This is a genomic window from Nostoc sp. C96 (genome assembly GCF_059384975.1).
In genome coordinates this window covers 3229456-3287126 of sequence record NZ_CM182020.1, presented here as the reverse complement: position 1 = coordinate 3287126, position 57671 = coordinate 3229456, and the positions used below count along the sequence as shown (strand labels likewise).

At 40.8% G+C, this 57671-nt stretch carries 41 protein-coding genes (1 of these 41 running past the window's edge); 21 read left to right on the top strand and 20 right to left on the bottom strand.

Annotation, left to right across the window (positions count from 1 at the left end; all coding sequences use genetic code 11):
* Window positions 1–1928: the 3' portion of a phosphoenolpyruvate carboxylase gene (ppc, locus tag AC504W_RS13980; protein WP_494878421.1), read on the top strand. It extends 1123 nt beyond the left edge of the window; only the last 1928 of its 3051 coding nucleotides appear in the window; the start codon falls outside the window, past its left edge; it ends in the stop codon at window positions 1926–1928.
* A gap of 153 nt (window positions 1929–2081) precedes the next feature.
* Here the strand turns inward: ppc and AC504W_RS13975 are convergent, their stop codons facing one another.
* Window positions 2082–2465, bottom strand: coding sequence for a hypothetical protein (locus AC504W_RS13975; protein WP_494878647.1), 384 nt, complete (start codon window positions 2463–2465; stop codon window positions 2082–2084).
* 201 nt (window positions 2466–2666) lie between these two features.
* Here AC504W_RS13975 and AC504W_RS13970 point away from each other — a divergent pair, with 201 nt between their 5' ends.
* Window positions 2667–2972 (top strand): small RNA NsiR4-regulated ssr1528 family protein, encoded by a 306-nt coding sequence (locus AC504W_RS13970; protein ID WP_103126454.1) that lies wholly within the window; start codon window positions 2667–2669, stop codon window positions 2970–2972.
* A 51-nt stretch (window positions 2973–3023) separates the two neighbouring features.
* Here the strand turns inward: AC504W_RS13970 and AC504W_RS13965 are convergent, their stop codons facing one another.
* The gene (locus AC504W_RS13965; RefSeq protein WP_494878419.1) at window positions 3024–4445 is read right to left on the bottom strand and encodes a DUF3370 domain-containing protein; all 1422 of its coding nucleotides are present in this window, start codon (window positions 4443–4445) and stop codon (window positions 3024–3026) included.
* Between the two features lie 206 nt (window positions 4446–4651).
* Between AC504W_RS13965 and AC504W_RS13960 the strand changes: the two genes are divergently transcribed.
* From AC504W_RS13960 to AC504W_RS13940, 5 genes are all read left to right on the top strand, one after another.
* On the top strand, window positions 4652–6910 hold the full coding sequence (locus AC504W_RS13960) for an ATP-binding protein (RefSeq protein ID WP_494878417.1): 2259 nt from the start codon (window positions 4652–4654) through the stop codon (window positions 6908–6910).
* A complete protein-coding gene (locus AC504W_RS13955) occupies window positions 6907–7380 on the top strand; it encodes a response regulator (protein WP_494878416.1) in 474 nt (157 codons plus the stop codon). Before AC504W_RS13960 ends, AC504W_RS13955 begins: the two co-directional genes overlap by 4 nt.
* Window positions 7381–7576: 196 nt before the next feature.
* On the top strand, window positions 7577–7963 hold the full coding sequence (locus AC504W_RS13950; protein ID WP_494878414.1) for a hypothetical protein: 387 nt from the start codon (window positions 7577–7579) through the stop codon (window positions 7961–7963).
* On the top strand, window positions 7963–8295 hold the full coding sequence (locus AC504W_RS13945) for a hypothetical protein (protein WP_494878412.1): 333 nt from the start codon (window positions 7963–7965) through the stop codon (window positions 8293–8295). Before AC504W_RS13950 ends, AC504W_RS13945 begins: the two co-directional genes overlap by 1 nt.
* Window positions 8296–8531: 236 nt before the next feature.
* Window positions 8532–9170, top strand: a complete 639-nt coding sequence (locus AC504W_RS13940) for a histidine phosphatase family protein (protein ID WP_494878411.1) — start codon at window positions 8532–8534, stop codon at window positions 9168–9170.
* Window positions 9171–9261: 91 nt separating this feature from the next.
* Here AC504W_RS13940 and AC504W_RS13935 read toward each other — a convergent pair whose 3' ends face one another.
* From AC504W_RS13935 to AC504W_RS13925, 3 genes are all read right to left on the bottom strand, one after another.
* A complete protein-coding gene (locus AC504W_RS13935; protein WP_494878410.1) occupies window positions 9262–9693 on the bottom strand; it encodes an NUDIX hydrolase in 432 nt (143 codons plus the stop codon).
* Between the two features lie 8 nt (window positions 9694–9701).
* Window positions 9702–10154, bottom strand: a complete 453-nt coding sequence (locus AC504W_RS13930; protein WP_494878408.1) for a DUF3531 family protein — start codon at window positions 10152–10154, stop codon at window positions 9702–9704.
* Window positions 10155–10277: 123 nt separating this feature from the next.
* Window positions 10278–11213 carry a Sll0314/Alr1548 family TPR repeat-containing protein gene (locus AC504W_RS13925; RefSeq protein ID WP_494878406.1) on the bottom strand — a complete coding sequence of 312 codons (936 nt, stop codon included), beginning with the start codon at window positions 11211–11213 and terminating at the stop codon, window positions 10278–10280.
* 314 nt (window positions 11214–11527) lie between these two features.
* Here AC504W_RS13925 and AC504W_RS13920 point away from each other — a divergent pair, with 314 nt between their 5' ends.
* The 3 genes from AC504W_RS13920 (at window position 11528) to AC504W_RS13910 (ending at window position 13396) form a co-directional block, all read left to right on the top strand.
* Window positions 11528–12202, top strand: a complete 675-nt coding sequence (locus AC504W_RS13920; protein ID WP_494878404.1) for an ABC transporter ATP-binding protein — start codon at window positions 11528–11530, stop codon at window positions 12200–12202.
* Window positions 12203–12284: 82 nt separating this feature from the next.
* The gene (gene rsmG / locus AC504W_RS13915) at window positions 12285–13034 is read left to right on the top strand and encodes a 16S rRNA (guanine(527)-N(7))-methyltransferase RsmG (protein ID WP_494878402.1); all 750 of its coding nucleotides are present in this window, start codon (window positions 12285–12287) and stop codon (window positions 13032–13034) included.
* A gap of 197 nt (window positions 13035–13231) precedes the next feature.
* Window positions 13232–13396, top strand: coding sequence for a hypothetical protein (locus AC504W_RS13910; protein WP_494878400.1), 165 nt, complete (start codon window positions 13232–13234; stop codon window positions 13394–13396).
* A gap of 86 nt (window positions 13397–13482) precedes the next feature.
* Here the strand turns inward: AC504W_RS13910 and AC504W_RS13905 are convergent, their stop codons facing one another.
* Window positions 13483–15054, bottom strand: a complete 1572-nt coding sequence (locus AC504W_RS13905) for a metallophosphoesterase (RefSeq protein ID WP_494878399.1) — start codon at window positions 15052–15054, stop codon at window positions 13483–13485.
* 733 nt (window positions 15055–15787) lie between these two features.
* Between AC504W_RS13905 and AC504W_RS13900 the strand changes: the two genes are divergently transcribed.
* The 3 genes from AC504W_RS13900 to AC504W_RS13890 all read left to right on the top strand — a co-directional run bounded on the left by AC504W_RS13900 (window position 15788) and on the right by AC504W_RS13890 (window position 22344).
* Complete coding sequence (locus AC504W_RS13900; protein WP_494878397.1) at window positions 15788–16705, top strand: DUF928 domain-containing protein; 918 nt, start codon at window positions 15788–15790, stop codon at window positions 16703–16705.
* 387 nt (window positions 16706–17092) lie between these two features.
* On the top strand, window positions 17093–20422 hold the full coding sequence (locus AC504W_RS13895) for an FHA domain-containing protein (protein ID WP_494878396.1): 3330 nt from the start codon (window positions 17093–17095) through the stop codon (window positions 20420–20422).
* Between the two features lie 170 nt (window positions 20423–20592).
* Window positions 20593–22344, top strand: a complete 1752-nt coding sequence (locus tag AC504W_RS13890; RefSeq protein ID WP_494878395.1) for an FAD-binding oxidoreductase — start codon at window positions 20593–20595, stop codon at window positions 22342–22344.
* Window positions 22345–22362: 18 nt separating this feature from the next.
* Here the strand turns inward: AC504W_RS13890 and AC504W_RS13885 are convergent, their stop codons facing one another.
* On the bottom strand, window positions 22363–23349 hold the full coding sequence (locus AC504W_RS13885; RefSeq protein WP_494878393.1) for a pentapeptide repeat-containing protein: 987 nt from the start codon (window positions 23347–23349) through the stop codon (window positions 22363–22365).
* A 72-nt stretch (window positions 23350–23421) separates the two neighbouring features.
* On the opposite strand from AC504W_RS13885, the gene AC504W_RS13880 reads away from it, so the two are divergent.
* The 7 genes from AC504W_RS13880 (at window position 23422) to AC504W_RS13850 (ending at window position 35457) form a co-directional block, all read left to right on the top strand.
* Window positions 23422–23991 carry a superoxide dismutase family protein gene (locus AC504W_RS13880; RefSeq protein WP_494878391.1) on the top strand — a complete coding sequence of 190 codons (570 nt, stop codon included), beginning with the start codon at window positions 23422–23424 and terminating at the stop codon, window positions 23989–23991.
* A gap of 201 nt (window positions 23992–24192) precedes the next feature.
* The gene (locus tag AC504W_RS13875; protein ID WP_494878389.1) at window positions 24193–26331 is read left to right on the top strand and encodes a CHASE2 domain-containing protein; all 2139 of its coding nucleotides are present in this window, start codon (window positions 24193–24195) and stop codon (window positions 26329–26331) included.
* Between the two features lie 809 nt (window positions 26332–27140).
* Window positions 27141–27815: a tetratricopeptide repeat protein gene (locus tag AC504W_RS13870; protein WP_494878387.1), complete on the top strand. Its 675-nt coding sequence runs from the start codon at window positions 27141–27143 to the stop codon at window positions 27813–27815.
* 309 nt (window positions 27816–28124) lie between these two features.
* A complete protein-coding gene (locus AC504W_RS13865) occupies window positions 28125–29921 on the top strand; it encodes a ShlB/FhaC/HecB family hemolysin secretion/activation protein (protein WP_494878385.1) in 1797 nt (598 codons plus the stop codon).
* Between the two features lie 130 nt (window positions 29922–30051).
* Window positions 30052–32850, top strand: coding sequence for a CHAT domain-containing protein (locus tag AC504W_RS13860; protein WP_494878383.1), 2799 nt, complete (start codon window positions 30052–30054; stop codon window positions 32848–32850).
* A gap of 135 nt (window positions 32851–32985) precedes the next feature.
* Window positions 32986–33477 carry an orange carotenoid protein N-terminal domain-containing protein gene (locus tag AC504W_RS13855; protein WP_494878382.1) on the top strand — a complete coding sequence of 164 codons (492 nt, stop codon included), beginning with the start codon at window positions 32986–32988 and terminating at the stop codon, window positions 33475–33477.
* Between the two features lie 795 nt (window positions 33478–34272).
* Entirely contained in the window at window positions 34273–35457 is a 1185-nt protein-coding gene (locus tag AC504W_RS13850; RefSeq protein ID WP_494878381.1) for a low temperature requirement protein A, read from the top strand.
* Window positions 35458–35488: 31 nt separating this feature from the next.
* Here AC504W_RS13850 and AC504W_RS13845 read toward each other — a convergent pair whose 3' ends face one another.
* Window positions 35489–35980 (bottom strand): hypothetical protein, encoded by a 492-nt coding sequence (locus AC504W_RS13845; RefSeq protein ID WP_494878379.1) that lies wholly within the window; start codon window positions 35978–35980, stop codon window positions 35489–35491.
* A gap of 178 nt (window positions 35981–36158) precedes the next feature.
* Between AC504W_RS13845 and AC504W_RS13840 the strand changes: the two genes are divergently transcribed.
* Window positions 36159–37847 (top strand): NAD-binding protein, encoded by a 1689-nt coding sequence (locus AC504W_RS13840; protein WP_494878378.1) that lies wholly within the window; start codon window positions 36159–36161, stop codon window positions 37845–37847.
* 431 nt (window positions 37848–38278) lie between these two features.
* Here AC504W_RS13840 and AC504W_RS13835 read toward each other — a convergent pair whose 3' ends face one another.
* From AC504W_RS13835 to AC504W_RS13780, 12 genes are all read right to left on the bottom strand, one after another.
* Entirely contained in the window at window positions 38279–39145 is an 867-nt protein-coding gene (locus AC504W_RS13835; protein WP_494878377.1) for an Rpn family recombination-promoting nuclease/putative transposase, read from the bottom strand.
* 12 nt (window positions 39146–39157) lie between these two features.
* Window positions 39158–41497: an nSTAND1 domain-containing NTPase gene (locus AC504W_RS13830; protein ID WP_494878376.1), complete on the bottom strand. Its 2340-nt coding sequence runs from the start codon at window positions 41495–41497 to the stop codon at window positions 39158–39160.
* A gap of 132 nt (window positions 41498–41629) precedes the next feature.
* Window positions 41630–42712 carry an AAA-like domain-containing protein gene (locus AC504W_RS13825; protein ID WP_494878375.1) on the bottom strand — a complete coding sequence of 361 codons (1083 nt, stop codon included), beginning with the start codon at window positions 42710–42712 and terminating at the stop codon, window positions 41630–41632.
* 41 nt (window positions 42713–42753) lie between these two features.
* Window positions 42754–43083 carry a hypothetical protein gene (locus AC504W_RS13820; RefSeq protein WP_494878373.1) on the bottom strand — a complete coding sequence of 110 codons (330 nt, stop codon included), beginning with the start codon at window positions 43081–43083 and terminating at the stop codon, window positions 42754–42756.
* Window positions 43084–44838 (bottom strand): ShlB/FhaC/HecB family hemolysin secretion/activation protein, encoded by a 1755-nt coding sequence (locus AC504W_RS13815; protein WP_494878371.1) that lies wholly within the window; start codon window positions 44836–44838, stop codon window positions 43084–43086.
* 85 nt (window positions 44839–44923) lie between these two features.
* Entirely contained in the window at window positions 44924–47278 is a 2355-nt protein-coding gene (locus AC504W_RS13810) for a CHAT domain-containing protein (protein WP_494878369.1), read from the bottom strand.
* 73 nt (window positions 47279–47351) lie between these two features.
* Window positions 47352–50081, bottom strand: coding sequence for a hypothetical protein (locus tag AC504W_RS13805; RefSeq protein ID WP_494878367.1), 2730 nt, complete (start codon window positions 50079–50081; stop codon window positions 47352–47354).
* Between the two features lie 77 nt (window positions 50082–50158).
* Window positions 50159–52348: a hypothetical protein gene (locus tag AC504W_RS13800; protein WP_494878365.1), complete on the bottom strand. Its 2190-nt coding sequence runs from the start codon at window positions 52346–52348 to the stop codon at window positions 50159–50161.
* Window positions 52349–52386: 38 nt separating this feature from the next.
* Entirely contained in the window at window positions 52387–53619 is a 1233-nt protein-coding gene (locus AC504W_RS13795; RefSeq protein ID WP_494878364.1) for a DUF4159 domain-containing protein, read from the bottom strand.
* 43 nt (window positions 53620–53662) lie between these two features.
* On the bottom strand, window positions 53663–54709 hold the full coding sequence (locus AC504W_RS13790) for a phage tail protein (RefSeq protein WP_494878362.1): 1047 nt from the start codon (window positions 54707–54709) through the stop codon (window positions 53663–53665).
* Between the two features lie 45 nt (window positions 54710–54754).
* Window positions 54755–56920, bottom strand: a complete 2166-nt coding sequence (locus AC504W_RS13785) for a putative baseplate assembly protein (RefSeq protein WP_494878361.1) — start codon at window positions 56918–56920, stop codon at window positions 54755–54757.
* 56 nt (window positions 56921–56976) lie between these two features.
* On the bottom strand, window positions 56977–57378 hold the full coding sequence (locus AC504W_RS13780) for a GPW/gp25 family protein (RefSeq protein WP_494878359.1): 402 nt from the start codon (window positions 57376–57378) through the stop codon (window positions 56977–56979).
* Window positions 57379–57671 lie beyond the last annotated feature (293 nt).

Genomic DNA, 57671 nt, shown 5'->3' with positions numbered 1-57671 from the left:
ATCAGTCCCAGTTAAGTGATATATATGATGCCCTGGCGTTGCGTTATCGCCAAGAACCTTATCGCTTGAAACTAGCTTATGTACTCAGACGGCTGGAAAATACCCGCGATCGCAATTTAGCATTATATAAACGCGAAACTCCCACCAACGAAGATGCGCCAATGTACCGTTCGGGAGCCGAATTTTTAGCAGAACTGCGGTTAATTCAGCATAATTTAAGCGAAACTGGTCTGAGTTGTCGAGAACTGGATAATCTTATTTGTCAAGTGGAAATCTTTGACTTTAACCTGACACAATTAGATATCCGTCAAGAATCAACCCGTCATTCCGATGCGCTGAATGAGATTTTAGAATATCTGCAAGTTTTACCTCAAGCTTACGACGACCTCACAGAAGAACAGCGCGTGGCTTGGTTAACTTCAGAATTGCAAACCCGCCGTCCGTTGATTCCGGCGGAATTGCCATTTTCTGAAAAAACCAACGATGTAATTGAAACCTTTAGAATTTTGCGATCGCTGCAACAAGAGTTTGGTGTCAATATCTGCCAGACTTATATTATTAGTATGTGTCGTCAAGTCAGCGACGTACTCGAAGTTTTACTCTTAGCCAAAGAAGCGAGATTATTTGACCCAGCTATTGCCGTCGGCACAATTCAAGTTGTACCGTTATTTGAAACCGTAGAAGACTTACAGCGTTCTCGCAGCATCATGCGCCAGCTGTTTGAACTTCCCTTATATCGGGCTTTATTAGCTGGTGGCTACGAAAATATTCAGCAAAGACTAGCTACCCCTGAATCAAATCAACATTCAGTCCTCACCCCCGACTTGCAAGAAGTCATGTTGGGTTATTCCGACAGCAACAAAGACTCCGGCTTCTTAAGCAGCAACTGGGAAATTCATAAAGCCCAAAAATCGTTACAGAAAATTGCTGAAGAATACGGTGTGGACTTGCGGATTTTCCACGGTCGCGGCGGTTCGGTGGGGCGGGGTGGCGGCCCTGCTTACGAAGCGATTTTAGCCCAACCAGGCCACAGTATTAACGGGCGCATTAAAATTACCGAACAAGGCGAAGTGTTAGCCTCGAAATATTCCTTGGTGGATTTAGCTTTATACAACTTAGAAACCGTCACCACCGCCGTTATTCAAGCAAGTTTGTTGCGAACAGGGTTTGATGATATCGAACCCTGGAATGAAATTATGGAAGAACTAGCAGCGCGATCGCGGCAACACTATCGTGCTTTAATCTACGAACAACCAGATTTCATCGACTTCTTCAACCAAGTCACTCCCATTGAAGAAATTAGCCAACTGCAAATTAGTTCCCGTCCCGCGCGACGACCTTCTGGTAAGAAAGATTTAAGCAGTCTACGGGCGATTCCTTGGGTATTTAGCTGGACACAAACGAGAGTTTTGCTACCTTCCTGGTATGGAGTCGGGACAGCATTGCAAGAATTCTTAAATGAAGAACCAGAAGAACACCTCAAATTACTGCGCTACTTTTATATGAAGTGGCCGTTCTTCAAAATGGTGATTTCCAAAGCCGAAATGACCTTGGCTAAAGTAGATATGCAAATGGCGCGACACTACGTCCAGGAATTATCCAACCCAGAAGATCAAGAACGGTTTGAGACAGTTTTCGAGCAAATCGCCAGCGAGTATTATCTCACAAGAGATTTTGTCCTGAAAATTACTGGACACAATCGACTTTTGGATGGTGATCCTGTATTGCAGCGTTCAGTACAATTACGTAACGGGACAATTGTCCCCCTGGGATTCATTCAAGTTTCATTACTCAAGCGCCTGCGCCAAGCCAAAAATACTACAGCTACCTCTGGTGTTATTCACTCCCGTTACAGCAAAGGCGAATTACTCCGAGGCGCACTATTAACCATTAATGGTATCGCTGCGGGAATGAGAAATACAGGTTGATTTCAGAGTCAAGAGTCAATAGTCAAAAGTCCCCAGTCCATTGACTATTGACCCTTAACTAAAAGCAAAATCCTAACCTATACCCTGCTGAGGATAAACCCAACATTGAGTAATCAACACTGTCCTAAGCTTAGTGAGTACGGCTATAAATAACTATTCACTCCGACTAGAACGCGATCGCAAATTACTCAAATTTTTCCACGAATTGGTACTTGTATCAAAACAACGCCAAGAACCATCCTTACTTTCTTGATAACAAAACAAAGTGCGATCACCACTATACAAATTATCGGTTAAATAATATACTAGCCCCCGAAAAGGATAAGTTTTGCGACTTAAACGTTTAGCTACAGCTTGATTTGGACATTCCACAATAAATACTGGTTTTCTGTTCAAGTGAGCTAACGAGAATATACACATACGTAAAATCGCTCTTAGCCAACTTTCAGAATTATCGAAATAATCATCAATAATCCTATTGGTTAGTGCTTTTTCCAGGGTGCGATCGTTGTTTTGAGAAATGTGCGCCTCAGACATAGCCTCACCTATTGCCATACCGATGGTTCGAGGTTAATCCAAAATTTCCCAAAATGCCAAGTCCTGATCCACACTCCACCAGGAACCCCTTATCCTTCCTCACTCCGCGCCCCTTTGCGTTTACCTCCGCGCCCCTTTGCGTTCAAATCACGATCCCAACACTGGTAAAATCTACCCAGAACGAAGAAAGAGCAAATAGCCATGACTGCTGAAACTAATCAAGTAAATTCCTCAACCACAGGTGCAGATGCCATTGATGAAGCGATCGCTAAAGGGATAGATTTTGATGGTACTCCCATTCCTACCGCCAAGCTAGACCTTTATCACCAAGTCATGGGGCTAGAAGCAAATAGACAGCGTAGTGGTGTTTCTAATACCATGCGATCGCGCATTGTCAGAATTGGTGCTAAACATATTCCCCAACCAGAACTCGATCAAAAGCTCACAGAAGCAGGTTTTGCACCTCTCAAAGAAAAAGAAATTGCCTTTTTCTACGGCGGTAAATAGTTAGTTACCTTGAGTGGGTTAACAACAGCGTAACCCACCATAACCAGACACTTACTGTTCCACAGTTCTCACAGTCAAAACCTGCGGTGGTGTAGAATCTGGCGGATAAATCACATCTACCTGCACTTGACGTTGGCTTGCAGGAGTTAGAACAAACTGCACCAATGGTTCCAAAACCTGACCAGTTCTGTGCCATAGATGCACATAGCGTGTATTTTGTTTTCCCTGATCATCAACATAACGTAGCCGCACAGTACCCCGGAAAAACGGAAAATCGAGAGAGGGTTTGCGGAAACGAACACCGCCTTGAGAAAGCTTGTCTTCTTTTAAAGGTGTTTCCAGTGTGACTGTAACTTTTTGCGGTTGGTTTGTATTATTCTTTAAAGGCAAACTCAGATTATATTCCACCCCATAATTACCGTGCGCTTCGTAGGCGGTATCAGGGTAACGCACCAACATTTGCGCCGTTTGGATTTGTTGAGTACCTAATCGACCACCACGCAGAGTAACTAAAGGATAGGAAATCCCTTTACCACGCTCAGGAATAGTTAAATACTGGGCTTTGGGATTATCTACCAAATTAGCTTGCCATTGGGAACCTTGAGATACACCAGCCACACGTCCATAAATTAATGAACCACCTTTAGCATCGGGTGGAGTTGGAGTTTTATCTCTTGGGCCAGCAAAACCAACATTATTTAATAAAGCTTGCCATTCTTTAAGAGTAGGCGCACGGTCGGAACCATCAGCATTTTTTTTCGCAAACATTGCTAAACTCGCTGCGTACACTTTGTTACTACTCCGTAGACGCATAAAACTAGAGCGACCATTCACAGGCTTGGCTAAATTCTTGACAGGAATGGGATGATTCAGCAACATCCGGCTTCCGCCGGGAGGAATGACTATCTTAGCTGGGAAATCTGCTTGACGGACACCACGCAAAACATCACTAACAGCCCTCGCTCCAGGCCCAGAATAAACTTTACCATCATTATTTTCTTGGTAAGGCGGCAAGGTGACAAACGGTGCATCTTGCATTAGATAACTCGCCGCTTGCAAAACATCGACCGTCAAAGGTTTTTTACTAGGGTTTTGCAGCAATACACCGATGTATAACGTTTGTAAATCTTTGGGAGTGTGGGTGTAATGATGGGCAAATAAATCAAAGCGTCCTTGAAACGGAAAATTGAGGTGGGCTGCGGAAACTTTTTTACCATTACCCGGAAAGGTAGAAAGTAAAATTCCCTCATTTTTAATCCATTCTGGGCTGTTGCTGTTAAAAACAGGAATTTTATCTAACTGGCCAGGTAAGGCGCGGACTTCTCCTGGTTGTACAATGTCTTGAGGTGCTGGTTTGGGCGAAGTTTGGGCAACAACTGCTGAACCATTCTGAAAACTTTTGCAGCCAAGTGTTTGAGTAATAGCAATTCCCAATAAGAAAATAAATAAAGGCGATGCTAGTTTATTAGTCATAAAGAATTAGCTCCAGAAAAGTGTGGTGTTAAAAACCAACTCGAATAACTACAGCATAAGTTCAACAAATTAACAAAATTAGAACAAGAATTATCTATATCACAGCAAATTGAGGTTACATAGAAGCAAGATACAATAAGGGAGATTACTGAGATAAGCGGCTAAAAGCCGCTTGATAGCCAAAAAAGAAGTTGGGCAAGTAGGGTATGGCTGATAAGACGATTGATTTGACAAATTGCGATCGCGAGCCGATTCATATTCCGGGATTGATTCAGCCTCACGGGGTCTTGCTAGTGTTGCAAGATACTCACCTCGAAATCATGCAAGTAAGTAATAATACTCGAAAAATAATTGGTTATCAACCAGAGGAACTGTTAGGCAAACAGCTATCATACTTACTGGATGCCAAGCAAATTCAGAAAATTCAGCAATGCCTCACAGAAGATTTCGAGAGTATTAATCCCCTCGACTTGTCACTCAAGCATTCAAATAAATTTATGTATTTTGATGGCATTGTCCATCGTTTAGATTCAGTCATTATTTTGGAACTAGAACCAAAAAAGGCGAAACAAAAAACCGATTTTGTTGACTTTTATCACCAGGTGAAGGGAACTATTACCCGGATTCAAAAAGCACCTACGTTGCTGGAGATGTGCCAGATTGTGGTGAAAGAAGTTCGGCAAATTACTGGCTTTGAGCGCGTTATGGTCTATCGGTTTGATCAAGAAGGTGCAGGCTGCGTCATTGCTGAAGATACTGACCAGGAAATACCTTATCTAGATTTACACTACCCACCTTCCGATATTCCCAAGCAAGCTCGACATCTTTACATCCTCAATTGGTTGCGGCTGATTCCAGATGTTAACTATCAGCCTGTTGCCTTAATTCCGCCAAATCACCCCCTCACCAATCAACCCCTCGATTTGAGTTTGTCGGTGTTGCGGAGTGTCTCGCCAATTCACCTGGAGTATATGCGAAATATGGGCGTGACAGCTTCCATGTCCATTTCTCTGATGCAAAATCAACAGTTGTGGGGATTAATTGCCTGTCATCATTCGTCACCTAAATATATTCCCTACAACATTCGTACCACTTGTGAATTTATTGGACAGGTGATGTCTGTAGAACTGGCAAATAAAGAAGCCAGTGAAGACATCGACTACAAAATGCAGTTGAAGTCATTACAAACTCAATTTGTCGAGGCTTTATCTCAAACCAAGTATTTCCTCGATGGAATGGTGCAGTTGAAATCTCAATTACTCAATTTGGTAAAAGCTACTGGAGTGGTGATTTACAGCAGTAACCAGTGTATTCAAATAGGGGAAACACCATCAGAAGCAGAAGTACATACTTTACTCAACTGGATTAAACCACAACTGGATCAAGGTGTATTTGAAACACCATCGCTCTCCAAAAACTATCCAGATGGTGCGTCGTTTGCAGCGATCGCCAGTGGAGTGTTAGCCCTAGAAATTTCTAGGGTACATCACAATTACATTATCTGGTTTCGGCCAGAAGTCATTCAAACTGTGAATTGGGGCGGCAATCCTCATAAGCCTGTGGAAGTTTTGTCCGATGGCAGTTTCCGGATGTCGCCGCGTAAATCCTTTGAGTTGTGGCAAGAGACGGTGCGGGGTTATGCCTTACCTTGGAAACTCTGCGAAATTACAGCAGTTATAGAATTACGAAGTTTAATTGTCGGTATTGTGTTACGCCAGGCCGACGAATTGGCTTCAATGAATTTTGAATTACAACGCAGCAATGAGGAACTCGATTCCTTTGCTTATATTGCTTCCCACGATTTGAAGGAACCACTGCGCGGCATTCACAACTACGCTAACTTTTTGATGGAAGATTATGCAGAAATACTCAATGAAGATGGAATAGCCAAACTGCAAACCTTGGTGCGGTTGACGCAACGGATGGAAGACCTAATCAATTCACTGCTGCATTTCTCTCGCTTAGGACGCGCCGAAATTATGCGGCAAACAGTGAACTTGCAGGATTTATTACAGCAGGTAATTAATACCTTCAGCATTACACGACCGCAAAGTGAAATTGAATTTCGGATTCCGCAAACTCTGCCCAAGATTGAGTGCGATCGCGCCCAGGTGAATGAACTTTTCACCAACCTCATCAGCAACGCTATTAAGTACAACGATAAAGCACAAAAGTGGGTGGAAATTGGCTACATTCAACAGGAGTCGCCCAACACTCCGCTAACAGCACTACCAATTTTCTACGTCCGTGATAACGGCATTGGTATCCTGGAAAAGCATCTCGACAAAATCTTTCAAATCTTCCGCCGCTTACATGGACGGGACGAGTTTGGCGGTGGAACTGGTGCCGGATTAACTATTGCTCGAAAAATTGTAGAACGGCACGGGGGGAGAATTTGGGTAGAATCTACACCTACTCAAGGTAGTACATTTTACTTCACATTAGCACCGGAGGCAATCACTTGAATCTTACTTCCACTTCGCCTATCTCCAAAATACCCCTGCTGTTAATTGTGGAAGACAGTAATGAAGACTTTGAAGCACTATACAGATTGTTACAGCGATCGCCCATAAAAATTTCCATCCAGCGGTGTGTAAATGGCGAACAAGCCTTAGCGTTTCTTTACCGTACTGGGAACTATCGCGATCGCGAAATTTCTTTAATGCCAGGGTTGATTGTTCTGGATTTAAACCTGCCTGGAACTGATGGTAGAGAGGTATTGCGCCAGATCAAACAAGATGATCATCTCAAAACCGTTCCAGTTGTCGTGTTCACTACCTCCAATAATCCCAAAGATATCGAAGATTGTTACCGATACGGAGTTAACAGCTACATCGTCAAGCCGATAAATTTTGAGCAATTAAAACGAGATATACAAACGCTGATCCGCTACTGGTTTGAGGTGACTAAGCTTCCTGAACATCTGGAGTATTAATCCTGGTTCTGTCAAAGTGTTGATACTGATTTTCTGTTAATCGGCACATTATTTTTATTCCATCTCACCCTCTGAGCAAATTAACCAAAAATATTGAGCCTGCACTGTTGATAATCGCTATTAAGAACACTTCAACTATTGATAATTCTCAGCTATATTAAATTCAGTTTCGTATTCTGATTCAAGAATTGCTTAAATGGAAATACTTATTGAATCAACTAAAGAATTTGAACAAGATTTAGAAAAATTTAACAATAGGGAAAAATTTAAAATTATTAAGAAATTGAATCGTTATGTAGATTTAATTTCCAAAAACAGAAAATTACTAGAAAATCAGGCATTTAAATTAAAAAATATTAAATTTAACACTGAGTATGATTCTTCTCTTTATGCCTTAATAATTGATAAAGATTTAAGAATTATCCTCACAATTGATGATGATCCGATTTTTGATGCTACGGTGATCACTTTATTTAGAGTTGTTAGTACTGAAAATGCTTCACAAGCATATAGTTCAGTCGCTGAGTATCTCTACCAAGATTTTAGTATGAAAAATCAAGAGATTGAGGTTCAATCTAGCTGATGCCACAGATTAAACCACTTCTAGATGAACATGGTGTGATTTATGAAGCTATGAAAATTTTACCTGATGAATTAAAAATTGATTTTCTCGAAGCATTGGCAGAATTAGAAGATAATGAATGCCATAGAACTAGAACTTTCCCCAAAACGAGACTGCGGAAAGTTAAAGGCATTAAACAAGCAATATATCGCGCCGATATTGATAAATTATCTGGCTGGCGTATTCATTTGCAATATATTGATGGGAAGATTCATTTAAATGATATTATCGAAGGGCAACGCCACGATGATGTGATTGAAGTTATTAAATCTAAAAAACATAGATATGAGTAAATACAGCAAGCTTCAAGTGATCATTTTCTCCGCTTGAATAGTAGTTTGCCCGGATAATTCCTGAATTATTATATATTTTTAACTGCGAAATCGCTAATTTTATTTTAGATAGCAAAAGTTTGTGTTTGATTAACTTTTTTAGTTGAATACTTTGTCCTGGTGTTACATAATCGATAGCGAGATTGATGGTATTTTATTTTTGAACAAACTTCTTTATTCTAATCGCAATACAAGCTATGACACTCAATTTATATTTACTGCGACATGGAGAAACTACTTTTAGTCAAAGTGGTAACTTCTGCGGTGAAACTGATGCAGAATTGACAAAAGAAGGAATGGAAATGGCATCGAGTTTTGCCGATGTTTATCAAAAATTGCAGTGGGAAGCTGTTTATGTTAGCCCGATGAAGCGCACAATTGCAACTGCCAAGCCATTTTGTGATGCTACTGGAATGGAGATGCAGTTGCGTGATGGACTTAGAGAAGGTAGTTACGGACAATGGGAAACTAAGAGTAAATCCTTTGCTCAAGAGAATTATGCCCAAAACTATGTAAACTGGTTGACAGAACCTGCTTGGAATGCGCCAATAGGTGGAGAAACTGCGGTAGATATTGCTAACCGTTCTATGCCTGTAATTGCAGAAATTCAAGAAAAACATCCCGAAGGTAATGTTTTAGTAGTTTCCCATAAAGCCACAATTCGGATTATGCTTTGCAGTTTACTGGGAATTGATTTGGGACGCTATCGCTATCGGGTGAATATTTTAGTCGCGTCGGTAAGTATGGTTAAATTTGATGTTAATGGCCCTTTGTTAGAAATATTAGGCGATCGCCATCATATACCCGATCATATTCGCTCTCGTCCAGGAACATAAATTGCTACAAATGTAGTAACGGAACCCAACATCATCGAGACTTTGTTGGGTTTTGCGATCGCTTGCAGCTACTCTCAAAAAAATCTAGGCTTTATAAATAAGTAAAAAATTCCTGGGGAACTAACCGAAGTTCACCAGATTTAAACCGAGAAATGTCAACCCATAATGCCCGATGATGATGGGTTCCTGATTCAGAAAACATCAAACTTTCTAGTTGATAAAACTTGGAATCAGCAAAATCGCATTGATAAAGCTGAATGATTTCATGACCTTGGCGATTGTTATAGATAAATAAATTTTCAATACAACCCAAATAGATAATATTAGTTAACTCAGCTTGAATTTCTTCTTGAAATTCTCGCTGTAAAGCTGTATAACTAGTTTCCCCAAAATCAATACCGCCACCCAAGGCGCGGTAAAAATGAGACTGCTTTGCTGGGTCATAACCTTCGGAAACAAAAATTCGCTCACCATCCCGAATTAGTCCTAAAGCTATGACCCGAATTTCCCCTGATTTACTCATTCTTGTCACTAATTATCGTATATAGAGTAAGAACGGCTTTCGCTATCTTCTACAGGCCAATCTTCATTTTCGCCGCCAATATACAATTGTTCAATAGTGACATATTCTTCACTAAGCTGGGTGAGAGCGTTGATTAAAATATCTAAAGAAATCGCATCACTAGTTCCCAAATCAAACCAGCAACGCGCCCATTGTCCTTCGTACTCAATCTCGCCCATGTTGTGCATTAATGCTAACAAGCTTTTGTCATAACCTTGTGGGTCATAATCCATATAGCTGATTTCTAGTCCCGTTTCTTGAACTTGCAAATTTTCAGCGTTAAATGCACCCAATTTACCTAAGTAAAACCAGGAATTAAAAACTTCTTCTATATATTCTTTTTCTCGTTGCGAAGGTACGGTGCTAAAACCTAACCAAATCCAGACATCAAAGGGATTAAATTCACGAAACTGAATGTGCATTCAACTATCTCAATTACTGTCGCTCAGAATAAGCATATCAAAGAGATGGCTATTCAAGAATCAAGCCTCAAGCCTGAGAAATGAAGCCTAAAATTTCATACCTCAGACTTCAGACTTTTTTGGTTATCTACCGGAATTATTGAGTTGATTGACCGCACTATTGCGTTCTCGCTCAATTTGTTTGACTAAACTAGCGGGTAATTGGGATTTTTTGGTTAAAGCTTTGTCAAAATTAGCGATCGCATCTCGCAGCAACTCTTGACTTTTTTCGCGTCTTCCCTTTTCCTTGAGGATTTGGGCTTTGAGATAATACAACTCCGGGTTATTTGGTGCGCCTGCGATCGCCTGATTAGCATAATCTAAAGCTTGAGTGTACTGTTTCAAATCTCGGTAGCCAATCGCAATTCCCCGATCCGCCAAATATCTGGGTGCAGCACTTGTCTCTAGCCGCCCAATTGCCTCATCAGGATTGGCAAAAGGCAAATTCACAGATAGCATTAAATCCATATAGCCTTTGAGCAAATTCAATTCTGGGTCTTTGGGCGAAATCGCTTCAGCCTTATCTAAATACTGGTAAACTTGCCGCAACCGACCTAAAGCTTGGGTAGCACCTTTCGCCGCACCTTCCCGCGTCACAATTACCGCCCCTTCAAAAAAATGCCCAACGGCAGTGTAAATATTACCACGGAGTGGGTCATTAGCAATTAATTTCTGCCCAGCGTCTAGAATTTGCTGGCTGTAGTTATTTAAACTTGTAAAATCGCCCTTTGTGTATGCTAACGATGCTTGCATTGCATAAGCTAAAGGTTCATTTGGTTCTTTGGCTAAGGCTTCCTTGAGGTGACGTTCGGCTTCGGGATAATTACCTTGTTGGAAAATAGCTTTAAAAGCTGCTTCTGTATGATCGCCAATTTGATGTGGTTCGTTGCGGCCAAAGGGGTCGCCAGCTAAAGATGGAGTTACCCACAGACTAAAGGCGATCGCAGTTGTCAAACTTGTCTGAGCAAATCTACTTAATTTAGTAAGTACTATTTTTGTAGCGGGAAATAATTGAGTCATCAGCACCCTCAGAATAATTGCGGTGGAAATAGCTTTATATGTTACCTAGAATGCCAAAAAATTTTCATCTTAATTGAGTTCTATTTTCAGTCAACACATTCTCAACAGGTTGACTTGGCTAATTTTTGCAAGTTCCCAGAATTGTTACCGTCCTGAATTTAAGGTTCTTCTGCCAAAATGGAGAGATAGTTTGGCTGTGAGATCATGCTTGAAGCGAGTAACATGGCATAAATTAATTCGGAATTTTCCGATTGTGCTTGGTGTAGTTAATCTTGGTTAGTGAGTCATTCGCCAATTTTTGGTAATTTTAACAAATGCTCTATCTCAGAAATTTAATTTATCATCCCACAGCTTGCCCAACCGCAATTCTCAAGTCAATTAACCTAGAATTACCGCCTCAACAGTTAGGTTTAATTATCGGCCCTAGTGGTTCTGGCAAAAGCACCTTACTAGAAATTTTGTCTGGACTAGCCGAACCCACTTCTGGCGGAGTGTTTTGGCGAGAACAAGAACTCATCGCCGAACAACTACAACAACTGGCTGGAATTGTGTTTCAGTTTCCTGAACGGCACTTTTGCGGCGGGACAATTTTAGAAGAATTGCGCCTAGGACATCCTGAGTTAGGGTCAGAACGAGTCAAGCAAGCCCTCAGCGAAGTGGGATTAGAGCATTTATCCTTGTCTGCCGCGCCTTATGCTTTAAGTGGAGGACAGCAAAGGCGTTTAGCTTTAGCAGTGCAATTAATTCGTCAGCCGAATGTATTGTTATTAGATGAACCTACCGCCGGTTTAGATTGGTCAATGCGCCAGCAACTAGTCAACTTATTGGCGAAACTCAAACAAGACTGGACATTGTTAGTAGTAACACATGATGCTGGAGATATGTTAGCGATCGCCGACCGTTGTTGGACACTCAATCACGGCGAACTGCAATCAGTTGATCCAGCAACACTTAGTAGTAAAGTGAAAGAACCCCAACCAACAGTGTGACTTCAAAAGTATGAAGTATAAAGTAAGAAATTTCATCTTTGAGTCTTCTGCCTTTTGACCATTGACCATTGACCATTGACTAATGACTAATTCCACCAATCCCTTGCTGCCAGAAATGGCAGAAATTTGGCAGCAAACCCTTAATTGGCAACCAACTACACAGCAACAGACACAATTCCAGCAACTTTATGAGTTAATTCTGTCAGGTAACAGCCAATTAAACTTAACGCGGATTACCGAACCCCAAGAATTTTGGGAAAAACATCTCTGGGATTCCTTGCGGGGAATTGTACTAAACAACCAATTTATTGCATCTCTTCAAACAGGTGCATCAGTCATTGATATTGGTACAGGTGCAGGTTTTCCTGGTGTTCCGGTAGGAATGATTGCACCCAACAGCACAATTACTCTGCTAGATTCCACCCGCAAAAAAATTGCTTTTATCGACAAAGTATTAACTACACTAGAACTCAGCAATTGCAAAACTCTCGTTGGCAGAGTGGAAGAAATTGGTCAACAAACCCAACACCGCCAGTCCTATGATCTTGCCTTAATTCGCGCCGTCGGTACAGCTTCAGAATGTGCAGAGTACACCTTACCATTACTGAAAAAAGGTGGTTTAGCAGTAATTTATCGAGGTACTTGGACTGAAGAAGAAACTACAGCTTTGCAAAATGCTGTTAAACAATTAGGTGGTGAAATTGCCTCAATAGAACAATTCACTACTCCCCTAACTAATAGCATCCGTCACTGCTTATATCTGCGAAAAGTAGCAAGCACACCGTCTCAATTTCCTCGTGCCGTTGGCATACCTCATCAAAAGCCATTGTGACGGGGGAAAACGCCTCGTTCCGGTCGCAACGACATTATCGACGTTGTAAGTCCTACTAAACACTCAATACTTCTAAAATATGTATTTTTTCTTTATTCAATAACTTAGGCTTCTAATTGCTAAATAGGGAACAAAAAAACATGGTTTAACCTGTTAAAAACCTACTATATTTACTTTTCATAAAAGTAGGGCAAAGTATGGTTGCTTTGAAATATTTTGCATTCTTTGTACTACTATTAGCAGCACTATTATCAGCAATTAAGCAAATGAGTCTTGCTTTGGATGAAGGAAATCTTGAGCGCTTTACTCTTTGGACAAGTGTTGCTTCTTTGATTGCAGGTTTACCAATTATATTGTGGTAAATCTGGTAAATCTTTGACTTCGTAAGTTGGTCGTTGCCGGGTAAAGTATGAAAGATAAAAGTTTATACTTCATACTTCCTCTTCATTCACAACATCAATGGTTCCATTTCATGCTGATACCATTGTTGGTCAACGCGTTCAGCGACTAAAGGTCGAACAATAAATTTAAGTGGATAACCATCTTGAACATCAACTCGCACGCAGGAATAAGGTAAGCGTGTTTGAGAACCGTAACCATAGCGACCGACATAAAGTAGGGAATCTGCAACTTTGCGAATCGGACTACTAGGAACTTCAGTAAACCTCTCTAACAATTCCGTTCCCTCACTGCGCTGACGGCGAGGACGGCGACCACTACCACCGGAGACAATGCAAGGAATATGAGAATCTGCATATCCTGTATCGGCTATGCGGAGATATTCTAAACAGTGAGCATGACCGTTAAATATTAAATCAACTAAGGGTCGGCCTTGTGTGAGGGAACCAAGATTTTCTTTGACTTGTTCCAAAACCCAACGTAACCGATGACGCACTGCTAAAGTTTGTGCTTGACTCCATTTTGTGGCTTCGGTGACGTATGGAGGATGGTGAAAAAAGAGTATCCGGCCGCGAACTTCTGAAGTATGCCAAGATTCAATGAGTCTGTCGCGCAACCATTCTAGTTGTTCAAAATCAATTGTGGGTGACTGATGAGATGATAATTGTTTCTCGATGTCAATTTTGACTTCGTTAATTTGGTCTAATTTGGCACTAAGGTCGTCGAGTTGTTCCGCATCGGCTGGGTTATCGGGATTGAGGCGATCGCTTATTGCCAAAATCTGTTCTTCTTCTTTGTCTATTTCTTGGCGGCGCTTTTGCAATTCCCGGCGGTAAATTTCTCCGGCTTGGGTTGTTGGTAAAGGCGATGGCATATTAAATGTGTTGGAATCCAACGCGAAAAAATCTATACCACCATACCGAAAACTGTAATAACGATTGGGTACACGGGTAAATTCTCCTGGTATGTAACGCAAACAACGACCAGTGTCTGTTTTACCTGTGTAATTTTGGTCTAAATGGTGGTGTAATTCTTCAGGAAAAGTTAAAGCGGCTAGATAATCTAGAAAAGCGCGTGAATAAGCATCTCCTTGATTAGAACCATGCCAACCAATTTCAAAATCTTTGTAACGCAACATCCGCCTCAACCTGAGTGTGCTACCTGTTAACCAACGGTAGACAAATGGCACATCATAATAATCGTGATTGCCGAGAACCGGTAAAAACGGTAAGTTAAAGGTCATGCGATCGTAAGCAATCTTCTTGGGGTTCTCGCCACCCACTAAAAATTCTCGGTAAGGTTCAATAAAGTTGGCTGGGTAATATTCATGGGAACCTACCACATAAATCACATCACCGGTATGCAGCACAAAACGACAATCATCTTTATGCGCCAGCATTAATTTAGCTACTTCACGTTGCGGGTGGTGTCCGTAATGAGATTTTGTACCACTATCTCCAATCACCAAAAACGAAAATTCGGGATTCTCATCTTTGCCATCGTCAATTATCATACTGGTTTGATCGATGCCTCGCTGGAGCATAGTGCTATGTCTCCACCGTACCCTCTCCTTCATTTTTTGAATTTTTACAGGAATTGGTGGTTCAGAAATCAATCTCATACTTTAACAATGCTTTCCTAACGCATCCCAATTGTAGCGAGTTGTTTTCATAATTACTCACTGTTGCTCACCACGGTTAATTGGGTGTATGGCTGATTAACTGGAAGAAATTTGTTTCGCGCCTACTCTGCGAGAACGCCTGATGGCAAATGCGCCTTTGCGCGAAGAATCAATCTTTAATTATGGTTAAACATCTGAATTCATCCAGCATTTATGCAACGCCTAATTGATCTGTTAGTCAGCTTTTAATTTTGTGTGGATGAGTATTTACAGAAAAATTCAGATGCCATAAGAAGCTAAGTCAACGCTGATAAACTGGGTTGTAAACTTAACAAAAAGTTAGGATAAATATCTTACGTATTTGTTACTAATCTTGAAAATGAAAATGTGTACAAGCCAGTTGTCACTAGATTATAGTAGTTTTACGGAATAACACACCACTAGAAATGGCTAAGTAACATTAACGTCTAAGTATCTGTAGTTGATTATTGACAAGATTATTGACAAGATAGTTTATTTGTAGGCTTTCGCAGCAGGAGACACATAATTAACTAATCCAAGCAACTAGAGATTTTCACAGGTAACACTGAAAATTGTCAACAAGACTAGATAAAATTTTGCATAGATCTGCGAAATGCAACCTATCTATGTTGTATGAACATACAGTAAAGCCCAAGTGAAGGGATTGACTATGAAACCGTTTTTCCTGATAAGATGCGTCTGTGTAACCTTAATGCTTGGCTCTCTCTTACCTGTTAGCGCAGATAAAGTTGTAGCCCTGCCTACTTACTTAGCTCAAGCTCAGTCAAACTACAACCAATATATGCAGATGGGTTACAGTGCTACCCGTCAGAGGAATTACTCAGCCGCTTTGAATTATTTTAAACAAGCACTTCAGGAAAGACCAGGCGATCGCTACGCTACCACAGCGGTGAACAATATCCAAATTTATGTATCGCGCGATCGCCGCAATGGTAACAAGCGTCAAACCTACGTTACTTATATTCCCACCAACTTGGGCAAACCCGTGCGGCAAGTACAGGGAGGCACCCGTGCTGGGCAACGTTTAAGTGAAAACGGTGCTGTTTGCATTCCTGGTAAAAAACGCTTAATGGCGCTAACACCAACTTTAGATTTAATGCAAAGAACCACAGCCGCTAATCCCAGTTTCTTCTTTTATGTACCGCAAACATCTGCACCAGTCATGGAATTGGTTTTGTCAGATGATCAAGATAATGTTGTGTATCAACAAACCTTGCCAACACCAACTAAAGCTGGTATTGTCAGCCTGAATTTGCCAGAAAAATCAGATGTACCAAGTTTAAAAGTTGGTAAAACTTATCACTGGGACTTTTCGATAATTTGTGATCGCAGCGATCGGCAGCTTGATTATGTAGTTTCTGGCTCCATTCAACGTATTGCACCAGATGCTGCACTGATGACGGAATTAGAGAAAGTCAAACCAGAAGAACAAGCGGCAATTTACGCCTTATCCGGATTTTGGGAAGATTCTTTAGCAATTCTCAGTGAATTGCGTAAATCTAGCCCTAACGACCTGACAATTAAAAATGATTGGGAAGATTTATTACGCTCAGGAGGTTTAGAAGAAATTACTCAAGAACCTCTAGTATCTTGCTGCACAATACAGTAGACCTCTAGGGGTAAAAATTAACTCATCAATCAAAGATGAGCAGAAACTTTACCATCGTTAAACAATGATTAAGAAAAACTTTTAATTTCCTGCACGCAAAACCTTATAACATCATACGTACGTATAACAGGAGCATTAATAACCAACAAACTTCACCAAGCACAACTGTCATCAATTTGTATAATCACTAGACTTCACACAAAATTACAAGCAATCAAATATCAAGCTGCTTGTGCAGTTACATCCGCTTGTGTTTCAAATAAATTGTTTATTTGTTAGCTATCAAGGCAGTAGTAGCTGATAGTTTTTCTATGAACTTTTACCTAGTCTAGGGAATTTTATCCAGTAAAACATACTAAAACTCTAACGTTATAGCAACTGCAAACAATGATTAGTCAAGTCCCAGAAAAACAGATGCACATAGTCAGGTGGCTGCTTGCTATCGGCTGGCTGACATTAATTTTTTCTTTATTTTATGATCCACTTTCGGTTTGGTTAACCGACCCAAGTAATACAGCAAGTCCTTTCCATCTCCATCCTGAGAGGTACCTCGATCCTGATGAGTGCGTAGCAGTCCAGGGTGTGTGTTTACCAGAACAGCCTTACCCAATGGGAGCGCGGATCTTTTGGGCAATGGTATTGCCCATCGGGATCATGATTTTGGTGCTATTGGGGCATGAAGTTTGGCGGCGGATTTGTCCGTTGTATTTCTTCTCCCAAATTCCCCGCGCTTTGGGAATTCAGCGCAAGCGCAAAGTGGTTAATCCGGAAACAGGTAACGTGCGTTATGAACTAGCTGGGGTAGAAAAGGAATCTTGGTTAGGGCGGAATTACCTGTACCTGCAAATGTTCCTCTTTTACCTGGGCTTGAACATCCGCATTTTGTTTGTGAATAGCGATCGCACCGCAATGGCTTTGTTTTTGCTATTCACCATCACCTCGTCAATTGGTGTGGGTTATTTATTCAAGGGTAGAAGTTGGTGTCAATACTTCTGCCCAATGGCTCCCGTGCAGATGTTTTATACAGGCCCCAGAGGCTTATTAGGTACTGATGCTCACCTCAAGCCGCCTCAAAGTATCACTCAATCTATGTGTCGGTCGGTAGATACCAGTGGTAACGAAAAAAGTGCCTGTGTTAGCTGTCAATCTCCTTGTATAGATATTGACTCCGAACGCTCCTATTGGGAAGGCATTACCAGACCAGACCAAAAATTAGTGTTCTACACCTATTTTGGCTTGATGTTTGGCTTCTACTTCTACTACTTCTTGTATGCAGGCAACTGGGACTATTACTACTCAGGAGCATGGACACATGAAGAAGGACAATTAAGCACCCTATTCAACCCTGGTTTTTACATCTTTGGTCAAGCTATTCCCATACCCAAAATTATTGCTTCTCCTCTGACCATTGGGATCTGTGCTGCCCTAAGCTACTTGATTTGTCAAACCCTAGAAAATGCTTATCGTGCCTTCCTCAAGCGCCAAGGTAGAAACGTTAGCGAAGAAGATATATTACACGTCTGCTTTGTGTTGTGTACATTTATCTCCTTTAACGTCTTCTTTTCCTTTGGTGGTCGTCCCAACATCAGCTTGTTTCCCCAATGGGGGATTTTGGTACTGAACGCCGTAATCGTGTTAGTCAGTAGCTTGTGGCTACACAGAAGTTTAGGACGCAGCAGAGACAATTATTCCCGTGAGAGTTTAGCGAGTAGTTTGCGTCGTCAGTTGAACAAACTAGCGGTGGATTGGGGCAAATTCCTCGAAGGGCGATCGCTCCAAGACCTCCTACCCAACGAAGTCTATGTTCTAGCTAAAGTCCTCCCTGGTTTTAACCGAGCCGATAGACTGCGTGTCTATAAAGGCGTATTGCAAGAATCTCTCCAAGAAGGTAACGTCCAATCTGCCGACAGCTTAGAAGTTCTCAAAGATGTCCGCAAAGAACTCAACATTAGCGATGAAGAACACTACTCCGTACTCGCCGAACTAGGTGTCGAAGACCCCGCCCTACTAGATCCTCAAAGACAACTCAGCCGCGAAAACCAACTGCGGATTGACAGTTATCGTCGCGCACTCGAATTAGTTATTCAAGAACTAGTAGAAACAGGCACTCCCTTATCAGATGCCTTTGAGCGCAAGCAAAAGCAAATCATGAGCTTGCGTCAAGAGTATGCCATCACATCTGCCGAACAAGAACAAGTCTTGGCAGAAATGTTTAATCAAGATGGCGCACTACTAAGGACAGCCGAGACTTTATTATCTCAATTGCAAGACTTAGCGGTTCGCTATCAAGCGCTGCAAAACTTAGTTTCCAATCCCCAAGCCCCTGTTTACGTCCTATTGCGACAAGCAGTCCAAGAAAAACAAAAACTGATTGTCACCCAATTACTCAGCATCCTAGAAATTTTAGGAGATACCCCAGAAGCCCTCGACATTGCCCGTTCTATCGGTGTACTGGCAGCAAATATTTTAGGTGATATTCTGCGGTCTAACGAAGAGCAGTCGAAGTGGATATCTCGTCTCAGTATGAGAGTCATCGCCTCCTTACGCCAAGCCAAAGACTTAGTAACTCAGTCAGTTGGTATAGCCACAGACATCAATCCGGGAATCGCCGATACACAAATCGACGCTCCCAATTCCATTCGGAATTCTGCTCCCGCCACTACCTCTACTTGGAGTTCTATCGTAGCGCCCACCCAAATCCCAGAACCAGCATTACGTTCTGATGTGATTATTGATGTCTTAATGCAACTACTACAAGACATTGATCCCTTAGTCCAAGCAGCCAGTCTGTATGCGCTACATCAAATCGATCCTAGTCTTGGTTTCCAACAAGCTCGTCAGTTGTTAGATACAAAGGCCACTAAAGATCAACTGGTGATCGAAACAGCCGGACGCATTCTTGGTCAAGGACAGACCCACGCCAAAAATACCGTACCGACCATGATTGCTCAAATCAAAATCATGGGACGTGTAGAAAGACGGGTGTTTCAACAGTCAACAGTTCGTGTCGGACGTGAAGTTGGCAACGATATCATCATTTCCGATAACCGCGTTTCGCGTCAGCACGCCATATTCTACTTAGATGAAAAAGGCGTGAGCGTCAAAGATTTAGGTAGCAGCAACGGTCTGCGGATTGGTAAAACACAAATCCTTGATCAGCAAGCACAACTTCAACAGGGTGATGTTGTCCGCTTCAGTAGTGGCGACGATCTAGTGATTCTGGTGCAATGGGAAATGCAAGCCCAACAAGGAGACACCTTAGCTGAAGCTTTAGGAACCTTAGAAAAGTTGTTATGGCTGTATAAGAGCAGCTTCTTCTCTGGACTAAAAGCAAATGTCCTGATTGATTTAGCGAAAAATAGCCATGTCCGAGTCTATCGACCAGAAGAAGAAATTTGCCGTATGGGTACAGTGGCTCATGATCTGATCGTCTTAATCGACGGTGAAGCTAGAGTCAGTCAAAGCATGGGTAATCAAGATTTGTCAGGAATGATTTTACCTGGGCAAACCATTGGTGAATTAGAAGTATTAAACCACACTAACTATGCGGCAACTGTAGTAGCATCCGGTACCAGAACGAAGACATTGAGAATCAATGCTGAGAATTTTGAGGCAGTGCTGGCCCAAGACACCTTACTAGCCAGAAATATCTTGGAGCTTTTGAGTAATCGTCTGCAAGCAAGTCTAGGACAAGCTTGTTCCATAACGCAACTCTAATAATTTAACTGGGATGGTACTGCCATCCCAGTTAAACCAATCAACGCCAGTTTTTTGGCACTCCTCATTACCTCTGTTGAGTTTAGGTAATGATTACAACATAAAATGTAAACAATTTCCCTGATTTTGACAGTATAAACACATAGAAATTGACATATTAGGTAATTAATATGCTTAAACTCAGAATCATTGATCCACAGCAACCCAATGAACTCAAAGAACTAGACCTCAACTTAGACACAATGCTCAATCATGAGTGTCTAATTGGGCGCTATCCTAACTGTAATGTGGTGTTAGATAGTGCCGAAGTCAGTCGGATGCACGGCAAAATTTCTCTCAAAAATGGCAATTATTATTACACTGATTTGGCAAGTCGTGCTGGTTCGCGGTTAAATGCAGAACAAATTCAAATCAATCAGGATTATGCTCTGAAAACAGGAGACATGATGCAGATTGGGCGGTTCTTTGTGATGGTGATCGGAGCAGTATCCAGCAATGAACCAACCATGATCGATTTGAATGTTAACGTTACTACTAACGTGATCACGACAAGTAACGGTCAAGCTCTACAGCCAGAAATAGCGATCGCAGCTGTTGCTTCACCGTCAATTCCTGAACCACAGCCAATCTCTGCCGCAGTCGCCCAAGCTCCCGAAGAGTATATGCCACTAGCGACAGTAGATCACAGCCAAATTGAGCGTTGGATGAAGGGAGATTTAACCGTTAAATGTACCCAAATCATTGATGAAACCAACGATGTCAAAACCTTTCGCTTCGTTGCCGACCCACCAAAGCTCTTTACTTATAAACCAGGCCAGTTTGTCACTCTCGACCTAGAAATTAACGGCGAACAGGTGTTGCGTTCCTACTCCATCTCATCCACACCTTCCCGTCCCCATACCCTAGAAATCACTGTTAAACGCGTCCCCGCACCTAATGATGCTGGGTCAGATGTCCCACGAGGTTTAGTTTCCAACTGGCTACACGATAACCTCAAGGTTGGTAGCACATTGAAACTGAATGGCCCAACAGGTAAATTTACCTGCTTTGCCAATCCTTCACCAAAACTGTTGCTAATATCAGCAGGTAGTGGCATCACACCCATGATGTCTATGTCCCGCTGGTTGTATGACACCGCCTCTAACGTTGATGTCGTCTTTTTCCACTGCGCCCGTAGTCCCAGAGATATCATTTATCGGCAGGAACTAGACTGGATGGCAGCAAATCATCCAAGTTTTAATCTGGCAGTTAGCATTACCCGTCGTGAACCCGGTCAAAGTTGGATGAGTTTCACCGGCAGACTTGATCCAGCAATGTTAAAACTAATTGCGCCAGACTATAAAGAACGCACAGTTTATGTATGTGGCCCGAACCCATTTATGGAATCGGTCAATGACTTGCTGGAAAGCATCGACTTTCCAATGCAGAACTACTATGAAGAAAGCTTTGGCCCACCTCGGAAAAAAATCAAAAAAGCCCCAGAGCTTGCGGCTAAAGTAGAAGTTTCTCCTACTCCTGTGGGTAATTTAGGACTGCGCCAAATGTTGGGCAAAATCTCCACAGAAGCAGCAGTTCAAGATGTAGCAGCACGCGTAGCAACAACCCCAGTCGCCGCTACACCAACTCCAGTCTCTCCCCCTCCAGCATCTTCTAGCCAAACACTGATAGTTTTCTCGAAATCAGGTAAAGACGTACCTTGTGACGGTGAAGAAAGTATCCTGGATATGGCTGATCAAGAAGGAGTAAAAATCCGCAGTAGTTGCCGTTCTGGGGTTTGTGGCACTTGCAAAAAACGTAAATTAGAAGGAAATGTCAAAATGGAAGGCTATGATCCCGAAGCCTTAGAAGAAAGTGAAATTAAAGAAGGTTATATCTTAACTTGTGTGGCTTATCCTGTCGGTAGGGTAGTGATAGATGCTTAGTTACTCAATCCAGCAAATTTAAAAATCATCGAGGAGTTGGGATTGCTGAATATCGGATAAATTGTCGTCCTGACCAGGGTTTTCTGGTGGCAAGACTTCAATATTTTGGCTAAATGGACTTAACCCCAACTGCATTCGCAAAGCCTCATCATATTTAGCATGTTCCCAATTCCTAGCTAATTTAACTTGCTCTGGATTCAAGTTTTGGGCATCTCTGAGATCAGCATTTTGCAAGTCGGCACCTTGAAAGTTGGCTTTCTCAAGATTGGTCGGACTGAGGTCAGCACTTTGAAAATTGGCATATTTGAGATTAGCCCCTTGCAGATTGGCATAACTGAGATCCGCTTCTTGAAGATTGGCATAACTTAAATCAGCCCCTTGAAGATTTGCACTCCAAAGGTAGGCTAATTGAAAATTGGCATGGCTTAAGTAAGCATTCTGAAAATTTGTGTAGCTGAGGTTAGTACTTTGTCCTTGAAGATTGGCATTTCTTAAATTTGCTCTCTCAAGATTGGCATATCTCAAATCAGCTTTTTGAAGATTCGCATTGCGTAAATCAATCTCCTGCAAACAAGCATTTTTCAGGTTAGTACCTTCGAGATTCGCATCTCGCAAATCGGCTCCTTTTAAGTTAATTCCAGCTAGATAAGCTTTATCGGCTGTGAGTCCAGCCAAGCTAACACCATCATCATTCAAGTCTTGTAATGCTTGAATTCTACCTCCACTAGCTCGTTGTCCATAAGCTGAGTTAATTACACGCCATGCTTCATAATGTGCCTGTTTTTTGCGGGAAGGAGTTTCTCGGAAGTAAAGAATGACCGCCGCTAAAATACTCAAGTCTTGCAGAGTACCAATAAACTTAGAGCTAATCAATGATTCCACAATACTTTTAAATGGAGGTTTATCTTCAAAAACCCGAATCACTACTATTGACAATACAAATATCACAGCGAAAATAATCCACTCTTGAAAATCCTGTATCCATTTACGTAAACGTTCACGCATTTTTATTTCCTTCTTGTAGTCAAGATATTGAACGACAAAACTAGTGTTGATAGAGTTTTGAGAATCTGAGTTATGAAATTTATCTCGTACATCGTTATTGCCTGTCTAGTACTATTAACAGCTTGTGCTTCTCCTTCTAATGGTGCTGGGCCACAGCTAAAAGCTCAAGCTCAAATTAGTGGCCCTGGGATTACAGGGACACTGAAAGCCGTACAAAATAGCGAACTTCAGTCTGTTTGGGTGGCTGTAGAACTTAAAGGTGATCCCAAAATCTTGACTCCAGGATTACATGGGGTTCACATTCATGAAACAGGTGCTTGTGAAACAGGTACAGAAAAGCCTTTTAGTTCTGCTGGTGGACACTTTGACCCTGGCCCCTTTGGTTCATCAAAGCCGGTAGAAAAGAACCATCCTTATCATTTAGGTGATTTACCCAATATTAAAATTAATCCTTTAGGTCAAGGTCGTTTGGAAGCATTTATTAGCAGTGTGACTCTTTCTGATAGTCCCATCAGCTTATTTGATGGTGATGGTAGTGCAGTTATTATCCATAAACTCCAGGATCAAAAGAAATCTGGTGGTACAGCCGATGAGGCTGGCGGTGGTCGTCTAGCTTGCGGTGCGATCGCCAAAGCTAACTAATATAAATTAGAGTAGGGAGAATCAAAGATAATTTTCCCTACTTCTAGAGATTTAATTACTTTTGTTCCAGTTCCGATACACAGCATTAAAAGTCTCAATGATCAATCTACAATTACTTTTAATGTGTATGGCTAAACTAACGCCAAAGTTGTGTACTTTAACGTAGTTGACCTACCATAAAGATCCAACTTTCGTAAGACTATGTTTGCAGGGGCGAAAAAATTATTCACACAGCCAGTCATAGTTACTAGCGTGCTAGTTACACTCATATTGGTTGGGGTTCAAAGGCTCAGACTATTAGAATACTTTGAACTGAAGGTTTTTGACCAGATGATGCAAAGGCGTGCAGATCTACCTCCTGATCCTCGTCTTTTAATTGTGGGATTTACAGAGCAAGATATCCAAGAACTCAAGCACATCACACCCACAGATGAAGAACTAGACAGACTCTTAGGTAAATTAGAAAGTAACCAAGCCCGTGTCATTGCTTTAGACTTCTTTCGAGATGTACCTATAGAAATAGAACCTGGTCGTGGTAACGCCAAACTGCTGAACCGCTTGCAAACAAACAAGAAAATTATTCCAATTTGTAGCACGACAACGCCCCCGCCACCAGGATTAGATGCAAATAATGTCGGGTTTGCCGATCTTCCAGAAGACCCAGATGCAGTTATTCGTCGCGCTCTGCTATTTGTTAATCCTGAGCCAAAAACACCTTGCCAAAGTCAGCAGTCTTTGGCCGTTGCAGCAGCATTGAAATATCTAGCAGACACAGCCAAAATCCAACCACAAATTACCCAAACAGGTGACGCATTACAATTAAAATTAGGTAAAGCTGTGTTTCAACGCTTACCACAAGATGCTGGCGGTTATGTAGAAGCAGATAATGGTGGTTTTCAAATATTGCTCAACTACCGTTCTTTTCATAATGTTGCCCGAACAGTCAGTTTTACAGACGTACTCAACAATAAAGTCAATCCTGATTGGGTTAATGGCAAAATCGTTTTAATTGGCGCTACAGCACCCAGTAAGCAAGATATTCGCAACACTCCTTATGCTACTGGTAGACAAGACAACGCGGGAAAGATGCCAGGAATTGTCATTCATACTCACATTGTCAGTGAGATTCTCAGTGGAGTTCTTGACCAAAGACCAATATTTTGGTTCTTCCCTCAATGGGGAGAAATAACTTGGCTTTGGGGCTGGACTGTAATAGGTGCGTTGATAGGATGGAGAATTAAGCATCCACTGCTTTTAGGATTAGCCAGTGGAGGCGCTTTAGTTTTCTTGATAGGTAGTGGCTTTATTATTTTTACCCAAGCCGGATGGGTACCACTAGCACAGCCTGTAATTGGATTAATTGCAGCAGCTGGTAGCGTAGTTGTCTACACAGCCTACTCGGAAAAACTACAGCGAGACAAAATTGCTAATCAGATTCAAGAACAAGAAAAAACCATAGACTTATTGAAATCACTGTTGCGAGAAGGTGGTGCTACTAGTAACGAAGCCAAGTCACCTGTTGATAGTCAGCCCCAAAGCGGTCAATTGCTGAACAATCGCTACAAGGTTGCACAAGTACTAGGTTCTGGGGGTTTTGGTTATACTTACTTAGCCGACGATACCAAACGCCCAGGTTCGCCAAAGTGTGTTGTCAAGCATTTACAACCAGCACAGAAAGACCCTAGATTTCTCGAAATTGCTAGGCGTTTATTTCGTGTAGAGGCAGAAATTCTGGAGATTTTGGGTCAGCACAAGCAAATTCCTCAACTACTGGCTTACTTTGAAGAAAATCAGCAATTTTATTTAGTGCAGGAGTATATTAAAGGGCATTGCTTACAAGATGAATTGATTGCTGGTAAGCGTTTTGAGGAAGCTGAGGTGATCAAAATCTTAAGGGATGTTTTGAAGGTATTAGTATTTGTCCACGATCATAATGTGATCCATCGAGATATCAAACCCAGTAATTTGATGCGTCGCGAAACGGACAATAGGATAGTATTGATTGATTTTGGTGCAGTCAAACAAATTCAACCACATCAAGAAGAAGAAAGCTTGACCGTGGCGGTGGGGACGCTTGGCTATGCTTCACCGGAACAACTTATGGGTCAGCCACGGTTGAACAGTGATATTCATGCTCTGGGAATGATTGGAATTCAAGCTTTAACTGGAAAAAATGCTAAAGAAATTGAGCGTGATCCGCAGACAACTGTACTAATTTGGCGCGATAAGGCACAAGTTTCGGATGGGTTAGCAGCAATTTTAGAACGGATGACTTCTTTTGATTATCTAAGAAGATATCAAACTGCTAAAGAAATTCTGGAGGAGCTAGATAAGCTCTAGCGTTAGATAGAAGCTTTGAGCAAATAAGTAAATTTCTACTATGAGTAGTGATGTTGCTGCATTTTTGTATTAGCGGCATACTAGCTCAACTTTTCGCATAATTTTAAATTTTGCTGCCTTGTGCCGAAAAATATATAAACTTGTACTTCATATATACAAAAACAGCTTTATCTAATATTTACTTTTGATGGCTCTATTCATATAAATTAAGACATAGCCTCCGACTCAAAGCTTTGATACAACTGGTTTTATCCTCGACACTTTCAATTCAGTACTAGCTACACGCTCTGCTACTGCTAACAGCACTTTTTTTGTCCCATAGCCAATTTCTTCGCGGCGCTTTGTCGATGAGATAATAAAAATTGACAATAAAATGCGATCGCTTCATCCGCAATTTTTTCTTACTTCTGAAATAGGCGATCGCCATAGCTATCTACTGTATTATGTATATCTTGAATATTGTAAAATTTGGTATATAGATATTACTGTACTACCTAAAGGATGATTGTATACAAAAAGCTGATATCTGCTGCAAAATAGATATTTTTAGCGATAATGATTGCTACTATACTCGATAAGTACTAACACAGAAGTCAAGAATGAATAACTTTGGGACAATTAGAAGCAATAAAAGTTCCTAATTTAAATCCCTGGATAAGATAAAACAATTAATCTGGCTGGCAATGACAACAGCAAGGTCAATCCATTCTTATTTAGTTAATGACTGGCATCAATGCTTGGCTGTAAACCCTCCTTAAGTCAAATCGAGCTAATTTATGAAGCACAGACTACTTACTGTTACAGCACTAATGACAATAACATGGTTTACATCTTTAGGTAAAATCAAACCTGCAATAGCTGATCAAACCTACAGAAGTAATCTCAATCAGTTGACCGCCATTAGTTCTAGTTCTAATCAAAATGGTATTGGACAACAATTGTCTCTCATGCTTGTAGTCGCTGGTAGTGGAATATTTGGCTGGCTGGCGGTGAAAAATAACAAGTCGGTCTTGAGCAAACTTTCTGGGCAAAAAACAAATTTAGCCGCAACTGTCCCCGGAGAAAAATTTATCTCAACGGACATAGATACTAAAGAAAATCTGCATAATATAAATACAGAAGTTACAGATATTACAACATATATTAAACGAGCTTATAGTCATTTCAAACAAGGAGATAGTCAAAGAGCTATTGATGAATTCAATCAGGCGATTGGGATAAATCCCCAAAATGCTTATCTGTACGGTGAAAGAGCTAATTTTCGCCGGAAGAATCTTGGTGACAAACAAGGAGCAATTGATGACTATAGCAAAGCAATTGGCATCCATCCGCAAAACGCTCTATTCTATCTTTGGCGTAGTCAGACTTACAATGACCTAGGCGAACAAAAAAAAGCGATGGAAGACTACAATACAGCGTTGCGTCTCGCTCCAGAAAATACGATGTATCACTCCTTTCATAATGCTTCCAACTTCAGAGAATAATTATCTTGATAATTGCTAAATAAATACCATCAAGCCGCTGCATCGATAAGCGATCGCACTGCAAGTAGAATTTAATTAATTATTAATATCCATATTAATCGTCATCAAAAATACTTAAAATATTTTGGGGTAAATTATTCTGAGATGTAATATCAGCAGAACTATCCTGATTTTTCAAGATTACTCATCTCTTAGCTAATCTGGAAAACTTATCAAATAGAAATATTACCTACGCAAATATACTGGTAGAATCAGTAGATAAATTCATCTGTAAGAATTTTTGGGTGTGTATATCTATCTCTATCTATCATGTCTGCTGAATATTTTTTGAGTCCGAAATATCAGATGCGCTCGCTCAATCTGTTAATTTTTGCAACCTTGTTTCTCGATAATTTATCTCTTAGTCCTGTGAAAGCGCAGACGGTGAATATTCATCTAGTAGCTCAAACCAGGCCAAATCTGCCAGCACCAGAAACTTTGCCCAGGCCACAGCTACCGCAACCTACGCCACCAGAGACTCCCACCCTACCACCTCCAGAAGACTTATTCCAAACGCCTAGGGAAACTACTCCCCCGCCAGAAACAGCCCCCAGTGGTGTACGAGACACAATTCTAGTCACCCGCTTTGAAGTAATTGGTAGTACTGTATTTAGCCCGGAAGAACTAGCAAAAGTTACCCAAGAATTTACTGGTAAACCCATCACCTTTGCAGAATTGCTGAGAGTCAGTGATGCAGTGACAAAACTTTATACAGACAAAGGTTACATTTCATCTGGGGCATTTATCCCAGCTGATCAAACCTTCAAATCTAGAGGTGATGTAGTCAAAATTCAAGTAATTGAAGGTAGCGTTGAAAGTATAGAAGTTAGAGGACTCAAACGGCTCAACCCAGATTATGTGCGTAGTCGCATCGCCGTAGCTACTGGCAAACCCCTCAACGTAAATAAGTTACTGCAAGCACTGCAACTATTGCAACTTAATCCCTTAATTAAAAATATCTCGGCGGAATTGGCAGCGGGTTCTCGCCCTGGTAGTAGCATCATTGATGTCAAGGTATCAGAAGCCAAAACCTTCAGCGCCCAAGTTAGCTTAAATAATAATCGAGTCCCTAGTATTGGCAGTTTTCAAAGACAAATTCAACTTACCCAAGCCAACTTATTAGGTTTAGGTGATGGACTTTCCCTTGCTTATGCCAACACGGATGGTAGCAATGATGTTGATGTCAGCTACACATTACCAGTCAATCCCTACAATGGGACAGTGCAGTTTCAATATAACTACACCTCTAGTAATGTAGTAGAAGAACCCTTCGATATTTTAGATATTGAAGGTAGATCTCAAGACTTTGCTGTGACATTTCGCCAACCGCTGATTCAAACTCCCACCACAGAATTTGCTTTGGGAATTACAGCCAATCGGCGCAACAGTGATATTGGCTATTTAGAGTCTTTGGCTGGTGAACGTATTCCGTTTCCTTCACCGGGATCTGTGGATGGGCAAACGCGCCTTTCAGTACTGCGATTTTTTCAAGATTGGACACAACGCAATAGTAGAGAAGTATTTGCAGCGCGATCGCAATTTAGTTTTGGTCTAGATGCCTTTGATGCTACCAACAGCGGCGCGCCACCAGATAGTAGATTTTTCTCGTGGCGGGGACAAGCGCAATGGGTACGCCTCTTAGCACCCGATACCTTACTCTTACTACGTGCTGATGCTCAATTAGCTGATAGAGCATTAGTACCCCTAGAACAGTTTGGTTTAGGTGGTCAACAAACAGTGCGGGGCTATCGTCAAGATTTACTCTTGACAGATAATGCTTTTTTTATATCTGCCGAGTTACGCTATCCCATCCTGCGCGCTCCTCAATTAGGAGGTGTATTACAACTAACACCATTTATTGATTATGGAACTACTTACAACAGTTCTAATCGTGCCGATCCCGACCCCAACAGCCTCGCCTCTGTGGGATTGGGATTATTGTGGCAAAGCGATCGCATCAATGCCCGTTTTGATTGGGGAATTCCCTTAATTGATGCGAATTCTCGCAATAACACCTTGCAGGAAAATGGGCTGTATTTTTCCCTAGTTTATACGCAACCATTTTAAAAGTCTGAAGTTTGAATAATCAAACAGAGTTCTGCCATTACAAAATAAACCACTTTTAGCAAAACTTTTTTCCGCCAGTCTGAATTACAAATTCAATTACCAGCCTTTGCCCGTGGGAGCGACTCATCCTATGTCTGCACTTCTTTTTTTAGCCACACTATCACAAATTACTCAACCAGTTACCCTAATTCCTAACTCTTACCAACTGGCTATTCAAAATATTACTGCGCCTATCGCCAATACTCTGCTATCAACAAGTCCACAACAAATTTTAGAACAGGGTATTCAAATTTACCAATCAGAAGAGTTTACAGAAGCTGCAAGGTTATTCCAACAGGCCGCGGGAAGCTTTCAGGTTCAAGGAGATCATCTAAATCAAGCCCTAGCATTAAACTATTTGGCATTGGCTCATCAGCAAGTAGGGCAATTACCCCAGGCTCAGAAAGCGATCGCAGAGAGTTTAGCATTATTAAAAGTTGCTCGACAAAGCGATTCTCGTGAGTATTTATCGATACTTGCCCAAGCGCTGAACACTCAAGGACAAGTGCAACTAGCATCAGGACATTCCCAAGAAGCATTAACCAGTTGGGAGCAAGCCACAGCTATATATAGCAAAATGGGTGATGATGCCGGGAAGATAGGTAGCCAACTCAATCAAACTCAGGCATTGCAAGCATTAGGACTGTATCGCCGCGCCAAAATCACCTTAATTCAAGTAAATCAAGTTTTGCAAAAACAACCAGCTTCTCCTCTAAAAGCCACAGGACTACTGAATTTAGGTAATACCTTGCGGTTAGTAGGGGATTTAACTCAAGAAGATATTCAGGTAAAAGATTTAGACCAACTTGGCTCTTTACAAGTGTTAGAGCAAAGTTTATCCATAGCCCAACAAGTATATCCCCAATTAATTCCCGAAATTTATTTGAGTTTAGGAAACACTGCCCAAGCATTGAGTTTAGGTAAAAGTCCCGACGAGAAAAGTCAGAGAATTACACAAGCTTTAGATTATTACCAAAAAGCTGCCTTTACAAAATCACCCTTAACTAGGGTACAGGCACAACTCAATCAGATGCACCTGTTTATAGATCAGCAAAAATGGCATCAAGTACAAAGTTTGTGGCCGGAAATTCAGCAACAACTGAATACTGCACCCACAAGTCGCAAAACCATTTATGCGCGGATTAACTTTGCTCAGAGTTTGACATGTTTTAAACAGCTAACTGAACCTGCCAAAATGGGAATAAATGCTGGTTGTCCTAAGAATGAGCTAGTAGCAGATGCTAGTTTGAGTAATGTAAAAAGCTTGGATGGGGCGAATGTGGAATGGAAAGCGATAGCCCAAATTATTGCTACCGCTGTTGACCAAGCCAAAACCCTCAAGGATACGCGGGCGGAAGCTTATGCTTTAGGGACATTAGGTAATTTGTATGAGCAAACTCACCAGTGGTCAGAAGCGCAACAACTTACCCAACAAGCATTAAAATTAGCTGAAGGTATTGGTGCAACTGATATTGCCTATCGTTGGCATTGGCAATTAGGCCGAATTCTCAAAGCGCAAGATAATCCCCAACGCAACGAACAAGGGGCGATCGCGTCTTACACCAAAGCCGTGAACATTCTCAAGTTGTTGCGGAGTGATTTAGTCGCCATTAACCGCGAAGTGCAGTTTTCCTTTCAAGAGGGAGTTGAGCCTGTTTATCGAGAACTAGTGAGTTTACTGCTGCAAAATTCGCCATATCAAGACAATTCTGAAGCCAGCCAAAAAAATCTCAAAACTGCCAGGGATGTAATTGAGTCATTGCAATTAGCAGAATTAGACAACTTCTTTCGCAAAGCTTGTTTAGATGCTAAACCTGTGCAGATTGATGAAATTGATCGTACAGCCGCAGTGATTTATCCGATTATTTTGAGCGATCGCTTGGAAGTAATTGTTTCTTTACCCAACAAGTTAAAGAGCCAAAAACAGAACTTGTTATTACGTCCCAAACCAATTCCAGTTTCTCAAACAGAAGTAGAAAAGACTATCCAGAAACTCCGAGCAACATTGGTAACACGCTCAACTCGTGACTTTTTACCTGTTTCCCAAAAAGTTTATAACTGGTTAATTAGAGATATTGAACCTCAATTACAAGCATATAAAGTGCAGAACTTGGTGTTTGTTTTAGATGGAACACTGCGGAGTGTACCGATGGCTGCACTGCATGATGGCAAACAATATCTCATTCAGAAGGGATATAACATTGCGCTGACACCTGGGTTACACCTGTTACCTAACCGTTCCTTAGCCAGACAAAAACCGCGTACCATTGCGGCGGGAATTACAGAAGCGCTAGGAACCTTTGAAGGACTACCCAGTGTCAAAAACGAAATTGCGACAATTCAACAAGAAGTACCAGCAAAAGTGCTGCTCGACAGCCAATTTACCAAAATAGCTTTAGAAAAAGCCATCAAGTCATTTTCTGCACCTGTAGTTCACCTTGCAACCCACGGTCAGTTTGCTTCCAACGCCGAAGACACATACATTTTGACTTGGAAAAATTCTCAAGAGAAAGACCCAGCTTTATCAAGCGATCGCGTTAACGTCAACGAATTGAGTTCTTTATTGCAAAGCAGAGAGACAAGTCAAAGAAATGCGATCGAGTTATTAGTTCTGAGCGCTTGTCAAACCGCTAGTGGCGATAAACGTGCTGGCTTAGGAATTGCAGGATTTGCTCTGCGTTCTGGAGCGCGTAGTACATTAGCAACATTATGGAGTGTAGACGATCAAGCTACTGCAACCATTATGGGTGAGTTTTATAAGCAGTTTGCTAATACTAAAGAGAGTAAAGCCGAAGCTTTAAAACGCGCTCAAATGTTACTTTTGACAGATCCTGAGTATAAGCATCCTTACTATTGGGCCCCTTACGTTTTAGTAGGCAACTGGTTATAAATCAAATTGATTATTCTCGGAATTCATCTTCAATATTCTCTTTGATTCAGCTACATCTGTCTTCAGTAGGGTTAAACTCTAAATCTGTGTTTGATAAGGTGACTAATGGCAACATAAATCACCAATAAATTCGTTATGACCTATACTCAAACCAGCGATCCCACCATTCGTAAATGTCTCCAATCTTGGCGACAATTGGATGTAGATCAACAACTAGGTTTATTCTGGTTCATCTATAAAGAAATGGGTGGTGCTGTAACTCCTGCGGCTCCTGCGGCTAGTACTGTTTCTCCAGAAATTGCCGAAGGGTTATTTAATCAAGTTAAAGAATTAAGTCACGAAGAACAACTACAAATTCAGCGGGACTTGATTAATAAAGCAGACACTCAAATTGGCCGAGAATATGGTTCTTTGGGCGATACCACCAAGTTACTATTTTGGTACCGTCTATCTCAAGGAATGGATAGCAATGTAATTATTCCTGTACCTGCTGGTTATCGCCTTCCCTCAGAAGCTGAAGCCCTGTTAAACCAAGTTAAAGAATTACCTTTTGAACAGCAAATAAACCTTTTCCGTGATTATGTTTCTCCAATGGGTGCTGAACCTAAAGGTGGTGCAGAAATTTAATAACCAGCATTGAGAACTACCGCTTTGTTGGCTTTTTATAAAGACTAACATCTAGACCCACAGATAAACACAGAGTAAATATAATATTTACTCTGTGTAATTTTTTGGTTGCTCATTAGGATAGTTACACCCTAAATTCGTAACGCCCTTTGTTTTGTATCTCATACTTTAAATTGTCTCTTCACAAGTTGCATCTATCTGACGAGTGGTTGAAAAATTTTGTTTTTTTATTAATAAGTGACTAATGTTTTAATCTGTTAATCACAGATGTGAAATATCTCTATAAAAAAGTAAAACCCTAGGACTGGGAAACCCTAGGGCTTGTAACCTGACCACCTTTACTTTATTTATAATTTATAAAAAATTTTAGTGTTAGTTTACGATGGACTTAAAGATGTGTTTTATGTCTGAGAAAATAACTCAAAAATATAGTAATCTGCTTTGATTCTTGAAATAATTTGCGTAGGAAGGGAATAGTAAATAGATAAAAAGGAGTAAAAGTTGATTGAGTTCAGAAAATTAAAGATAAAATCTCTGAGCTTATGTCCAAAGATGTAATTATAAAAGCTTGATTGCTGGCAATAAATAAGGAAAAATAAAAGCATCATGATACATGATTGTAGCCAATTACAGTGACAGAAAGCCTAACCAAAGTCCGCAATTGCGGACTTTTTATTTATTGTTCTAGATATCTTTTAGCTTCTTGACTGCAAGAATGAGACAAATCAAATAAAAACATAGCCAATTGCAGACAGCTAATGGTAGAAAGCTATTAGCGATTTGCAAGTAACTTTTATGACAAATTTTCTCCAGCCGCCAAGATTACGCATTGGTGAAGAAGATAGTGAGGAAGAAAGACGCGCCACTTGGCTAGAACTTTTTTATGATTTGGTGTTTGTGGTTGCAGTCTCGCAAGTAGCGCATAATCTGAAAGAAGATATTTCACTATCGGGATTACTGGGATTTGTTGTTTTGTTTATCCCGATTTGGTGGTCATGGATTGGAACGACATTTTACGCTAACCGCTTTGATAGTGATGATGTTGTACATCGGTTGCTGGTTGGGGTGCAAATGTTAACAGCGGCGGGGATGGCTGTAAATATTCACCACGGCTTAGGAGAAAGTTCTTCGGGTTTCGCCTTGGCTTATGCACTTGGTCGGGCTGTGTTGGTGGTGGAGTATGTGCGGGCGGGGATACATATTCCGTCGGCGCGTCCTTTAACAACTCGTTATGCGATTGGTTTTGCGATCGCATCTTTGATTTGGTTAAGTTCCGCATTTTTGCCAGTTCCTTGGCGATTTGCACTCTGGGGCGTAGGAATTGTGATTGATTTTGGGACACCATTAACCGCCCGTAAGCACCAGATTGGCTTGCTTCCGCACGCCTCCCATTTACCAGAACGTTTTGGATTGTTCACAATTATTGTGTTGGGAGAAGCGATTATTGCAGTGGTTAACGGTGTTTCAGAGCAAAAATGGCAGGTCTTAACTGTAATTTCTGCGATTTTTGGTCTGATGATCGCGTTTAGTTGGTGGTGGGTTTATTTTGATAATTTAGGGGGAACACCAATTGAAACCGCACGCACACAAGGAAAAGTTGGGACTGTTAATATCTGGCTTTATACCCATTTACCATTAGTGATTGGAATTGCGGCTACTGGAGTTGGTGTAGAAGAAATTTTGGTCAGTCAGCCAACTATAGCGTTAGCAGATCCGCAAAGATGGTTGATTTGTGGTTCAGTAGCATTATGCTCGTTAGCAGTGGGTATTCTGCATCGATATGGCGTGATTCGATATTGTAAGATTCGTTCTATGTATCGCTTGGTTGGTGCAGTTGTGTTGTTGGCGATCGCATTTTTTGGCAAAGGTTTATTACCTGTTGCAGTTATCGCCTTAGTAGCTTTAGTTTCTGCTGTACAAGTGATTCAAGATTTGTATCAGAGTCGCCCGAATAATCGTTTGGCCGATCCAGAAATTTAAAAGTGCTGAGTAAAGCAACCCAGTATTAGGATTAATCTGCGATCGCCCACCTTACATAAGGACGAGAAGTGGTTACAGTTTTGTAACTAATGAGAGTGTCTGGTACTGGAATTTTCTGCAAGTCTACACGGAAATATGCCTTTTTATTTTTGAATTGCACATTATAAAAAGGATATTCCTGACTTTGGGTTTGACCAACACAAGTAGCGTAGTTATTGCGTAAAGGTGAAACGAACTCTACAAAATGTTGATTCTTTGATGGAATTAATTTAGTTGTATCGGCAAAAGCTCTAGTATCGGCAATTACAGTATGTTCAGCACCGCCTTCATAAGGTAGCGTCAACCACCACAAACCAACAGTCTGCGGACAAGTTCCGGTTGTACGTTGCACTTTTAATTGCACATTGGGTTCAGCTAGTGGACTTTGTGAAGGTTGTGCTTGCGCTGTAGAGGCGATCGCTACTGCTGTAACTAAAGGGCATAAAATACCTGCAAAAATTGTCAATCTTGCCAACTTATACATAACTCAAAATGTTTATCAGACTAACTATTACTCATAAATTGACTTGGCAAATGTAGCAAAAGTGCCTAATTAATTTGATTTATTCCTAACGTGTTTTCAGTTACAGTTACGACCTAAGAAACAACGCAACAATATTGTTAATTACGACAAATTACGCATTCCTACCATCAGCTGTCTCATGAAACCTCGAATTATTGTTTGCGGCTTAGGGCGTACTGGATATAAAATCTTTCGTCTGCTGAGACAGCAGGGCGCATCGGTTATTGGTATCCATCACAAACCAATCCCTGGCGAATGTTCACCAGATGTAATTATTGGTAACTTACACGCAGCAGCAACTCTCACTGCTGCGGGAATTCACCAAGCACATACTTTGGTGATCGCGGGTTCTGAAGATACGTTGAATTTATCAATTATGATGCAGGCGCGGGTATTAAATCCACGACTTCGCATTATTAACCGCTTTTATAATACAAATCTGGGTGAACGTTTAGATCAAACTCTTCCAGAACATTTGAGTATGAGTGTTGTAGGGTTAGCCGCACCACTCTTTACATTTGCGGCTTTAGGAAATCAAGCCATAGGACAAATCAAATTATTTGATCAAACTTGGCCTGTGCAAGAAGAATATATTGATGAAAACCATCCTTGGTTGGGGTGGAATTTAAGTAATTTGTGGGAAGAACCCGCAGGAATGCCCATTTATTATTTACCTGTGCGCGGGGAAATGAATTTAATTGAAGGGGTGCTATCTGGGCAAGAATTACAAGTAGGCGATCGCTTAATCATAGCGATTCAACCGCGTATTCGTTCTATCCGCAGGTCGTTAATTAAAAAAGTTCTAAAAGTTTGTACCAGTCTGCGCCAGTTTCAGCAACATGGCAAATCGGTGGTGATTGGTGCGATTGTGTTAATGGTAATTATCGCGATCGCCACAGTCACTTATCGGTCTACAGAACTGAGTTTATCTCTAGTTGATGCTTTGTATTTTTCTGTTGGTATGATCACTGGCGCAGGCGGTAACGATAAAGTTGTCGAAAATGCCCCTAATAGTATCAAGTTATTCACCATTGTAATTATGTTAATTGGCGCAGTGGTGATTGGGATTTGGTACGCCATGCTAACGGATTTTGTCTTAGGGAACCGCTTCAAGCAATTTTGGGATGCAGCCAGAATTCCTCAACGCCATCATTATATTGTCTGCGGTTTAAGTGGCATTGGCAGCAAAATTGTCCAGCAACTTCATACTAGTGGATATGAAGTCATCGTTATAGAAACAGATTCTAATAATAAGTATGTTAACTCGGTGCGCGGGTTGGGTATTCCTGTAATTCAAGGTGATGCTAGTTTCCGTACTATTTTGCAAACCATTAATATCACCACTGCGGCGGCGGTGTTAGCTGTAACTAGTAATGATGCAACTAACTTAGAAATTGCCCTTAAAGCCAAAGGGATAGCCCCAAAAATTCCGGTAATTGTCCATTATGCTGACCCCGATTTTGCGAGGATGGCGCAACAAGTTTTTGATTTTGAAGCTGTCCTCAGTCCCGCAGAACTAGCCGCGCCAGCTTTTGCTGCGGCTGCTTTAGGTGGGCGCATTCTCGGTAATGGCATCACCGCTGATAAACTTTGGGTAGCCTTCGCCACATTAATTACACCATCACATCCCTTTTGCGGTCAATTGATTAAAGAAATAGCCGTGTCTGCTGACTTTGTACCGTTATATGTAGAAACCAACTCTCAACGTGTCCAAGGTTGGGAATTACTGACAACACAGCTGGCGGAGGGAGATATTTTATATTTAACAATGCCTGCTAATCGGTTATATCAATTGTGGCGGGAAGATCGAGTATCGCAGAAGAGTTAGGAAAAGAAAGGGTATAGCGGTTTAGGGGTATAATTTTTGCGATCGCTCTCATTATGATTGTGATGCTTGAAAGATGAATTGCGATCGCTCACATTGTAATTGTGATGCTTGAAAGATGAATTGCGATCGCACTCATTGTAATTGTGATAGTTGAAAGATGAAATGCGATCGCTTACATTGTGATTGTGATGGTGGAAATATCAATTGCGATCGCTCTCATTGCGATTGTGATGCTTGAAAGATGAATTGCGATTGCTCACATTGTGATTGTGATGCTTGAAAGATGAATTGCGATCGCTCACACTGCAATTGCCAACTTAAATTTCTCGTCGGAGACTTATTTTAGCTACCTGGGGAAACCAGCAGTTTAGTTTTACCGATTCGCATTTTAGGCGATCGCATCTGCAATACTTGTAAAAAAGCGATATTGCCTAATTTTCTTCTCTTGACTCTTCTTGAGAGACATCTGCTAATTTTACCTGTAATTTTTGTACTTGCTCTACTGTTAACCCAGTAATTCGCGCTACCGTTTCCACTGATAAACCTTCACGTAGAGAGTTAACTGCTACTTTCTCTAATGCTTTTTTTTCCCAGCTTGTGATAATTTCCATATATTCTTCCTTTTTATCTAATCCCATTGTAGTAATTACCGCCCTAAAAGTTTGTTCTTCGGCTTCATTTAAATTTAAATCAGTATCAACAAAGCCGGAAATCAATTGCATTCTTGCAGGATCTAATTTTAGAGTAGTTAATAGCCGCAAACATTCTGCTTTCACCTGCGGACGTTCTGCTGGTGAAATATTCATTTTGGACATTAGTGCTGCTGCAACTGGGTTTTGTTGATTTAAATAATCGCGCCAACTAATTCTATTTAATTGAATTGCGGCAAATTCAAATTTGAGTACATCTAAATCAGGAAAGGTAATGCTATGCGTTTGTGGTTCTTGTTTTAGTGGTTCATCAAAAGAGAAAATTACGACGGGGTAGATTGGTAAATCATATTTTTCGTAAAGTCTTGCAAAATATTTAAACATTCGTTTTGCAAAATCTTGCTGTGTATAAGATTGAGCTTCAACATGAATTAAGAAGAAAGTATCTTGTTCTCGATATTTTACTTTTGCAAGTAAATCTATGATTTTTTTATCTCCCGCAGTCACATCGACAAGTAATTGTTCTGGTAAAAATTGAATCGAGTCCTTATTTATATCACCAGCAACAGCAGGAAGAAATAGCTCAATGAATTCAGTGAAAAATGTAGAAATTAATTCTTTAAATAAACGATCATGATCGATTGACATAATTTGGTAGTATTAATTCTCTTCTTCTAGTAATTGTTCAATATATTTCTGCACTAAAGGCACTTGAAAAGCATTACCTTCTTGAGTCAAAATTTCTTTGCGGGTGAGTCTTCGTACTGTTCCTCTATCTTGTGGTGTGGGAGTTTCGCCTTGAATTATTCGCTGAAGTAAATTGCGGTCATTCTCTGTTAAATTATTCCAGATTTCCCGAAAATATTGATCGCCTCGCTCTAGCACAATGGTAATAATTTCTTGTACATTTTGCGCGGTGGCTTTTACCGTCTCTAGTTCACGGCGATTTGCTCTAATATCTTTGTTTAAAAATTCTACTAACTCATAACACATCAACTGCACAAGATAAGGTTGACAGCAAGTTAGTTGAATAATTAAATTTACAGCACTTGATTCATAAATATTAGAAAAATCTTCGATAGGACAGGTAATTAATTCACGCGCTTCAGACTCTTGCAAATAACTCATTCGCAAGGCGCGAGTGTTAATTAAATAATCAGTCCAGTAAGGTTCAAGTTCTGATAATTGATGAGAACCACTAAAGAGCAAAATCCATTGTTTTTGATGTTGCAGCAAATTGCGAATAAAGTTGAGTGGCGCACGGCTGTTTGTAGCTGTAACTACCTCGCTCAAGCGTTCATATTCATCTAAACATAAAAGAAATCGCTTACCAGAATTGCTACGTTCGATTTCTGCTAACCAAGTTTGCAATGCGGGAAATGGATCTTCAGCTAATTTATAAGCATCTGGAGTTGGTAAGTGTATTTTGCGGGGTAAGCGGCGTGCAGTATTGATAATTTGCTGAGATAGATTTTCGGCAAATCCTTTAAGTGTTGTGGCTGATGCTGCACCTTGTAAATCTACCAACAAAGGAACGATATTAGGGACAACTTTGTCAGGTAAATATTTGAGTGCAGAAGTTTTACCAGTTCTGCGCCCACCGTAGAGTAATAAAACTGGTGGCTGGTCGGAAAGTGTTAAAGTTTCAATTTCTCGGAATATATCAATTCGCCCTTTAAAGCGATTTGTAGCTGTTGCGGGTTCTAAGGAATTACCAGCAATGTAAACTTGGCGAATTTCTTGTGATTGTTTTGCTGTTTCTGCTAAAGTGCGTTGTGCTGTTTCTAATATTGTTAGCCAACGGTTTGTAATGCTGCCAAATTGAGTAGCTAATGAAGAATTTTTTGCAAAAGCTAGAAGATTTTTTAGTTCGTACAAAGAATCAATAGGAAGTTGTAATAACTCATACTGACGGTAAAGTGAAGTTGCTTCTTGTGATGCTCGTACGCCTTGGCTAATATCTAAAAACTGGGGCAGAATTGTCCCAAGTTCTGATGGCGGTGGTGACGGAATCCAAGTTAGTTCATAAGAAATATCGGCAATGTCTCCTAATCTTCGGCATTGGTTGAGAATATTTATAGCAATTTTGATAATTGCTTGTGTTGCAACTTTTTGTTGGTTAGTAGATGTAATTAAATAATCAATAGTTTTACGAGCAATGACTGGGTTTTCTGCGTAAGCCTCTACAATCATCCTATCCATGAAAGGCAGAGGTAAAAAAATTAATTCATCAAACCAAGGAGGCAAATATTGTAAATAACTTCCTGAACTTTGCCAGCGAGAAATAAAAAAAGTAATGAACATCCAAATCAATTCCGGCAACCAAAAGTAAACTCTTATTACACCAAAAAACCACGCCACGCCAACCGCCACGCCAACCGCCACGCCAACCGCCTCGCCTCCCACCGCGCCGAACGCCATGCCAACCGCCTCGCCTCCCGCCACGCCGAATGCCACGCCGAATGCCACGCTAACCGTCACGCCGAATGCCACGCCGAATGCCACGCCAACCGTCACGCCAACCGCTACACCTCCCGCCACGCCGAACGCCACGCCGAACGTCACGCCTAACGCCATGCCTAACAAAAATATAGCTGCTAAAAATACAGTAAAGATGGCAACAACTAAAATAACTAATCTATTTCTATAGCTAACACGGTCTAGAACCCTTCCTATTAGCCAGCCCAACAAAAAAATCAAGCTTCTGAACCAGTTAAAAGATTCGCCACTAACTAGTGTGAAAACTGGTGCAACTAGCAATACAGCAAATATTGGCGCTAATGCGGTTAACCACCAAATTTGCCCAGCATAGCGACGTAAACGCGGATTGCTGCGAAACTCAGCTTGTTTATCAAAGGGATCATTTCTCGGTTTTAATTCTGGATGGATATCGCGTAGCCAGCGTTCAAAGGTAAAAGGCTTGAAGTAAATCCAATACAAAAGGCGCAGACATTCAGCTACATAATTCCACAAGCCTGATTTTGGTGAGGTTTGGCTCATATCATGTTCTGTAAATAATTTGTTTTATGTCATTGTGAGGCGTAGTGAAGTGTAGTTTGGGTTAAGGAATAGAAACTCAACTATAGTTAAGACTTTGTTGGGTTATGCTATTGCTCCACCCAACCTAATTTTTTATTTAATCCCTAATTGGTCACGCACAAAATCCCAAACTTCATTCCAATTGATGACGCGTGTAAACACCAAAATAACCATTACTAAAATTGCCATTCCTTTAATCCAGCTACTCACATCATCTACAGTTCCGCCCAGAAATTTAACTACGCGCCCTAGACGTACTGGTAAATTCCAAACTAACCAACGCAGCCCACGCCACCATCGGCGCGAATCTAACCGAGACTGTGGTAAGCGCCGAGATTGTTGAACAAAATGAGTTTTTACCCAGTTTTCATCGTGTCCCTGCTGACGTGCTTCACACACCAAGCCTCCTGCTATTTGCAGTAAAAATGGATGACTCCCAGCTAACTGCTGAGTTAAACGCTGTTCATCCATACTTAAAGCAGGTGCAGCATTATTCACTGTACTAGCTGGTAGGCGGAGCAAATCTTTGACTTCATCTTCTTGCAGTTCTCCCAATTTAATCACATGACCTAAATTGAAAAAAGAAGAAGTTAATTGATGTTTTTTGCTGTAAAAATCTAATTGATGTTGTGAAGCGATTACCAACATCACAGAGTTGTGATTCATCAAAGAACGCAAGTTGTTGTAAAAGTCATTATTAAATTCGCTCTTGTTGTCAAATAAAGTTTTGAAATCATCTAAACATAAAACTGGTAATACACCTTGCCTTTTCCATTCTCTGATTGCATCAGAAAAAGCTACACGGTCAAGGGGTCTAATTCTTAAAGGGTCACTTAAAGCTGGGTTAGTCGCTACACTAGAAAAATTGAGTAACTCTTGCGCCACTGCTAAATAAAAATTTTCCTCTCGTTGACAATGTACACTTTGCAAGGAAAGGTAAATTACAACGTAGCGGCTAGGGTTCTGCACTCGCTGTTCCCAAGTTAGAAAAAAGTGATACAGCAGCGAAGATTTACCAATGCGCTTTTCACCCACAATGTTAATACTTGTCGGCTGTGCGCCACTCATCCGAGATGCGATCGCGTGTAATTCATCCTTCCTACCAACAAACAATCTGGGGTCTTCAATCATTCCCGCACCCACAAACGGGTTAGCAGGCAGCGATCCAGAAGTCATGTAAAATTTTATATGAGTTTAATTTATTTCAGTGTAATTGCTTAAAAGCATAGCATTATATTTTGTTCGGTAAAAGACTCATCATCAAAGGCGCAAAAGTTGCAAGGAAAGCAGACATTACAATTGAGATGGTGAAAAGATGAAATGCGATCGCTCACATTGTAATTGTGATGGTGAAAAGATGAAATGCGATCGCTCACATTGTGATTGTGATGGTTGAAAGATGAATTGCGATCGCCCACATTGCTATTGTGATGGTTGAAAGATGAAATGCGATCGCTCACATTATGATTGTGACGGTGGAAATAACAAATGCGATCGCTCACATTATGATTGTGATGATGGAAAGATGAATTGCGATCGCAAAACATCTACAAACGATAGCCGACGCTGAAGTAAAAACCATCATCTTGGGCATTTGTCCCTCGGTCATCTAAGTCTATCAAGGGATATCCGTAATCAAGTTTGATATCAAGCTGCGGTATGGGTTGAAATAATACGCCGAGTCCGATACCTGCAATAAATTTCTGACGTTGTAAGGTATTCGGATTATCATCCACATTCCAGACGTAAGCCATATCAAAGAATGGCGCAATTTGCAGTGTTGAATTACCAGATGCGTCTCGTTGTACTGTTAAACGGTCTTCGATAGTCAAGCGTACACCGTTATCGCCAGCGCGGACATTTTGGCGATAACCGCGGACTGATTGACCGCCACCCACAACAAACTGCTGGGCTGGTAACAAAGCATTGGGTGTAAGTTGTAACTCAGCTTGGGCAACTAATATATTATCTGTACTTAGACGTTGCACTCGCTGGGCTTGTGCTAACCAACTAAAAAATTGCCCATCGGGAATTGGACTGGGATTGCTAGTAGCATCAAATATACCAAGACCGAAACTAAATAGCGATCGCAATGCCCAAGCACCATTAATATCCCGAATTACATAATCTTGACCAAATTTAATCACACGGGTGCGACTATTCCCTTCATCATCTGGGCCAAAACCAAAGGGTGTTGGCCCTGCAAAGGTAAAAGTTTGACCATTCTGCACTGCAAAACCCAGAGATAAAGCAAATTCTTCACGGGGTGTTCTAATTAGTGGTTGTCTAAAACTAATTTCATACAGTTGCGATTCTCCACTGATATCAAAAGCCGCAAATGGTTCTTCCACAACATTTGTATCATTAAATGAGGTTCGCAGTTGTAGAGTCCCATCCATCGGGTTGAGTGGGAGGCGATAATTAAAGTCAAAAACATTTGCGCCACCCCTAGTTGTTAAATAATAGGCAGCACTAAATTCATCACCCAGACCAGAAAGATTGCGATAACTAGCATTCACGCCCAATCTTTCCGAACCAATGCTAGGAGGAGAATAATTATCAACAGTCAACGCTGCATTAAAGGGTTGTGCTTCAGTCACGCGCACAATCAAAATACTTTGACCAACACCACTACCCGCCCGTAAACTAGCTTCCACGTTAGCAAATAAAGGGTCAGCCCGGAGTAATCTTAATTGGTCTTCTAATGCAGATGTCAAAAGCGGCTTACCTGCGCCTAAAGCTACACGACTACGCACATATTCAGGATTTAACCGTCTTGTACCTTGAACCTCAATTTTTTCGATTCTCCCTTCAATGACTCGGATTTCTACTACACCATTGTTCACAGTTTGGTCTACAACAATTGCCCTAGACGTGATGTAACCTTGGTCAAGGTACACTTGAGTGATGGCATCAGCAGCTTTGCGGAGTTCTTCGACTGTAACTTCACGCCCTTCTACAGTCTGAGTAATGGTTTTAAATCTCTCTGGGCGAAAAACTGTACTCCCTGTGACGTTGATTTTCTCTACCTTAATAGTTTGAGAAGCTTCTGTAGGTTGAGTTTCGGGAGTTGGTGTTGGTGTTGGTTGTATGGGTGGTTGTGACTCTGGCGGTAAAGGTTCGGGTGTTGTTCCTGGCTGAGGAAAGCGGTCTTGATTAGGGTTTCCTTCGGAATTGGGTGCTTGTGCAAATGATGGCAAAGTTAAAATTACACAAGCACAACTAAAAATCAAGCTAGTAGATAGCCAATGTATATATTTTTTGAATAAACCAAAATAAATTGCAGATTGTAAATTTGACATTTTAAATTTTGTCTATAAAAAATCATTCCTATGTAAGATTTATTGTTTCTGGTTTTGCTATATTGTGTCACTTTTTTATTATTTTTTAATGTACTTCTCCAATTAAATTAAATCCTCCCCAATATTTGGCATTAGGATACTGCTTCATTGTGGCTAACATCGCTTTTTGTAATGCTTGGGCTTTGTTAGGGTTCTGCTTTAACTGGCGATAAAATTCAGTAGTTAGCATAGATGTCGGTATATCTGTTGCTGCCCATTGTGAGACAATCACACTAGGAACACCAGATGCCATCAATGCTAGAGATAAACTCAGTACACCATTACCCATACTACCTTGTCCGGTTTCCCCAGCACTGATAAAGGCTAACTTAGCACGCAAACGCTTACCTTTTGGTTGATTGTACAAGTTGAGAATTTCGCTGGCGGTGAGTAGTCCGTTATTTTCTCCAGCTAAGGCGATACCTCCGGGGCTACCTTGTCTTTTGATATCATCTAAAACACTATATGTTGCCAGATGAATGAGTTTTGCTTTGGGTAATAAAGGTAAAATTGCTGCCTTTGTGGCTTGGCTACCAATTAAAGCCTTAGTTTTAAATAAATCAGCAACAGCTAAAGCTTCTTGTTCTGCATTGATTAATTGTGGTAAAGGCTGGGGTGTAGCGTTAATTGAGTGAGCGATTTTCGGCATGGTAGGATTGCCCACAACAACAACTTTACTACCACCTGTTCTACCTCGTTGTTCTTTTGCTAATTTGAGTATTTGAATTGCTGGTACAGTTGAAATGGGATGTTTTTCAATTAAATATTTGCCAGAAATATCAACCAATGCTGGAAAGGGAACAAACCATAAATCATCTTGGGGAATGAATATGATTTGGGCTGTAGGATTTTCCGGTAATAAATCAGCAATTGGCTTGATGAATAATTGATGTAACTGCAACAAAGGATTAACAAGTTTTTTACCTTGATTCTCTTGACTATTGACACCTAGATAATTAGGAATACTAGCAACTATTTCAGAGATGGAATTAACTGAATCAAATGTATTTTCCGGTATTGGTTTGATTTTACGGAATGTAATTTTCCCTGTGGGTTGAATTACCCAAGTATATAAGCCATCATCAGGAATGATAGTATATTTCACTAGAGTAGCTTTTTGCTCTTTAGCAATTTTTTGAATGTCGGTAACTGTCGGTAATATAATTGATTTAGGCGCGATTTTAAGATTATTATCTTTTGCTTCAGAAGCTAACCGCATTCCTAATAATTGGAAGGATGCCATGATACTACTTTGTTCAGAGATTTCTAATGCGGACTCTGGCTGATTTTGAGTAATCAAAACTTGTTGTAGTAAGTTATATGTATTCCTTTGTTCCGCCGCATAATCAATTGTGTTACCTAACTCTAAACGTAAAGATGTCCAATTTTTAATACTTGCTTGTAGCGTAGTTTCAGCATCATCTAATTTACTAGAGTTTAAATAAACAAAAGCTAAGTTATTTAAGGCTATACCTTGAGTGTAATTATCTTTATTAGCTTTAGCAAAGTCTAGCTGTTCTTGATATAATGCAATTGCTTTATCGTAATCTTTAGCAAAAGTATAAATGCGTCCTAACTGTCTGATGACTTCAGATTTTTGAGATTTATCTGTAAGTTTTAGCTGTTGTTGATAAAAAGCGATCGCAGCTTGAAAATCCCCTTGAGTTTGATAGATTTCGGCTATTCGTTTAAAGGTTAAACTGACGAGGGTATTATTGTTTAATTCTTGGGCTAATTTTAGCTGTTGTTGATAAATTGCGATCGCCTGGGGATATTGTCCTAATTGACGATAAGTTGCAGCGAGGTTCTGTAAGGCATCAATTTGCAGTTGATAGTTATTATTTGCCTTAGCAGTTGTGAATTGTTGGGAATAAAAAGCAATCGCTTGTTTATACTCAGTTGCAGCATCATGGTCTAAACCAACATTACCTAAAAAAGCTGCTTCTCTATCGGGATTACCAATATCTTTTTTGAGTGCTGTTGCTTGTTCTTGATATTTTTTAGCTAACTTTTCATCGCCCAGATTAGTATATGTATTGCTGAGATGTTCAAAAATTTGCACTGTCATTGATTGATTAACAAAGTCTTGAGTTAGCTGTAAACTTTGTTTGTAAAAATTAATCGCAGTTCTATATCTACCGAGAGTAAAGTAAGCGTCACCAATGCGAAATAGTGCGGTGGCTTCTCCAGTGCGATCGCCTATTGTTTGATATAGTCTAAGTGACTCTTGTAAGGATGATAATGCTGATTTAAACTGTCCGTTGGTTAGTTGTCTGTTACCAAGATTTAAGAGTAAGTTAGCACGATATTGTTGTGCGTCTATTGGTTGGTTGGAGTTGGCGGAAAGTGGTAAAAGTAGCAGGGAAGTTAAGATTATTGTTAAAAATAGATGGGGTTTCATAGTATTTTTTATCTTACGCATAGACGCGGTAGCGGCTTCTCGAAAAGTAGGCGCAAAGAAGAAAAATTTGCTTTTAATCAAATCCTGGTGGTAGTTCTAAGGGTGAGAGTTTGTCTGGTTGAGAAGGTGTCGGTGAATTTGGGTTAGGTGATGTATTGTTACCTGAAGATGGGGAAGTACCAGGCAGTTGTGTAGGTTGTGTTGCGGGTGGTGGGGGTATAGCTGGAATTTGGGTTTTTGCACCTTCTAGTTGTGGTAGTTGTGGTTGATTGGTTGTTGAGTTAGGCGGTAAAAAAGTTTCAATGGTGACGGAACGACTAACTTTTTCACCAGTAGAATTAGTAACTTGTAAAGTAATTATTTCGCTACCGGGTTGTTGATTAACTGGGTAAGGTATTGTACCGTTACGAGGGATATCTCCTGGCGCGGGAAGAAGTTCGACTTTAATATTATTGCTACCTTCGACTTTCCAAGATAAGTTGAGAGGTTTATTAGGTTTGAGTGGATTAATTCCTATGGGATATTTTGGTAATGGGTTATTCCCATCAATTTTAAATTCGATAATTTTGCTGGGTAAAGGTTGGACTTTTACTAAGTCTGCTTTTTGCGAAATGCTTGGTTTATCTGTATCGGTTTTAGTAAATACTTGTATTTCAAATATATAGTCTCCTGCGCCGCGATTATCAGCAGGAACATTGCGACAGTTTAATTGATTTTCTTGCTGGGTACAGAAAGTTTTTAGTGTGTCGGGAATACCTTGGCTGACATTATAAGTTTGTTGTGGACTATTAACTAAATTTTCTGGCGATCGCCCAATAATGCGTAATTCTTTTAATCTATCTAAATCATTGACTTTCCAATTGAGGCGAATTGTATCTGGTCTAATTTTGGTATCACTATTTTTAACTTCTTGATAAACAGATTGTGCTGGAGAAAATTGTAGAAGTTGCGGTGGGGGAATCGGGATAATTTTAATCGTATTCGTTTTAATTGTGTCGGCGGGCAAGTCTGGATTATCATTAGCAAATGCTTGCATTTGAAAAATGTAATCTCCTGATTTACGCGCATCAGTCGGCACATTAGCACAAGTTAATACTGCACCCATTTGACAAAATGGTTGTAGTTCTGCGGGAAGTTTACCATTAAAGGTATAAACTACAGGTTGCACCGCTGCTGTACCATCAGCAAATAAACCCGTTAACGATAATGTTTGCAATTTTTTGGGGTGGCGAATTTGCCAACTTAAGCGAATAAAATCGCCATTCGATGCTTGATAAGTCGCATCAGAAGAGAGAAATTGCAAGATTTTCGGAACTGCTGGGGGACGGAATAACCACAGCCAAATCAAAAATGCGATCGCTGCTACACTACCTATAACTGTCAACAATACAAGTAAAAATTGCCACCAAGGACGCGGTTCCCAAATTAAACTTCCTGGTAAAGCGGGATTAGGTAAAGGTATTTGTTGCTGATCTACTAATTCAATGCGAAAGTTAAGTAATCTCCCCGCGCCAAACATCGGACGATACCACCATTTCACAGGTGCCACTGTCACTTTTGTCGACACTTTTTCTCCCGGTAATACGCGCAACAAAGCCGGAGAAGTTACGTAAGTACACACCTTATCTTCATCTATAGGAACTGCTTCACAAGCAATTTCTCTGACAGTGTTACCCGCATTCGTCAACTTAACTTCAAAAGTTCCGCCTTTGCGTCTCACTCGATTTACCACTATCAGCATCTCTGCATTTAGCAAATAAGACGGCAAAATTTCCCAATATATGACATCCAATAGCATCAAATCGGGATTGTTGGCAGAATACAAGCGGATGCTAGGGTAGTAAAGTCCGGCATTTGCGCCTAGTGATGGCTGAAATTGAAGTAAGATTTCTCCTTTTTCGCCTGGGTTGAGATTTAAACCCATGTTGGGGATAACAAGTCCCGCCGTTTCCAAACCTTCGGGATAGCGGATACTCACCCATTCTTCAGGTAAATCAAGACAACTGAGGCGAAATCTATCTACCCTATCAGAACGGTTGTGGACATTAACATTAACTTGTAAGATTCCGCCAGGGAGAATTTTGGCAGGCGATCGCGAACTCGTTAAAGGTAGTAAGCTAAAAGTCGGGTCACTAACTCTAACTACAGTTTCAATTGCTGGTAAAACCTGAATTTTTGCCCCATGTCGAATTGGCGTATCTTCGGGATAATGCAACGGTGCATCCACAACAATTGAATAGTTGTAAGTGCTAGGAATTGCCGTTACAGGTACTTGAAATTCAAATAACACCTCACCCACAGAATTTGGACTCAGTGCTAACCTTTGCTTAGGCGCGTCACACCATTGAATTAATTGTGGTGATAATTCATCAATAAAAATATCAATTAAAGCACTTTCTTGACCTTTATTAGTAACCGTTACATTCAGGTCAAAATTTCCCCCAGCTTGAACGGCGTAATCCCCAGAAGGATTAAAAATAACTGCTAGAGGATTTCCAGGCGCAAGGGTTTGTTGTAGGTTTTGCTGTTGAATGCCGCGTTTAGCCGCTAAATTAACCTTGTATTTTACCTCACCGGAAGTTAAGACTTGCTGAACAAAACCTTCTTCAACTAATTCATCTAATAAAGCTAAAGTAGCTTGTTGATTTAAATCTAAATGAAGTGATACTTGCGTAAGAGAAGCACTATCTGAATGCTTAATTAACCACTGCACAATTTTGCGCTGTTGTGGTGGCAGAGTCAACACATCTGCCATACTCAAACCGAGTTGGGAATTGCTAGTTCTCGAATTTATGGCAGTCATATCTTACCCCCAAAAAAGTAAAAAGTAAAAAGTAAAAAGTAAAAAATAATTCTAACTGCGTCTATTAGCGTTAATTATTATTCCTTACAACCAATATTTTTATTTAAATCTCGAATATCTAACCTCACTTTATGATCGTCATTACCACTAATAATTAAAATTTTATTTTTCACAACTTTAATATCTACACTATTAAATCTTTGTCTTTCCGAACGGATAGGTTGACCAACAGGAGATATTCTTCTACCTTCTTTAGTTAATGGCCATAGCATTACTCGATTATCGTCACCACCACTAACTAAATAGCAACCATCTCGACTAAACGCCACAGAACGCACTGCTTTACCACCATGACCATCAGACCATTTATCTATAACTTGACACTGACCATTATTTTTACTCAGACATTGTTGCATATTCCATAAAGTAATTTGCCCCATATTATCTGCTGTTGCTAATAAACTTGGTTTATATTCCGCACTATCTACACTGACAATATAATCATTTTGACTACCGGGAGGATTATATGGAACTTTCCATAGTTTATTTTGGGAAAAATTCCATATAGCTAAGTTATTGTATCTACCACCGATTACTAAATTTTGTTTATCATTGCCAGCTAAAGTTAAACTATAAATAGGAAAGTTCACATCTTTGCAATCAACAAGAAATTTAACATCTTTGCAACTATCATTTTTTGTTAAACTTTGATGATCATCTAACAGAGCGCTATCTACATCCCATTGCAAAACTAAACCACTACCATGACCACTGAATAAATAGTGTGAATCTTGACTAAATTCTAAACCTAGAACACGGTCTGCTTTATCATTTGAAAAAGTAACTTTTGGCTTTTTCGTACCGCCAAGCACATCCCAAATTTGGATTTCACCATTTTCTAAACCTGCTGCTACCACGTCATTATCCACAGGTTTATAGCGCACAACCCGAACAGATTTACCTATATTTTTAGCCATCCTCCCATCATCTTGATTAACGAAAGGATTAGTAAAACCAGCAATCTTCCATCTGATAATACTTTGGTCTTGAGAACTGCTAACAGCGCGATCGCCTACTCCATTAAACTGCACAAATGTCACAGCACGACGATGGCCAAAAAATGGGTTGTTGGGATTGAGCCATGATAAAAACCAGAGTAGATATAACAGCAAAATTCCTAATCCCATCTGTAGCCAAGGATGTAAAATAGGATGAAGAATTAGTTGTAAATATTGATTCTCGTTGTTAATATTTACGCGGGTATCTGATGCAATAGCCTTGATTTTAAATGCTAGTTTTTGCCGAAAACCTAACCACCTGCGCCGCTGACTGACTAATAGTTGTAAATTATTATTTTCTCCGGGGTTTAATTCTATAAATTCTGGTTGAACTTCCCAAAAACATTTACGCTTGCCTTCCGAGTCTTCTTTGACTTCAATACTTATCTTTTGAGTCAAATTACTATGATTTTGGCATTCAAGTTGGTAAGTTGCCGAATTAACTCTCAACTGAGGTAGCCAAGTACGAAATGCAGGTATATGTTGTTTTTCTGGAGTGCATTGAAAGTCAATCAATCCGGCTGGATTAACATTAATTATGCCTTCTCGACTACTAGATGGAAGTCCGTTAAGATAATTAGCTTCAATAGTAAAAGGATATGCTTGACTCGGTACTTCTTCCGCAATTGGTAACTGACATAAAAATGAAGTCTCTGCTTTATTACCTGGTGGAACTGGTAATAGTTTTTCATCCCCATTAATAAACCATTGGGGTTTAAGTCCAATCGGTTTTAAAGAAACACTCGCAGGTAATTGACTAGGATTAAAAACCCGCACTGGAATCTCAATTGTTCCCTGTGGTTGAGTTGTAAATTCTCGTATTGGTAACTCAACCTGCATCGGTACAGCACCAACACCTGCTTCAACTATCAACCGTAGTAATTGTCTGTCCTCATCTCTTAATTCCAGCGAAAAAATTCGCACTATCAAATTCATTTTGCCGATAAAACCAGCAACAGGCGTATTAATAATTGTGACTTCAAATTTTGTACTATCCCCTGGCGGATTTTTCGCACTCACCGCAGGTTTAATACTGTACCAATTAGACCCTAAACTTTCACTACTGCCAGCTGCAATGATTTCGATTTGAAAAGAAGCAAACTGATTGCTTTCATTAACTACAGTCACTTCAAAAGAAGCTGGTGAACCACCTGGTTGAAAGTTCAATACTTGTGTAGAAATTTTAGTGTTAACGAGATTAACTGCCATATAAAAAAGTTAAAAGTTAAAAGGCAAAAGTTAAGAAATTATTCTAATTTATTGAAAATATTTTTTAAAGCATCAGGTTTAGTTGAGACAGGAATCGCAGTTTGTTGTCTTAATTGCGTCATTCGCTTTCTATTCCAAGCAAAATTGAGAATATTAATGCCTAATTCTTGGGCGGTGCGAATCGTTTCTCGTGTTAAAGTTAACTTTTCATCTAATCCCCAAGCCAGTGATAAATCACCAATAACTAAAACAATGCCACCTGCAACTAAAATTTGCAGATGCTTTTGATTTATAGCTGGTAAAGCAGCAAATAAAAATGGTTGTGTTCTTAATGGATGATATTTATCAAGTCGGCGTAAATCTTCTAAAGGTGTGCCTAAACTTTCCGTAATTTCTAAAACACTTTCTAATCTATCAACTGCATCGGGGGGTGATTCTACTAATAAAATTCCTCCACTATCTAGATAACTTTTGAGATTAGCTAATTCTTGCATATTTAAAATTACTGGTTCACTCCCAGTACTAAATAGCAAATCATAATTAATTGCTATTGTTGGGTCTATGAGTGGAAAATTTAAGCGGGGAATTTGTTCATCTCCTTGGAGAGTATAGGTGAGACTTTCGGTGTATCTTAATAAGGAAGCGAGATTAGCAAAACTATTACCTTCCTTAGTTTCCTGGGTATCAAGATGCGCCACTTTTACCACCGCCGTAGGACGCGATCGCGCAATTTTCCGATAACGAAAATCCAAACTATTCAAACTAGGATAAAATACATCTTGGGGATTTTCTAAAGTTACTAATCCCGGTTGTAATAATATTCGGCATAACTCCACCTCACAAGCATCAGGCGGTGTTGTTTTTTCATCAATCCGAAAAGTTTCTGCTTCAAATTCACTAACTTGTTTGCGTTGTAAAGTATCTGGATCTACATAACGCACTACTAAATAAATGAGTTGGGGTTTTTCTTCTCTAATATCAGCTGATATATGAAAATCTATCGGTTGCGGAACAACAATCGGATTTCCATTCACATCAATTGCAATTCCTGGTTGAATTTGTAACCATCGCCCATCGTTATATTGTGATGGTACATCCTTCGGTGCAGGAATCAAACTTATCCCCAAACCCTGAACTATTCCCGGTTCATTAAGTGATTGATAATGAATATTTTGTCGTTGACGGTGATAATCATGCGATCGCTTCCACCGTTCAGCGTTAATCAATAAACCGTCTTGAATTTGTAGTCGTTCTAGGGGGTGAATTTCCATAATTAGGGGAGTAGGGAGTTGGGGAAGAACCAATGACTATTGACTATTGACTATTGACTATTGACTCATCTATATAAATTTCGTAGGTACAAAATGCAGGTTTTTCTTGCTCAATAATGTGTCGCACTAATTGTTCATCTACTTGATTTGGGCGTTGGGGACGGAGACGGACGATAAAATGATACGGACGACCGCCGCCAATCATTGCATCTTCACCTAGGCGTGTATTACCTAAAACAAAACCTTCGCCGCGAATTTCTTCAATACAAATATGTTTATCAACTTCTCTTGTAATGTGTTCATCTAAAGGTAAATCTGTATAAAGATGTATATATAAACGCAAACCTCTACGAGTTCCCCGCCAGCGATAAAGTTCAACCGCCGAACGAATTAAATAACGTTGTCTTTCTATCGTCCAACGACGGTCAACAGGCCAAGCTACCCAGTGCGCGAGAAAAGGTAACAATGTCTGCGGTGCGGTCATGGGGTCGAGATAAGCCCACAACACATCCAATGCTTGTACTGAGGGTTCAAAAGCCTGTTCAAAAATTTTCAAAAAGCGACCAATAAAATCAACTTCTCGATAAACCGCAGGTAAAAACTTGGGATAGAGACTGCGGGGACGGACATATAAATTTAACCCAGCCGTTTCAACTAACTGTCTACCAGTCCCCTCCTCGGCGTAATTAACATGAATGCGACTGTGATAATCCAACACCAAAGATTGACCAGCCGCCAACGCGGGAGTTTCAAAAAAGTCGGCGGGAAGTTGGAAATATAACACCACATCCATCCGCGATCGCGGTGCAAGTTCATAACCTTCCATCCCAATGCGACACCACTCAGCCGGAAAATTCCCCTCCACCCGCACATTTAACCGCAGCATCCGACTACCCAAGTTTTCTAGCTGTAAAACTATCTCACTCGGTTCCGGCGGATGAACAACCAAATCACACCCAGCACGTACCGTAGTTTGACTACTAAGTGCTATTTGCGAAAAATCATCTGCACCTTTACCCACCGCCGACGTTTGAATCGCGTTAGGTAATTGCATCGAAGTTAATTGCAAGTGCAGAATTTGACTAGTCATATCTTTCTTTGCGCCTTTGCGCCTTTGCGTGAGACAAAAAATAGGTTATTGAATTAAATTGACCACATGACCAGAACGCAACCGCGTATTTTGCCAAGAACAAATAAGACCCAACGCCCCCGGATCAATCACCGGATTTTGGGGAAGCGATCGCACCCAAGTTGAACCCACATAGCGCAGTTCAAACAACTGCACTACCCCCAAATACCGCACCGCCGGAAATTGCTGAAACAAATTGACAATATCCGAAGGGTAAACAGGTCTACCAAACGGCCAGCCTCTCCCATCCTGACCACCAGTAATCGGATTCAAAAACCGATACAACGCCACCCGTAACTTCCCTAAAATCTCCTGCTGGGCGGCGGGGTGGTTATATTCTGGTTCCAGCGCAACTTCTGTCTGCACTGCTACCCCCACATATTCCGGGGCTTGCAATTTAACTTGTATTCCTAATAACCTCCGTTCATCTAAATAAGCAATAATTTGGTCGCGCAATTGCGGACTCAGGCTGAATAATTCCGGTTCAATACCTTCACCACGATTGATTGCATCTGTATTCGCCGCCGGAACAACCAATAATTTGATAGTTCCGGCTTCTTGTGTAGTTGTCGGTGGTAAGCACCGCACCCGCGCCACCGCACCACCGCCCGCTTGTAGCGTCAGCACCTCAAAATCTTCGGGAGTTACCGCGCGATCGCGGGTTCGCAACATCGCCGGAACGCGAATTACCGCATCTTCCAAAGATTCCGCATCCGAACCGTTACGCGCAGGTGTATGGTTAATCAACCTCGCCACATAAGGAACCGCATTTTTCGCTACGGTAATGGTTCCCCGTTGCACATTCCCCTTACGCCCGCCACCAGTGCGGTATGCAACCATCCGAATTACCGACCCACGCAGCGGAACAGCCCCATATTGCCTTTCTAACTCTTGAATATTGGCAAAATTACCCACTCCTCGCCTAAATTCCGTCTGTTGCTGGAGTTGGGCTGGTTCTCGAATCACCGGGCCAAACTGTACCGTCCCGGTGCGCGAATCGATGGTGTAGTGCAAATCTTGGGGAAGAGAATTAGCAAAATCGCTGACTTCATACCACCGTTGAGGAATTCCCCCAGGTGGTGAAATGATCAAATATTCATCTTCCCGACGATTCAACACCGGAACACCCTGTAATTGAAAAGTCTGTCCAGGTGTACCGTCACTTTCCCCTAAAATTTCATTACGAATCAATTCACTTTGACTCGCGCCCACCGTTCCGCCGATGGATCTAACAGCCAAACCAATCATCCGGGGCGCACTGCTATATCCTGGCTGATTGGGTTGGGGTGCAGTATAAACACAACGCAACCAACGTCCTTGGTAGGCGGTGAAAGTAGTCACAGGCCAGGATTGCGGTAAATGCAGGACTATATCTGCACCTTGTAAGGGATTAATCCCTTGAGTCGCTAATTCACTAAAACTAAAACCTTTGGTGCTGTCGTCAGATTCTTGCAGCAGTACCGCTTCCCATTCCACACCGTTCCAAGCTTCCCAACGGCGCGGCGGAATATCGGGATTAATCCCCGTGGCGGTGGCGGCTTCTCCTTTTAATTGCAACGCCAGAACATTACCTTCACACTGCGATTCCCCATCAATAACTAAATAAAAAGTGTTTCCGGGTTGGGGTTGTTCTTCAAACAGTGCCAATTCCCTACCATACCATTCACCATCAGAGCGCATCGTCCATAAATTAGTAAAGCGATCGCGCAAAATTTCCGGTTTTTGATCAGCAGTGGGACAGGTGAGAAAGTGGCGAATTTGCGGTTTATCAATAATTAAAGGCCGATCTGTAGTGAATGCGATCGCCTCTTCTGTTTCCGTGCGAATTGTCGCCACCTCCACCCCAGCCGGAATCGTGTAAGTGTCAGGTAAAGCCGCACTCAGATAAAAAGTAATATCCGCCACCGCAGGCGCAGGTGCTTGCAACCTGACACCTAATAACTCTAAAAAAGTAATGTAATTGCGCTTGGGTACTTCATTAAACCGCAGCAACATTTGGTCAGTTAACCAAGCAAATAGCTCAATCAGCGTGATACCTGGGTCACTGGGGTTATAATTCGTCCATTCTGGACAATAGCGCGGAATCCGCAGAATACACTCATCAACTAAATCTTTAAAAGTGCGATCGTCTAGATTAGACTTTGGTAACTTTGGTAAAAAATCAAATTCCACAATATTAAAAATAATTAGTTAAAACACACAAATGACAAATGACCAATGACAAATGACTATTGCCCATTCAAATAAAACGGAAATACTAAACTCCGCGAATCATGGCTATCTTTAGGATGATATTCAATCACAATATCTACACGACCTCGCAGCGGATCGGGGTCAGCGCGCACTGCATCTAAAACAATACGCGGTTCCCACATTTCCAAAGCTTCTTGGACGTGTAGACGCAAAAGTAATAAAGTTTGCGTATTCATCGGTGCAAAAGTCAACTCCGACAACCGCGAACCAAAGTTAGGACGATACACCCGTTCGCCCAACTCGGTACGCAAAATCAGCATCATCGACTCTTCAACATTGCGATCGGCCTTACTAAGTTGCAGACCTCCTTGGACATTCACCCTTAACGGAAACGACCAGCCCGCACCCAGGTGTTGATTTTGATTGAGTTCTGGCATGGTAGGTATATAGTGATGAGCAGTCTACGCTACTTTATGCTGATCAACAAAACAAAAACCATTCGCCAAAAGTCGAGTTAACTTGAGCGTGAAAATAAAACCTATGTATATTTACTGAATATACGAAAATCAATGAATCTACGGTGAACTATCTTAAATTATTAATTTATAATCGAGTTGCCTCAATTATTATTTAAAATTTTAATTTTATCAAATCAAAGCTGATACCTGAAAACATGGCAGTTATTTATGAATAAATTCACTAATAATGCGTGACAAATCACCATTAATTA

Bases quoted from the DNA above. Each gene is read 5' to 3' on its own strand.
- AC504W_RS13930 (WP_494878408.1), bottom strand. From the start codon at position 10,154: ATGCACATTCAGTTTCGTGAATTTAATCCCTTTGATGTCTGGATTTGG.
- AC504W_RS13890 (WP_494878395.1), top strand. From the start codon at position 20,593: ATGCTTAAACTCAGAATCATTGATCCACAGCAACCCAATGAACTCAAA.
- AC504W_RS13900 (WP_494878397.1), top strand. From the start codon at position 15,788: ATGCTTGGCTCTCTCTTACCTGTTAGCGCAGATAAAGTTGTAGCCCTG.
- AC504W_RS13805 (WP_494878367.1), bottom strand. From the start codon at position 50,081: ATGACTGCCATAAATTCGAGAACTAGCAATTCCCAACTCGGTTTGAGT.
- AC504W_RS13965 (WP_494878419.1), bottom strand. From the start codon at position 4,445: ATGACTAATAAACTAGCATCGCCTTTATTTATTTTCTTATTGGGAATT.
- AC504W_RS13865 (WP_494878385.1), top strand. From the start codon at position 28,125: ATGTCTGCTGAATATTTTTTGAGTCCGAAATATCAGATGCGCTCGCTC.
- AC504W_RS13825 (WP_494878375.1), bottom strand. From the start codon at position 42,712: ATGACTTCTGGATCGCTGCCTGCTAACCCGTTTGTGGGTGCGGGAATG.
- AC504W_RS13795 (WP_494878364.1), bottom strand. From the start codon at position 53,619: ATGGAAATTCACCCCCTAGAACGACTACAAATTCAAGACGGTTTATTG.
- AC504W_RS13905 (WP_494878399.1), bottom strand. From the start codon at position 15,054: ATGAGATTGATTTCTGAACCACCAATTCCTGTAAAAATTCAAAAAATG.
- AC504W_RS13830 (WP_494878376.1), bottom strand. From the start codon at position 41,497: ATGAGCCAAACCTCACCAAAATCAGGCTTGTGGAATTATGTAGCTGAA.
- AC504W_RS13925 (WP_494878406.1), bottom strand. From the start codon at position 11,213: ATGACTCAATTATTTCCCGCTACAAAAATAGTACTTACTAAATTAAGT.
- AC504W_RS13845 (WP_494878379.1), bottom strand. From the start codon at position 35,980: ATGTATAAGTTGGCAAGATTGACAATTTTTGCAGGTATTTTATGCCCT.
- AC504W_RS13840 (WP_494878378.1), top strand. From the start codon at position 36,159: ATGAAACCTCGAATTATTGTTTGCGGCTTAGGGCGTACTGGATATAAA.
- AC504W_RS13960 (WP_494878417.1), top strand. From the start codon at position 4,652: ATGGCTGATAAGACGATTGATTTGACAAATTGCGATCGCGAGCCGATT.
- AC504W_RS13880 (WP_494878391.1), top strand. From the start codon at position 23,422: ATGAAATTTATCTCGTACATCGTTATTGCCTGTCTAGTACTATTAACA.
- AC504W_RS13920 (WP_494878404.1), top strand. From the start codon at position 11,528: ATGCTCTATCTCAGAAATTTAATTTATCATCCCACAGCTTGCCCAACC.
- AC504W_RS13945 (WP_494878412.1), top strand. From the start codon at position 7,963: ATGCCACAGATTAAACCACTTCTAGATGAACATGGTGTGATTTATGAA.
- AC504W_RS13940 (WP_494878411.1), top strand. From the start codon at position 8,532: ATGACACTCAATTTATATTTACTGCGACATGGAGAAACTACTTTTAGT.
- AC504W_RS13860 (WP_494878383.1), top strand. From the start codon at position 30,052: ATGTCTGCACTTCTTTTTTTAGCCACACTATCACAAATTACTCAACCA.
- AC504W_RS13820 (WP_494878373.1), bottom strand. From the start codon at position 43,083: ATGTTTTGCGATCGCAATTCATCTTTCCATCATCACAATCATAATGTG.
- AC504W_RS13885 (WP_494878393.1), bottom strand. From the start codon at position 23,349: ATGCGTGAACGTTTACGTAAATGGATACAGGATTTTCAAGAGTGGATT.
- AC504W_RS13950 (WP_494878414.1), top strand. From the start codon at position 7,577: ATGGAAATACTTATTGAATCAACTAAAGAATTTGAACAAGATTTAGAA.
- AC504W_RS13895 (WP_494878396.1), top strand. From the start codon at position 17,093: ATGATTAGTCAAGTCCCAGAAAAACAGATGCACATAGTCAGGTGGCTG.
- AC504W_RS13910 (WP_494878400.1), top strand. From the start codon at position 13,232: ATGGTTGCTTTGAAATATTTTGCATTCTTTGTACTACTATTAGCAGCA.
- AC504W_RS13815 (WP_494878371.1), bottom strand. From the start codon at position 44,838: ATGTCAAATTTACAATCTGCAATTTATTTTGGTTTATTCAAAAAATAT.
- AC504W_RS13850 (WP_494878381.1), top strand. From the start codon at position 34,273: ATGACAAATTTTCTCCAGCCGCCAAGATTACGCATTGGTGAAGAAGAT.
- AC504W_RS13855 (WP_494878382.1), top strand. From the start codon at position 32,986: ATGACCTATACTCAAACCAGCGATCCCACCATTCGTAAATGTCTCCAA.
- AC504W_RS13935 (WP_494878410.1), bottom strand. From the start codon at position 9,693: ATGAGTAAATCAGGGGAAATTCGGGTCATAGCTTTAGGACTAATTCGG.
- AC504W_RS13975 (WP_494878647.1), bottom strand. From the start codon at position 2,465: ATGTCTGAGGCGCACATTTCTCAAAACAACGATCGCACCCTGGAAAAA.
- AC504W_RS13790 (WP_494878362.1), bottom strand. From the start codon at position 54,709: ATGACTAGTCAAATTCTGCACTTGCAATTAACTTCGATGCAATTACCT.
- AC504W_RS13835 (WP_494878377.1), bottom strand. From the start codon at position 39,145: ATGTCAATCGATCATGATCGTTTATTTAAAGAATTAATTTCTACATTT.
- AC504W_RS13780 (WP_494878359.1), bottom strand. From the start codon at position 57,378: ATGCCAGAACTCAATCAAAATCAACACCTGGGTGCGGGCTGGTCGTTT.
- AC504W_RS13875 (WP_494878389.1), top strand. From the start codon at position 24,193: ATGTTTGCAGGGGCGAAAAAATTATTCACACAGCCAGTCATAGTTACT.
- rsmG (WP_494878402.1), top strand. From the start codon at position 12,285: ATGACTAATTCCACCAATCCCTTGCTGCCAGAAATGGCAGAAATTTGG.
- AC504W_RS13870 (WP_494878387.1), top strand. From the start codon at position 27,141: ATGACAATAACATGGTTTACATCTTTAGGTAAAATCAAACCTGCAATA.
- AC504W_RS13810 (WP_494878369.1), bottom strand. From the start codon at position 47,278: ATGAAACCCCATCTATTTTTAACAATAATCTTAACTTCCCTGCTACTT.
- AC504W_RS13970 (WP_103126454.1), top strand. From the start codon at position 2,667: ATGACTGCTGAAACTAATCAAGTAAATTCCTCAACCACAGGTGCAGAT.
- AC504W_RS13800 (WP_494878365.1), bottom strand. From the start codon at position 52,348: ATGGCAGTTAATCTCGTTAACACTAAAATTTCTACACAAGTATTGAAC.